The sequence below is a fragment of the Xanthomonas campestris pv. asclepiadis genome (genome assembly GCF_020784175.1).
Lineage (GTDB): Bacteria > Pseudomonadota > Gammaproteobacteria > Xanthomonadales > Xanthomonadaceae > Xanthomonas > Xanthomonas campestris_D.
Genome location: NZ_JAJGQM010000027.1, coordinates 1 through 57,278 on the forward strand (window position 1 = coordinate 1; position 57,278 = coordinate 57,278).

54 protein-coding genes (1 of these 54 running past the window's edge) are annotated in these 57,278 nt (G+C 64.0%); 15 read left to right on the forward strand and 39 right to left on the reverse strand.

What is annotated here, in order from left to right:
* Window positions 1–124: 124 nt before the first annotated feature.
* The 11 genes from LL972_RS13060 to LL972_RS13110 all read right to left on the reverse strand — a co-directional run bounded on the left by LL972_RS13060 (window position 125) and on the right by LL972_RS13110 (window position 9,047).
* Window positions 125–1,192, reverse strand: a complete 1,068-nt coding sequence (locus LL972_RS13060; protein ID WP_159252709.1) for an ankyrin repeat domain-containing protein — start codon at window positions 1,190–1,192, stop codon at window positions 125–127.
* Window positions 1,193–1,283: 91 nt separating this feature from the next.
* Window positions 1,284–1,517, reverse strand: a complete 234-nt coding sequence (locus LL972_RS13065; RefSeq protein ID WP_019304591.1) for a hypothetical protein — start codon at window positions 1,515–1,517, stop codon at window positions 1,284–1,286.
* Window positions 1,518–1,684: 167 nt separating this feature from the next.
* Entirely contained in the window at window positions 1,685–2,335 is a 651-nt protein-coding gene (locus LL972_RS13070; protein WP_228327961.1) for a hypothetical protein, read from the reverse strand.
* A gap of 102 nt (window positions 2,336–2,437) precedes the next feature.
* A complete protein-coding gene (locus tag LL972_RS13075) occupies window positions 2,438–3,076 on the reverse strand; it encodes a DUF6988 family protein (RefSeq protein WP_323134218.1) in 639 nt (212 codons plus the stop codon).
* 143 nt (window positions 3,077–3,219) lie between these two features.
* Entirely contained in the window at window positions 3,220–4,410 is a 1,191-nt protein-coding gene (locus tag LL972_RS13080; protein ID WP_228327963.1) for a phospholipase D family protein, read from the reverse strand.
* Between the two features lie 89 nt (window positions 4,411–4,499).
* The gene (locus LL972_RS13085) at window positions 4,500–4,994 is read right to left on the reverse strand and encodes a JAB domain-containing protein (protein WP_228327964.1); all 495 of its coding nucleotides are present in this window, start codon (window positions 4,992–4,994) and stop codon (window positions 4,500–4,502) included.
* Between the two features lie 269 nt (window positions 4,995–5,263).
* Window positions 5,264–5,491: a hypothetical protein gene (locus LL972_RS13090; RefSeq protein ID WP_159252511.1), complete on the reverse strand. Its 228-nt coding sequence runs from the start codon at window positions 5,489–5,491 to the stop codon at window positions 5,264–5,266.
* Between the two features lie 172 nt (window positions 5,492–5,663).
* Window positions 5,664–6,059 carry an H-NS histone family protein gene (locus tag LL972_RS13095; protein WP_228327965.1) on the reverse strand — a complete coding sequence of 132 codons (396 nt, stop codon included), beginning with the start codon at window positions 6,057–6,059 and terminating at the stop codon, window positions 5,664–5,666.
* A 123-nt stretch (window positions 6,060–6,182) separates the two neighbouring features.
* Window positions 6,183–7,709, reverse strand: a complete 1,527-nt coding sequence (locus LL972_RS13100; protein ID WP_228327966.1) for a DUF6538 domain-containing protein — start codon at window positions 7,707–7,709, stop codon at window positions 6,183–6,185.
* Between the two features lie 797 nt (window positions 7,710–8,506).
* Window positions 8,507–8,677, reverse strand: a complete 171-nt coding sequence (locus tag LL972_RS13105; protein WP_228327967.1) for a hypothetical protein — start codon at window positions 8,675–8,677, stop codon at window positions 8,507–8,509.
* 121 nt (window positions 8,678–8,798) lie between these two features.
* A complete protein-coding gene (locus tag LL972_RS13110) occupies window positions 8,799–9,047 on the reverse strand; it encodes a hypothetical protein (protein WP_228328008.1) in 249 nt (82 codons plus the stop codon).
* A 156-nt stretch (window positions 9,048–9,203) separates the two neighbouring features.
* On the opposite strand from LL972_RS13110, the gene LL972_RS13115 reads away from it, so the two are divergent.
* Entirely contained in the window at window positions 9,204–10,901 is a 1,698-nt protein-coding gene (locus tag LL972_RS13115; RefSeq protein ID WP_228327968.1) for a sensor domain-containing diguanylate cyclase, read from the forward strand.
* Window positions 10,902–10,996: 95 nt separating this feature from the next.
* Here LL972_RS13115 and LL972_RS13120 read toward each other — a convergent pair whose 3' ends face one another.
* Window positions 10,997–11,302: a hypothetical protein gene (locus LL972_RS13120; RefSeq protein WP_228327969.1), complete on the reverse strand. Its 306-nt coding sequence runs from the start codon at window positions 11,300–11,302 to the stop codon at window positions 10,997–10,999.
* Window positions 11,303–11,396: 94 nt separating this feature from the next.
* Between LL972_RS13120 and LL972_RS13125 the strand changes: the two genes are divergently transcribed.
* Entirely contained in the window at window positions 11,397–12,371 is a 975-nt protein-coding gene (locus LL972_RS13125) for a GGDEF domain-containing protein (protein WP_228327970.1), read from the forward strand.
* A gap of 301 nt (window positions 12,372–12,672) precedes the next feature.
* Here LL972_RS13125 and LL972_RS13130 read toward each other — a convergent pair whose 3' ends face one another.
* The 6 genes from LL972_RS13130 to LL972_RS13155 all read right to left on the reverse strand — a co-directional run bounded on the left by LL972_RS13130 (window position 12,673) and on the right by LL972_RS13155 (window position 20,326).
* Window positions 12,673–14,097, reverse strand: coding sequence for an efflux transporter outer membrane subunit (locus tag LL972_RS13130; RefSeq protein WP_228327971.1), 1,425 nt, complete (start codon window positions 14,095–14,097; stop codon window positions 12,673–12,675).
* Window positions 14,091–14,822 carry an SDR family oxidoreductase gene (locus tag LL972_RS13135; protein WP_228327972.1) on the reverse strand — a complete coding sequence of 244 codons (732 nt, stop codon included), beginning with the start codon at window positions 14,820–14,822 and terminating at the stop codon, window positions 14,091–14,093. Before LL972_RS13135 ends, LL972_RS13130 begins: the two co-directional genes overlap by 7 nt.
* A 43-nt stretch (window positions 14,823–14,865) precedes the next feature.
* Window positions 14,866–18,036 (reverse strand): efflux RND transporter permease subunit, encoded by a 3,171-nt coding sequence (locus tag LL972_RS13140; RefSeq protein ID WP_228327973.1) that lies wholly within the window; start codon window positions 18,034–18,036, stop codon window positions 14,866–14,868.
* A 105-nt stretch (window positions 18,037–18,141) separates the two neighbouring features.
* Window positions 18,142–19,332, reverse strand: a complete 1,191-nt coding sequence (locus LL972_RS13145) for an efflux RND transporter periplasmic adaptor subunit (RefSeq protein WP_119129047.1) — start codon at window positions 19,330–19,332, stop codon at window positions 18,142–18,144.
* Window positions 19,329–20,102: an SDR family oxidoreductase gene (locus tag LL972_RS13150; protein WP_228327974.1), complete on the reverse strand. Its 774-nt coding sequence runs from the start codon at window positions 20,100–20,102 to the stop codon at window positions 19,329–19,331. Before LL972_RS13150 ends, LL972_RS13145 begins: the two co-directional genes overlap by 4 nt.
* Window positions 20,099–20,326, reverse strand: a complete 228-nt coding sequence (locus LL972_RS13155) for a hypothetical protein (protein WP_228327975.1) — start codon at window positions 20,324–20,326, stop codon at window positions 20,099–20,101. The genes LL972_RS13150 and LL972_RS13155 overlap by 4 nt, the downstream gene beginning before the upstream one ends.
* Before the next feature lie 129 nt (window positions 20,327–20,455).
* On the opposite strand from LL972_RS13155, the gene LL972_RS13160 reads away from it, so the two are divergent.
* On the forward strand, window positions 20,456–21,490 hold the full coding sequence (locus tag LL972_RS13160; RefSeq protein ID WP_228327976.1) for a LysR family transcriptional regulator: 1,035 nt from the start codon (window positions 20,456–20,458) through the stop codon (window positions 21,488–21,490).
* Window positions 21,491–21,697: 207 nt separating this feature from the next.
* Here LL972_RS13160 and LL972_RS13165 read toward each other — a convergent pair whose 3' ends face one another.
* From LL972_RS13165 to LL972_RS13205, 9 genes are all read right to left on the reverse strand, one after another.
* Window positions 21,698–22,423 (reverse strand): OmpA family protein, encoded by a 726-nt coding sequence (locus tag LL972_RS13165; RefSeq protein ID WP_228327977.1) that lies wholly within the window; start codon window positions 22,421–22,423, stop codon window positions 21,698–21,700.
* A gap of 292 nt (window positions 22,424–22,715) precedes the next feature.
* Window positions 22,716–24,134, reverse strand: a complete 1,419-nt coding sequence (locus tag LL972_RS13170; RefSeq protein WP_228327978.1) for a cryptochrome/photolyase family protein — start codon at window positions 24,132–24,134, stop codon at window positions 22,716–22,718.
* A 102-nt stretch (window positions 24,135–24,236) separates the two neighbouring features.
* Window positions 24,237–25,667, reverse strand: coding sequence for a replicative DNA helicase (locus LL972_RS13175; protein WP_228327979.1), 1,431 nt, complete (start codon window positions 25,665–25,667; stop codon window positions 24,237–24,239).
* A 222-nt stretch (window positions 25,668–25,889) separates the two neighbouring features.
* Window positions 25,890–26,444 carry an NADPH-dependent FMN reductase gene (locus LL972_RS13180; protein WP_228327980.1) on the reverse strand — a complete coding sequence of 185 codons (555 nt, stop codon included), beginning with the start codon at window positions 26,442–26,444 and terminating at the stop codon, window positions 25,890–25,892.
* 73 nt (window positions 26,445–26,517) lie between these two features.
* A complete protein-coding gene (asnB, locus tag LL972_RS13185) occupies window positions 26,518–28,458 on the reverse strand; it encodes an asparagine synthase (glutamine-hydrolyzing) (RefSeq protein WP_228327981.1) in 1,941 nt (646 codons plus the stop codon).
* Window positions 28,459–28,489: 31 nt separating this feature from the next.
* A complete protein-coding gene (locus tag LL972_RS13190; RefSeq protein ID WP_228327982.1) occupies window positions 28,490–29,134 on the reverse strand; it encodes a glutathione S-transferase family protein in 645 nt (214 codons plus the stop codon).
* Between the two features lie 123 nt (window positions 29,135–29,257).
* Window positions 29,258–31,828, reverse strand: a complete 2,571-nt coding sequence (locus LL972_RS13195; RefSeq protein WP_228328009.1) for a DUF3857 domain-containing protein — start codon at window positions 31,826–31,828, stop codon at window positions 29,258–29,260.
* 58 nt (window positions 31,829–31,886) lie between these two features.
* Entirely contained in the window at window positions 31,887–33,062 is a 1,176-nt protein-coding gene (locus LL972_RS13200) for an acyl-CoA dehydrogenase family protein (RefSeq protein ID WP_228327983.1), read from the reverse strand.
* A gap of 159 nt (window positions 33,063–33,221) precedes the next feature.
* Window positions 33,222–34,013, reverse strand: a complete 792-nt coding sequence (locus LL972_RS13205) for a glycine zipper 2TM domain-containing protein (protein ID WP_006451921.1) — start codon at window positions 34,011–34,013, stop codon at window positions 33,222–33,224.
* Window positions 34,014–34,158: 145 nt separating this feature from the next.
* Between LL972_RS13205 and LL972_RS13210 the strand changes: the two genes are divergently transcribed.
* Both LL972_RS13210 and LL972_RS13215 read left to right on the forward strand, forming a co-directional pair.
* Window positions 34,159–34,374 (forward strand): DUF6116 family protein, encoded by a 216-nt coding sequence (locus LL972_RS13210; protein ID WP_016902710.1) that lies wholly within the window; start codon window positions 34,159–34,161, stop codon window positions 34,372–34,374.
* Window positions 34,374–35,141 (forward strand): TatD family hydrolase, encoded by a 768-nt coding sequence (locus LL972_RS13215; RefSeq protein ID WP_228327984.1) that lies wholly within the window; start codon window positions 34,374–34,376, stop codon window positions 35,139–35,141. The genes LL972_RS13210 and LL972_RS13215 overlap by 1 nt, the downstream gene beginning before the upstream one ends.
* Before the next feature lie 43 nt (window positions 35,142–35,184).
* Here LL972_RS13215 and LL972_RS13220 read toward each other — a convergent pair whose 3' ends face one another.
* The gene (locus LL972_RS13220) at window positions 35,185–36,024 is read right to left on the reverse strand and encodes a tRNA threonylcarbamoyladenosine dehydratase (RefSeq protein ID WP_228327985.1); all 840 of its coding nucleotides are present in this window, start codon (window positions 36,022–36,024) and stop codon (window positions 35,185–35,187) included.
* Window positions 36,025–36,098: 74 nt separating this feature from the next.
* On the opposite strand from LL972_RS13220, the gene LL972_RS13225 reads away from it, so the two are divergent.
* Both LL972_RS13225 and LL972_RS13230 read left to right on the forward strand, forming a co-directional pair.
* A complete protein-coding gene (locus LL972_RS13225; protein ID WP_228327986.1) occupies window positions 36,099–36,527 on the forward strand; it encodes a cytochrome c in 429 nt (142 codons plus the stop codon).
* 167 nt (window positions 36,528–36,694) lie between these two features.
* On the forward strand, window positions 36,695–37,177 hold the full coding sequence (locus tag LL972_RS13230; RefSeq protein ID WP_055820366.1) for a glycine zipper 2TM domain-containing protein: 483 nt from the start codon (window positions 36,695–36,697) through the stop codon (window positions 37,175–37,177).
* 224 nt (window positions 37,178–37,401) lie between these two features.
* Here the strand turns inward: LL972_RS13230 and LL972_RS13235 are convergent, their stop codons facing one another.
* Window positions 37,402–37,617, reverse strand: coding sequence for a cold-shock protein (locus LL972_RS13235; protein ID WP_003483561.1), 216 nt, complete (start codon window positions 37,615–37,617; stop codon window positions 37,402–37,404).
* Between the two features lie 227 nt (window positions 37,618–37,844).
* Here LL972_RS13235 and LL972_RS13240 point away from each other — a divergent pair, with 227 nt between their 5' ends.
* Window positions 37,845–38,330, forward strand: a complete 486-nt coding sequence (locus tag LL972_RS13240; protein ID WP_228327987.1) for a DUF456 domain-containing protein — start codon at window positions 37,845–37,847, stop codon at window positions 38,328–38,330.
* 203 nt (window positions 38,331–38,533) lie between these two features.
* Entirely contained in the window at window positions 38,534–39,667 is a 1,134-nt protein-coding gene (locus tag LL972_RS13245; RefSeq protein ID WP_228327988.1) for a phospholipase A, read from the forward strand.
* Window positions 39,668–39,754: 87 nt separating this feature from the next.
* Here LL972_RS13245 and LL972_RS13250 read toward each other — a convergent pair whose 3' ends face one another.
* The 4 genes from LL972_RS13250 to LL972_RS13265 all read right to left on the reverse strand — a co-directional run bounded on the left by LL972_RS13250 (window position 39,755) and on the right by LL972_RS13265 (window position 43,389).
* Entirely contained in the window at window positions 39,755–40,393 is a 639-nt protein-coding gene (locus LL972_RS13250; RefSeq protein WP_180969661.1) for a carbonic anhydrase, read from the reverse strand.
* A gap of 197 nt (window positions 40,394–40,590) precedes the next feature.
* On the reverse strand, window positions 40,591–41,226 hold the full coding sequence (locus LL972_RS13255; RefSeq protein ID WP_228327989.1) for a glutathione S-transferase family protein: 636 nt from the start codon (window positions 41,224–41,226) through the stop codon (window positions 40,591–40,593).
* 28 nt (window positions 41,227–41,254) lie between these two features.
* Complete coding sequence (locus tag LL972_RS13260; RefSeq protein WP_228327990.1) at window positions 41,255–41,680, reverse strand: hypothetical protein; 426 nt, start codon at window positions 41,678–41,680, stop codon at window positions 41,255–41,257.
* Window positions 41,681–41,871: 191 nt separating this feature from the next.
* Window positions 41,872–43,389 carry a fumarate hydratase gene (locus LL972_RS13265; protein WP_228327991.1) on the reverse strand — a complete coding sequence of 506 codons (1,518 nt, stop codon included), beginning with the start codon at window positions 43,387–43,389 and terminating at the stop codon, window positions 41,872–41,874.
* Window positions 43,390–43,645: 256 nt separating this feature from the next.
* Here LL972_RS13265 and LL972_RS13270 point away from each other — a divergent pair, with 256 nt between their 5' ends.
* Both LL972_RS13270 and LL972_RS13275 read left to right on the forward strand, forming a co-directional pair.
* Window positions 43,646–45,526 (forward strand): ABC transporter ATP-binding protein, encoded by a 1,881-nt coding sequence (locus LL972_RS13270; RefSeq protein ID WP_228327992.1) that lies wholly within the window; start codon window positions 43,646–43,648, stop codon window positions 45,524–45,526.
* A gap of 216 nt (window positions 45,527–45,742) precedes the next feature.
* Complete coding sequence (locus LL972_RS13275; RefSeq protein ID WP_228327993.1) at window positions 45,743–46,522, forward strand: ferredoxin--NADP reductase; 780 nt, start codon at window positions 45,743–45,745, stop codon at window positions 46,520–46,522.
* 162 nt (window positions 46,523–46,684) lie between these two features.
* Here LL972_RS13275 and LL972_RS13280 read toward each other — a convergent pair whose 3' ends face one another.
* A complete protein-coding gene (locus LL972_RS13280) occupies window positions 46,685–47,170 on the reverse strand; it encodes a glutathione peroxidase (RefSeq protein ID WP_228327994.1) in 486 nt (161 codons plus the stop codon).
* A gap of 440 nt (window positions 47,171–47,610) precedes the next feature.
* Between LL972_RS13280 and LL972_RS13285 the strand changes: the two genes are divergently transcribed.
* Entirely contained in the window at window positions 47,611–49,809 is a 2,199-nt protein-coding gene (locus tag LL972_RS13285) for a M3 family metallopeptidase (protein ID WP_228327995.1), read from the forward strand.
* Between the two features lie 96 nt (window positions 49,810–49,905).
* Here the strand turns inward: LL972_RS13285 and LL972_RS13290 are convergent, their stop codons facing one another.
* From LL972_RS13290 to LL972_RS13300, 3 genes are all read right to left on the reverse strand, one after another.
* Entirely contained in the window at window positions 49,906–50,406 is a 501-nt protein-coding gene (locus LL972_RS13290; RefSeq protein WP_228327996.1) for a MarR family winged helix-turn-helix transcriptional regulator, read from the reverse strand.
* Between the two features lie 66 nt (window positions 50,407–50,472).
* Entirely contained in the window at window positions 50,473–51,318 is an 846-nt protein-coding gene (locus tag LL972_RS13295; RefSeq protein WP_228327997.1) for a DUF3298 and DUF4163 domain-containing protein, read from the reverse strand.
* Between the two features lie 50 nt (window positions 51,319–51,368).
* The gene (locus tag LL972_RS13300; RefSeq protein WP_228327998.1) at window positions 51,369–51,653 is read right to left on the reverse strand and encodes a GNAT family N-acetyltransferase; all 285 of its coding nucleotides are present in this window, start codon (window positions 51,651–51,653) and stop codon (window positions 51,369–51,371) included.
* Between the two features lie 217 nt (window positions 51,654–51,870).
* Between LL972_RS13300 and LL972_RS13305 the strand changes: the two genes are divergently transcribed.
* On the forward strand, window positions 51,871–52,071 hold the full coding sequence (locus LL972_RS13305) for a hypothetical protein (RefSeq protein WP_228327999.1): 201 nt from the start codon (window positions 51,871–51,873) through the stop codon (window positions 52,069–52,071).
* A gap of 143 nt (window positions 52,072–52,214) precedes the next feature.
* Here the strand turns inward: LL972_RS13305 and LL972_RS13310 are convergent, their stop codons facing one another.
* Together LL972_RS13310 and LL972_RS13315 are read right to left on the reverse strand one after the other, a co-directional pair.
* Window positions 52,215–52,823 carry a rhomboid family intramembrane serine protease gene (locus tag LL972_RS13310; protein ID WP_104532558.1) on the reverse strand — a complete coding sequence of 203 codons (609 nt, stop codon included), beginning with the start codon at window positions 52,821–52,823 and terminating at the stop codon, window positions 52,215–52,217.
* A 7-nt stretch (window positions 52,824–52,830) separates the two neighbouring features.
* Entirely contained in the window at window positions 52,831–54,396 is a 1,566-nt protein-coding gene (locus LL972_RS13315) for an oligopeptide:H+ symporter (RefSeq protein WP_228328010.1), read from the reverse strand.
* Between the two features lie 319 nt (window positions 54,397–54,715).
* Between LL972_RS13315 and LL972_RS13320 the strand changes: the two genes are divergently transcribed.
* Together LL972_RS13320 and LL972_RS13325 are read left to right on the forward strand one after the other, a co-directional pair.
* Complete coding sequence (locus LL972_RS13320; protein WP_228328000.1) at window positions 54,716–56,485, forward strand: M14 family metallopeptidase; 1,770 nt, start codon at window positions 54,716–54,718, stop codon at window positions 56,483–56,485.
* Window positions 56,486–56,608: 123 nt separating this feature from the next.
* Window positions 56,609–57,278: the start of a beta-glucosidase family protein gene (locus LL972_RS13325; protein WP_228328001.1), read on the forward strand. Its footprint extends 1,568 nt past the window's final position; only the first 670 of its 2,238 coding nucleotides appear in the window; its start codon is at window positions 56,609–56,611; the stop codon falls past the right edge of the window.

Below are 57,278 nucleotides of genomic sequence, written 5' to 3' on the forward strand. Positions count from 1 at the left end.
ACGCCCGCCGAGTTCCGTGATCAACATCAACCGCAGACCTCTAGTTTTGGCTGGCATTGAATTAGGGGGAGTCGACAATCCCACCTCACAAAGCGCCCGCGTCGCAGGTGACTCTCTGATCTAACTAAAAGCGCACGCTACGAGATGAGCTCATCATCACCGGCCCTGCCGCATCGCTCTGCGCCGCCCTTTTGCGCTCGTTGGATTGAAGCTCTCTGCGCTGCTTGGCGGTATCAACTCTTGCAATTGCCTCATCAAGCTTCGCTTCAATCGCTTCGTCTGTGATCAGGTCCCGCACATGATCCAAGTTCACTCGGCGAACCAAGATGTCGGCCACCTCATCATGGCCATTTTCGAGTGCGACGTGCAAAGCGAATTCGGGATAAGCGGTCTTGTGCGCAAACTCCAAGATGGACTTGACGATACCTACATGCCCGGTTCGTGCTGCAGATTGGAGCGCCTCTTCGCCAAAGTCACGGGGCACACGGTGGGTTGTCACAATCGCTCCGAGCAAGGTGCGCACCAGCTGTTCATGGCCTTTCGCAGCAGCGACGTTAAGCCCTAACGCGTAGGTGTCTTCCGGATCGGGAAGGCCAGCTTCTACCAAGAAATCCACGACCTCGACATGGTTGTTCTCGGCTGCCGCTGCCAAGCCATGCTGCGCACATTGGATCTTGGATGAATAAGGCAACAGATGCTTGACCACTTCCAAGTGGCCTTCCCGACAAGCGGCGATCAGCGCCCGGCTGTCCTGCGCTTTGGCATCTGAGAACAGGACCAATTGAAAGACGACATCTGCATGACCACGGCGCGCGGCCTCATACAACGCAAGTGAGTCATGTTGCAGAGGGCTACACTCTTTGAGCAGGCGTTTGACGCACTCCGTGTGCCCGTGCCTGGCAGCAAGCACCAATGCCTCGTCATCCTCAGCATTGCAAAACGCCATGAGCTGCTCGACCGCTCGCACTGAACCTGCTTTGGCAGCCACATCAAGCGGGTAGGCCTCGAACGACTTTGACAGCAGTGGAATCAATTGATCGACCAAGCTCTCCTTGCCGCTCCTGATTGCCACATCAATGGCGTAGCGTGCAGCAGCATCGATGTCACCTTGAGCCTGACAAAGCGACTGCACATACGCCTCGCTTCCCTGCTTCACTGCCTGCCTAATTTTTCTTTTAAGTGCCTGGTCCATTTTCTCTCCTCCCCTTCAACTTAACGCCATCACGCTTTTCGTCAAGATCACAGCGTGATGGCGACAATCGATTGTGCAAGCCAAGCGGGACTTACAGATCGTCGATGTCTGGAACATCGTTATCGTAGTCGCACGCGATGAGCGTTCCGGAGTCGTCTTCAATGCGTTCGATCGTAAGGTCACTGACCCATTGTTCGAACTCGAAGTCACTCTCGCCCAGTGCATCGATATCGCACTTGGCAAGTGCTTCTGCTGGCGAGTTCGCCTCAATTGTCGCCCAATGAACAACTTGGACGGTGCCGTTGATCTCAATGATGTATTTCATGGTGCGCTCAGTGCTTGGCGTTGGCCAAGCTTCGAAGCGCAATCTATGCATCGGATGCATCTTGCTGAAGGATGAAAACGCCCCGGATCGATGAACAACCATTCATCCGTAAACTACAATCCTGGCGAATTGATGCGCCAGACCGTCAATGTCGTAAGGCGGCCTGGCTAGACGGGCTTCGTGTCTTCATCCAGCTCTTGGCGATCCAGTAGGGCCATGTGGGCTGCATGGACCGTCATCAGATGGGATCGGTAGGCGTTTCGCCAGCGCCTCTTCTCAGAGCTTGATTGCCAAGGCAACTCCAAGACCTGATCGATGGTCAGAGCCAAGATCGTCGCTCCCTGCTGGAAGGCTTCTTCAATCGCACTCATGTCGAGGCCTGTGATCCCTGCATGCGAGATCACGCTCTTGATCTTGTCGGGCGACTCGCGGATCACAATGAAGGGAATGCCCTTCCCAGTTCTGCCAAACTTGCCCGAAATCGGCTCTTGGATCTTTTCGCGCGCTTTGGTGACTTGGGCATACCACGTCAAGAGTTCTACCTTAGCAATCGAGCGTGGCGTGCTCTTGCTGATCAGAAACGGATTGCCGTGCTCACGCTTGAACTGGTCGAATTGGCGTCTCGGGATGCCGAGGTAGAACTCCGCCATGGCTTGGGTAAAGCGCGTTGTGCCCAGGGATTGATCAAGCATCTTGCGAAGACTGGGGAAGTCTCGTGCATTGATGATCGCATTGCGCTCATCGCGCTTCGCGATGACTTCAAGCGCAGCGCGTAAAAATCCGTCCTCGAAGCTTTCCGCCTTGCTGATATTGGTCATCCAAACCGTCCTTCGTTCAATTCTTACTGCAAGCAACTTGCGCCGCAAGCTTGCCACTCATCAGCCTGACAACCTGTGGGCGATGGCGCTTGCCTGAAAATCCTAACGTATTCGTGGAGGAAGCACAGCGGGAAATCCGTCCGACGTCTTGGCAGCCCATCGCACCGCATCTTGGCTACCAGTTGTGATTGCGAGTTGCATGTGAGCCATCACCACGAGCGCGTTGCTTTGTTTGACGACCAGTTCCACGAGTTCAAGCGGGAAGCCCGTTCGCAACCGATGAAGTGCATGTGCGCCCGCGTGGACAAACGAGTTGAGTGCCGCCCAAGAGTATTTCTTGAACTCCAAAAACGCCCGCAATGGCTCGGCCGCCTGCGTCACCGCCTCAAGAGCGATCAGCATCTTGGATAGCATGGGCAAGCGAGCAGCTAATGATTCACTTGTCGGCGTCAATTCGTCTTGCAAGCAGGCCACCTCATCATCGCTTGCACAGTAAAGGACCCAGACGGCTCTCACCAGCGCTTCGAACTGCGCGCGGTGGATGATAACCGTCGATGGTCCCGCACCGGCCGCAAGAAGGCAGCGACTCGCAACGGCATGCTCAATCGAAAGCAAACAAAGTGCGCGACAGACTTGCAGCTTGGCCGTTTGATCAAACGGCGGAGCCGCTATGATCGGCCCCAAGGCCTCTAACAGCGCGTCGGACCCATCAAAGAGCTTCTCAACCCGCTCAGACATCATGCTTTCCCCAAGAGATGTCGCACTTCTTATTGCTCCCCATACACCATTCAGATTGATACAGCACGGATCGGCGGAATCCAATCATCAAAATCGAATCACACAAAGCACATGATATAAAATGATTTGGGCGACTATTAAAAAACCTAAGACCCGTAGTGAATAGCGTCAAGCATTGCTGCCCTACCCATCCAGATCTCTTTCTCCAACTCGTCTTCAGGAATTTCGCTCTGCCACCAGGGTGAAAGCATTAAGGGCGCAATCACACGATCCCAATAATTGTCTAAATTAGTCGTCGTCGGTGCGCATCCAAAGTAGCCGCATACACCTGCGCGGTTAGCACTATCGATGCATACGAACTGATCTGGACGCTTCATTGCAAGCAGTCGCGTCCCCATCCCGATCCAATTTTTCGACGCCTCTGGAATTCTATAAAACGCCTGGCGATACGCGTCATAATGACGACGAAGGACTGGACCTTGAAGTGGAATTTGACCTAATGCCCTGGAGAAGAGCCTTACTCGTTCTCTTAGGATAGGAGAGAAGCGACCATACGCCGTCATGTTACCGAAGAAACCCCAATCTGTATCACCCCAAACAGCCTTGGGTATTACACCAGCGATCCGCTTCCGATCATCCTCATCAAGATCGCTAAAATTTACCTCTTTAGCGAAAATCTGCCGTGCCTGAGATAGCACACGCAGCCGGCCGGCATAGCCGTTTACTACATCTTCTTTCACCATCGCAACGAACTCTGCCCACGCCATGTGCTGAGGCGCGCTGGGGCCTGAGGAACGCCCCAACGCTACGCCTACCTCAACAAATTTATCCAAATCCCGCTTGGAATCCTCCACTTGGCGATAGTTGAGTCGGTACGTGCTCGCGAAATTCGAATCGAGAACTTCCGCACCTTCCCATAGTTTAATGACATGATCTCTGAGCAACTTCAAGGAGGGCTCTTCAACTGCCCCCGTCAGGAAGACTCCACATTCGATATTTCTTTTCAGCCCACCCATCGTCAAGTTCGCGCTCCCGACAAAGACTTCTATTTGGCCAGAAATCTCGAATACATAAAGCTTGGGATGAAAGAGCGGACCTGTTGGACGCATCACGCGCACGGTTTTCATCCCCACACATGAATCCAATACCTGAGGCGAAGTGAAATAGTGATGCGTCCCGATGACAAAGAATGCCATCTTCTTGGACGCTATCGCTAGATCTAGTAATTTTGATGGCGCCGCCCATGCAGTAGCCCAATAGAAGCGGTCACACTTTTCAGCTAGGGTGGTAAGACGCTGCTGAATTTCTTTGGCGCTGGTTACGGCTCTAACCTTCATGTTGGTCGTCCTTGCTTGTTGATTGCATCTTACGTAAATGAGTTGAACAAGCTATAGGCAAAATCAGATACAGCTTAGACATTGCCAAGTTACAGAATGTAAGGCTGTGCCCACCCTCTTGCTGCAAGGCTGGTGTGCTGACACCCGCCGATCACCAAGTGGTCCAGCGCCCGGATGTCGAGAAGGCCCAGAGCCTGCTGCAGGCGCTCGGTGACCTTGCGGTCAGCTTCGCTGGGCTCGGGGTTTCCGCTTGGGTGGTTGTGGAAAAGGATGACGGCGGCGGCGTTCAAGTCCAGGGCGCGCTTGGCGACCACCCGAGGGTGCACCTCGCAGCCGTCGATGGTGCCGAAGAAGAGGTGCTCGGTTGCCAAGATCTGGTGCTTGATATCCAAGAAGACGACCCCGAAGACTTCGTGACTGAGGTGTGCGCAGCGGGCAATCAGGTAGTCGCCGGCTTGGTCCGGGCTGTCGATGCGACCTTGCCGATGAAGGCGTTGTTCCAAGATGGTGGCTGCTGCGAGCAAGATGCCTTCCTCGTCCACCTGGATTTGGTATTGAGTCTTGGTGTCTCGGGTGCTCTTCATCGGTTCTTCTCCACCAGCGCGTTGTCCGCCTCGTGGGAACCGACAGGCGAAGCGTCCGGCCCTACCGCACCCGAGAGCGAGCACTGCGAAAGCGGCGCGCAGCGAAGGGCCGCAACAAAGCGCCAGCGTCGAGAAGGAGGCCTGTCCTTGCAGTCGGGACAGCGAAGCTAAGGTCCCTTTCAGAGGCCCAGCGCTGGTGGACAGCACCATGCATGCCCAACAAGGCTTGCGGATCAAAGCGATGGCAAGTGGACGGGCAGCGATTGATGTCAGCGGGCGCTTTCGTCGCTGCTCTCGAGCCCGTGCCACGACAAGATTTCCTCGGCTCGACGGCCGACGAACTGCGCGTCTTCGCTCGTTAACGCCTTGCTCTCGATGGCAAAGACCATGCTGGCAAAGGCTTGCCAAAAGTGGCGCCGGTCAGGACTGGAGGCCCGCAAAGCGGGCACAGCCTTATCTAGGCGTTCGAGGTGAAGGCGCAGCTCGGCTCTGTCCATGGAGTTAAGTATCGGCAGCAGTGTCGCATCGTCTGAGACACATGGCCGCGCCCCCCTAGGTGAGAAGCCAGCGCAGGAGGGCCTAGCGCCCTTCTACGCCCGTTTGCGCAAAGCAGCCCCGCCAAGCCCCACATTTTCTAAAAAAGCAACACACCACGGGGCTTTTTAAAGCTCACCCCGGATATTTAGGAAACTTCTCATCCGGGTGCTTGGCTTTCCATTCCTTGTAAGACGCACTGCCCTGCCAAATGGTGAAAGCCTTAGGCGGACGCCCACGCCCTGACCACGTTTCTTGGTTGTGTGGCAGCCAATACTTCGGCGCCACTTCTTTCTTTGCGGAAGCAGCTTTTTTTGGCTTGGCCACACCAGCACCGATCAGAGCCGCAATCTCCGACTTCTGCTTTGCACTGAAATGATCGGTATATTGGTCGAGCAACTTGACGATCTCTGTATAGGCTTCAGATGATTGCTGCTGGCGTAGCTGAGCTTCCTGCTCTTCCAATTTCCGAATTTCTTCTGCCAATTTTTCTTTAGCAGCGGCAAGGGCACTCAAAGACGCGGTTTTCATTCAGGACTGTTCCAATCAGTTGATTAGCAAATTATTCGGGAGAAATTTATCGCAGTAAAACTATGTCTGGTCAAGTCAGCAAGCTCAAACTGTTTGGCCTTCGTAGCATGTTTTCGCAACAACCTAAGGAACTAGCCGAACACGCCTGAACGATATAGCTTTCATGCCCCCGTCTGCACTCAGGCATTTGCGAAGAAGCTCGACGTTCAAGCCGTATTGCAAGGAGCTTAAACCAAGAGAGTGCTCGCTAAAACCATTGAGCTTTTCTGCGACGGTGAGATCACGGCTATATGCCGCATGGTGCTCGTCATCTAATTCATGACCCACGATCTGCGCACGCAGCTCTGACGACACACCCAGTCCTTGCAACTCTTGGATGAAGGTCTTCCGCAAAGAGTGGAAACCACGCTTGGCCTTAGGCCAATCCTTGCCGATCTCACCCAGGTAACGGCTAAACGCCTTCGTGATCCAGTTCCCCTGCCCGTTCATGGCATCTGCTTTGGCGTGCGGGAACAAGCGCTTGTGATCAGCAGCCTTTCGACCCTCAATCCAGTCCCAAAACCCCAGCGGCAGCAGCTCGGGATGGATGGGCACCGTGCGCAGGCTTACCTCGGTTTTGACCTTCTGGTGCTCTCCCTCATCTGAAATCCGGATGCAAGGGATGTTGTCCTCGTTGAACACATCCGCCACCAACAACTGTCCAACCTCAGAGGCTCTGGCTCCCGTGTAAAGGCCAATGAGCGCTGCCCAGCGGGCATTTGGAGAAAGCCTGGGGAAGTTGACCGGCGAGAAGATTGCCTGGATTTGCTCACGATCAAAAGCCTTAAACCCAAGCTTGCGGCGCGCACGCCGTTCCCTTGCCGAATAGCTCACATGGCCCTTCGCCGGATTATCGCCTTGGGGGTAGTGACCGGAGACCATAGCCCAATCGAAAAATCCTCCCTTCCCGCCCATGTAGCTCTGCTTGTTCGTCAGCGTTGGTGTGGACGCACCCTCCTTGCGCATCTGCTGATACCAGCGAGCCAGGTCTGACCGCGTGATTGTATGGATCTTCGTCTTCTCACCCAGGTAGTCCACCAATGCTTGGATGGCCGACTTCTTGATGACATAGGTCTTGGGCAAGGTGCGGCCCTTCAAGGTCGCCAACCACGCATGCCGCGCCTTCCCAAGTGTCATTGGCTCAAGGAGCGAGCCGAGCTTGGCGGCATACGCTGCGATGGCCAGTGGCGATGCCGGCAGTGGGACTGGTCGTTCGCCTTCCGAGCCGTGGCCTTCGTGGAGTTCTCGAAACAGCCTCACGCCTTTGGTGCTGTCGATTTGCCAGCGCTCATGCACGGTCCCGTCTGGCGTCTTGGTTCGATGCAAGGTCAGGTTGCGGAAGGGTATTGCAGCAGAGGCGGATGCCACCAAGGCGGAAGCGTCTGCCTGACTGCGATCATCCAACACGTCGTCCCGCAATCGAGCGAACAGCCGCTCGTAGTGCGATGCCAAGGTGGCCGCGCGCAGTTGCGCCTCTTCCAAAACGGTCGTGTGCAAGGTGCGCTTGATCGCCTGCAAGCCGAGCAGCGGTTGGAGGTCAGCGGGAACCCGCTGCCGAAAGGACCATCGACCGGAGGGCAACGAACGCGACAAATACTGAGGGATACGCATCAACAACGAACCGGCTGCGCGATGCCTTGCCTCTCTTGGAGCTCCGGTTGAGCTCCGAAAACGACAACAGCGCGGACCGATCGACCTCTCAAACCAAGTGCGGGGGCAGCAATATCGCCGGAGGCAACTGGTGGTCAAGGTTGCGGCTTCGCTTTGCGAGAGCAGCTGTCAGCAGTCGAGGACTTGGCCTATCGCCAAACCCTGAGGCGTCGGTCTTGGAGTGTGGCAAGCCAAGACGCGGCAGCAAGCTGGACTGCTGAGCACCCATCTCAGATAGGGGCTACCGATCAAGCGGTGCAGCCGGCTGGCTTGCTGCATTTGATCGATAGCGCCATTCCCCACTTCCTCAGCTCAGGACTTTAGGTATCATTCGAGGTATCAAAGCAGGCTCAGCTGGAAGACCCGAAATGCTTTAGGGTCAATGGCTTGCGTAGGGGCGTCTTCAGGCTCCGCCCACCTCCACCAAACAACGGTCCTAAGACGACCGACTAAGGCCGGGACTCCTCGATGCAGAGGGCTCCCGGCCTTTTTCATGGGCGAAACCGATACCGCCTGCTCCGGAGAACGCGTGATCGGTGGTCAAACAGCGCTAAAAGCTGCCACGCCGTTGTTGCCAGATCACGGAACACAAGACAGACCGAACATCGCGTCGGTGCTGGCGCATGCGTCGACTGCCCGTAGCGTGTGCTTATCCCTCCTGCGCGCGGGTCTCTAACGCCTCACCACCCTGGCTCTTTGAGACCTCGCTACACATCGGCAGCTTGTGTATCGCGCACAACAGCACGCTACAGGATGCGTCAATTACTGACGTAGGCGGTCTGCTCGGTGCGCCCGGCAGGGAGGCCTGCGACGACGTTGACTTGGTCGTGCGCTAGCGCCACATCGCCACGCAGTTGGTCGAACAGCGCGAGCAGTTCGGTGGCTTCCTGCTGCAGCAGGACCAGGGCGCTCTTGTTAGGTTCTTGCATGTCGCTTCCGTCGAAGACGCTCCCCAGCGTTCTCTAGGGCTGGAGCAAACCGCATGCCAGCTTGTCTGGCGCTGGCGGGCATTGGTCTGGTCACTGCAACCAGGCGCGCCGGCACCTGCGCTCAGGCGGGTTCGAGCTGCCGCTGCGCTTCGGCGTGCATGGCTTCCAACGTCACCATGCCGGCGACGCGGGCGGCGGCCATGGCGCTGCGGTGGTCGGGGAACGTGGCAGACAGGGCGCTGCCTGCCAGGTCGCCGGTGCTTGCGGCACCGATCTGGGCGATCTGCCAGTCGGCAACCCAGCCGCGGCTGGGGCCGTCGCCCTGGGCAGCGCGACAGGTCAATTGATAGCTACCTAGAAAAATGACCAATCTGTTGCCCGGCTCGATGACGAGCACGAAGGATACCGCCGTGCCGACGCCGGAGCGACCGTAACCCCGTCCCGCAGCTGACTGGGCAAGCGAAGTGAAGTATAGGCACGCGACTTGCATCGACCTCTACCAGACGATCGGTGTTGGGGGAACACGGTGTTGACCAGAAAAGCAAAACGCCACGCCGCCGGCGCCTTGTTGCTCGGCGGGATGATCTTCGTCCTGATCGGCGTGGGCGGTTATTTCACCACGCAGCGTTCGTTGTCCGACGCCGGCTGGGTGACGCATACGCAGGAGGTGATCGCCAGCATCGATGAGATCCAGGCAGGGCTGCTGTCGGCGGAGTCGTCGGTGCGCGGCTATGTATTGACCGACAACGAAGCCTTTCTCGGGGTGTATGCCGATGCGATCGGGCGACTACCCGAACGCATCGTGCGGCTGGATGCCCTGGTGCAGGACAACCCGGTGCAGCGGCGCAACGTCGCAGAGCTTGGACGTCTGCTGGACACGCGCCTGGTGCAGATCAACGACCTGTTGCACAGTTATCGCCGGCAGGGCCTGGATGGTGCGCGCGCCTCGATCGCACGCGGCGTGTTCCAGACCTCGTCTTCACTGCGCCGCCAGGTGCAGATCATGACGGAACTGGAGCGCCAGCAACTGGTGAAGCGCAACGACACCAACACGCGCAGCGCGCAGTGGGTGCTGTGGGTCACTGTGATCGGGATTTTCAGCGGCTTGCTGGTGATGTTGCTGGCCTACCGATTGCTGTCGCGCGAACTGGAACGGCGCGTACATGCCGAAGACGCAGCTAGCACGACCAGCGAGCGCCTGATCGAATCGTTCGCAACGCTCGAACGCACGTCGGCGGGACTGGAGGCGCTGGCGCGTTACTCGGGGCTGCTGCAGAACTGCCGCAATGCCGAGGAAGCACTGGAAATCACCGCACGCACGATCGCGCCGCTGGTCCCAGGCGCGGCCGGCGCGGTCTATCTGCTGCGCGCCTCGCGCGATCGCGCCGAACAGGTGGTGGCCTGGGGCACGATGGCCGACGACGACAACGCCAGCATCGCGCCGGACACCTGCTGGGCCTTGCGCCGCGATCGCACGCATGTGGTGGAAGACACCAGCCAGGGCATGCTATGCCAGCACATCGGCGCCAATCTTCCGGCGCACGCGAGCACCGTCTGCATCCCGTTATCGGCACAGGGCACGCAATTGGGGATGCTGGCGCTGCGCAGCGAGGATCCGCGCGACCTGGCCTCGTTGACCGTGGCCGAGGCAGCGGCCGAGCAGCTGTCGCTGGCGCTGCACAACCTGCGTCTGCGCGAGACGCTGCGCCAACAGTCCATCCGCGATCCGTTGACCGGCCTGTACAACCGCCGTTATCTCGAAGAGGCGCTCAATCACGAACTGGCGCGCTGCACGCGACGGGTACAACCCTTGTCGGTGCTGATGCTGGACGTGGACCACTTCAAACAGTTCAACGATCTGCACGGCCATAGCGGCGGCGACCGCGTCCTGGCGGCGATCGGCGACTTCCTGCTGGCGCAGACGCGCGGCGAAGACATCTGCTGCCGCTACGGCGGCGAGGAGTTGACGATCATCCTGCCGGAAGTGGATCTGGCGACCGCCTGCAGGATGGCCGAGAAACTGCGTGCCGGCATCGAGTCCCTGCAGGTCATGGCCGATGGCGTGTCGTTGCCGAAGGTCAGCGCCTCGTTCGGTGCGGCCAGCTTTCCCGAACATGCAGGCAATATGGCGCAGCTGCTGCGGCGCGCGGACGAGGCGCTATACCGCGCCAAGCAGGCCGGGCGCAATCAGGTGGTGAGTGCGGGCACCCCGGCTACAGGCTAAGGCATGCCGTTATCGGGATTGGATCTGCGTCTGCGGGCATACTTTGACGTAGCGCCCTGCAATACAGGCGTTTTAGTGCCCGCGCAGAGCAGGATTCAAGCGCAACTGCGCCCATCCTCATCAGTTGGAATCAGGCCGGCGCCCGCCAGCATGCCGTCCACACGGGTCCGCACATAGGCCGCGTCCTCGTCCGCGGCACTGCTCAGCAGGGCCTGGGCACGCGCCTGGAAATCGAGGTAGTCGAAACCCGCGCCCTCATCGGCGGACAGCTGCGGCAGTTCGTCCTGCAGCGCATCCAGGCACGTGTCGAGTTCTTCGCGTGTGGGCATGGCAGACTCCGACGGCAAAGACGCTACGGTTGCGGCTCGGCCGTCAAGGATGTGCGAAGCCCGGCCCGGCAACGCTTCATTTTCCTACCCGTTGCCGCGGCGCGTGCACGCTCAACTTTCGCAAGGCTCCGCCGATAATGATGCCGACTCCTATAGAACCTTCCCTGTGATCCTCCACCTGCGGCGGGATTTCCGCCTCGGCATCGTCAAGACGCTGGGGCCGATCACCGCGCTGTTGCTTTGCCTTTATGCGGTGTACCTGGCCATCACCGGTCAGGCGCTGGCCTGCCTCATCACCGCCTCGCTCGGTATGTTTGCGATATGGCGGGGCTGGAGGATGCGCGATGCCGAACGCACTGGCGCTGGTGGCGTGTGGCTGGCCTCCATCAACGTCGGTGGCTGTCTCGTGGCCTGCTGGACCGGCGGCGATGGTGCCCTGCCCTGGCTGTTTCCGGTGCTGGCCACCAATTACTTCCTGTGCGGCCCGCAACGCGCGGTGCTGCTGAGCCTGCCGCTGCTGGCGGCACTACTGCTGTTGCCTGGCCTGATCGTCAGCCCCGGCCAGGGCGTGTCGACGGTCGTGGTGACGGTGGTGACGCTGGCGGTGGGCTATGCGTTTTCGCTGCGCATGCAGGACGACAGCGTGCACCTGGAAGAGCTGGCCTCGCTGGATGCGCTGACCGGCCTGCCCAACCGGCGCATGCTCGAACGCGCGCTCACCCATCAGATCGATCGGCGCCAGCCGCATGAACGGCTCAACAGCCTGATCATTCTGGACCTGGACCATTTCAAGGAAGTCAACGATCTCTACGGGCATGCCGCAGGCGATGCCGCGCTGTCGGATCTGGCCACCATCCTGCGTTTCGAAGTGCGCGAGCCGCATCAGGTGTTCCGCTTCGGCGGCGAAGAATTCGTGGTGCTGTTGCGTGCTGGCTCCCTGCAGGAACTGGAAGCGGCCACCGAACGCCTGCGCAAGGTGATCCGCAACGGGCTGCGCGGACCGGGTGGACGGATCACGGTGTCGCTTGGGGCGGCGCGCCACGATGGCGAAACGCATTGGCAGGACTGGTTTTCGCGTGCCGATGCCGCGCTGTATCTGGCCAAGAACGGTGGCCGCGACAGCGTGCGGGTTGCCGACTGAGCGCGGGGCATTGTGATCGGCCGGTCAGCGGGCATACCGGCTCGGTGACTGAGATCCAGGTGCCGCATTGGTCGCCGATGCGTCGGCGCTGCATATTTCCCGCCGGCGCAGCCAAGAATGGCTAACACGGCATAGCAGTCGTCAGGTGGCGCAGGAATCGGCGTGTACCAGTGGTACTTGCCGATTCCGAGCCCTCACTGCACCTGCCTGACGGATGTCCATCAGTTGTCAGCCGCGCCAAAACGCCGGCCTATCCAAGTGCAGCTGCAGGGCGACCTGGCGGCCGCCCCGCATGCCTGTCCTACCGGTTGAGCACTGCCACCGGTGCCGCAGGCGCTTCGCCCTGCTTCCAGCCGCCCAACGCCTTGTACACACCGACCACGCCGACATTGACCGCTGCTTCGGCCTGCGCCAATGCATCGTCGGCAGCCAGTTGGGTGCGTTGCGCATCCAGCAGGGTCAGGAAGTCTTCCGAGCCCTCGCGGTAGCGGATTTGCGCCAGTTGTTCGGCACGCCGCGCCGCATTGGCCTGCTCCACCACGATCGCCAGGCGCGCCTGCTGGCGGCCATAGCCGGTCAAGGCGTTCTCGGTATCTTCCAGCGCCAGCAACACCGTCTGCTGGTATTGCGCCAACGCGCCGTCGGCCTGCGCCTTGCTGGCACGCAGGCGAGCACGCACGGTGCCGAAGTCGAATGCCGCCCAGCTGATCGACGGGGTGATCGACCAGGCCTTGCCGCTGCCCTCCGTCAGCCTGGCCGCATCACCGGACAGGAAGCCGACAAAGCCGCTGACGCTGATGCGCGGAAACAGATCGGCCGTGGCCACGCCGACCTGCGCTGTGGCCGCTGCCAGCCGACGTTCGGCGCTACGCACGTCCGGGCGCTGACGCAGCAAGCCAGCGGTATCGCCCAGTGGCAAGGCACGTGCGAACGCCGGCGTGGTGCGCGCCACCAAGGTGGCATCCAAGGCATTGGGCGCCTGGCCGAGCAGTACCGCCAGGCGATGGCGATATTGCGCTTCGGCGGTTTCCAGCAACGGAATATCCGCTTCAATCGCCTTCAACCGCGCCAGACTGCTCTGCACATCCAGCTCGCTGCCGGCGCCCAGGTCCCAACGCGTCTGCGTCAGCCGCTGGGTGTCGTGCAGGTTGGTCAGCGTGCGCTTGGAGACCTCCAGCTGCTTTTGCGTGCCGCGCAACTCGAAGTAGTTGCGCGCCACTTCGGCAGCGACGGTGACCTGCACGTCGAGCAGACCGGCCTGCTCGGCTTCCAGATCCGCGCGTGCCGCTTCGGAGGCGCGCCGCTGACGGCCGAACAGATCCAGTTCCCAGGCCGCATCCAGACCCAGGGTGGTCTGTTCGGTGAGGAAACGCTGGTTGCCGGCGATCACCTGCTGCTGTTCGCGCCGATCGAAGCTGCCCTGCGCGGTGATGTGCGGGGCCTGGTCGAGACGACGCTCGACGAACACCGCACGTGCCTGCTTGACGCGTGACACGGCGATGCGCAGATCGTGGTTGGCGAACAAGGCATCGCGCACCAGCTGTTCCAGCACCGGGTCGTCGAACTGCGACCACCAGTTGCCGACCGGCGATTCGGTGCTGAAGGCCGCATCCTGCGCGCCCTGCAAGGTCACCGCGGCGGGCGGGTCGGGCCGGTAGTCGGGCCCCATCGCGCAACCGCTGAGCACCAGCGCGGCCAGTGCCACGCTCAGAAAGTTCCTTACCATGGCAATACTTCTCCCAGATGCGTGAAGCTGCCGGTGGCGCCGTGCGCGTCGAGCAGTGCCATCTGCACGCTGCTGTGCGCGCCCTGCTCCACCTCGAGCTCGCCGCCGCCGCCGTTCATGTCGGTTTTGACGTAGCCCGGATGCACGGTGTTGACCTTGATGGCGGTGTCGCGCAACTCATGGGCCAGATGCACCGTCCAGCTGTTGACCGCGCTCTTGCAGGCGTCGTACGCGGGAATCTTGAAGTCGTAGATCGGCGAGCCGGGCTGGGTATGCAGGGTCAGCGAGCCGAGCATGCTGGACACATTGACGATGCGCCCGGCCAGCGAACGACGCAGCAGCGGCAGGAATGCCTTGGTGACGCTGACGACTGCGAACAGGTTGGTGTCGAAGGTGCGCTTCCACACCTCCAGGCTCTGCTGCGACGGGGTGCGCTGCATGTCCTCGATCATGATGCCGGCGTTGTTGATCAGGATGTCCAGGTGGCCATGACGCTGCTCCACCGTGCCGACCGCCGCGGCGATGCTGATGTCGTGGTTGACGTCGAGCTGGATGGCCTCCACCGGCAGGCCTTCGGCCTGCAGCTTGAGTGCGGCGGCGACGGCATCGTCGCGCTTGCGCCCGGCCAGCAGCGTATGCACGCCGGCCTGGGCCAGTTGCCGAACGGTTTCCAGGCCGATGCCGCGGGTGGCGCCGGTGACCAATGCGATCTTGTGGTTGCTCATTTCAATGTCCTTCTACTGCGAATGGGGGTTAGGAACGACGCACTCACGCCTTGACGTGATCGTGCGCAACAGCGGCCGGTGCGTCGGGTTCGCGACGCGTCACCCACTTGCGCAGGGCCACGTAGAACACCGGGGTGAGGAACAGGCCGAACAAGGTCACACCGAGCATGCCGGCGAACACGGTGATACCGGTGACCGAGCGCACTTCGGCGCCGGCGCCATGCCCGAATACCAGCGGCACGGTGCCGGCGATGAAGGCGATGGAGGTCATCACGATCGGACGCAGACGCAGGCGGCAGGCTTCCAGCGCGGCCTCGACGATGCCCTTGCCATGCATTTCGAGTTCGCGGGCGAACTCCACGATCAGGATCGCGTTCTTGCATGCCAGGCCCATCAGCACCACCAGGCCCACCTGCACGAACACGTTGTTGTCGCCACCGGTGAGCCACACGCCGAACAAGGCAGACAGCAAGGTCATCGGCACGATCAGGATCACTGCCAGCGGCAGCGTCCAGCTTTCATACAACGCGGCCAGTACCAGGAACGCCAGCAATACCGCCATCGGGAACACGATCAACGCCGAGTTGCCCTGGGTGGATTGCTGATAGCTCAGATCGGTCCACTCGATGTTCATGCCGTTGGGCAGCACCTTCGGTGCCATGCCGGCCAGCGTCTGCATCGCCTCGGTGGAGGAGAGCACGCGCGGGTCCGCCTCACCGATCAGATCGGCGGCCGGGTAGCCGTTGTAGCGGATCACCGGATCCGGGCCATAGGTCTGGCCCAGCGTGACCATGCTGCCGATCGGCACCATCTCGCCGTTGGCATTGCGGGTACGCAGGTTGGCGATGTCCTCGACGCTGTCGCGGAACTGTCCATCGGCCTGGGCGATCACCTGATAGGTGCGACCAAAGCGATTGAAGTCGTTGATGTAGGCCGAACCCAGATAGGTCTGCAGCGTGTCGAACAGATTGGTCAGCGGCACGCCCTGCGCCTTGGCCTTGTCGCGATCCACCTTGGCATCGAGCTGCGGCACATTGGCCTGATAGGTACCGATCGGGAACTGCATGCCCGGCGTCTGCGAGATCGCACCGGACATCGCATTGACCGCACTCTGCAACTGGCCATAGCCCAGACCGGCACGGTCCTGGATGTACAGCGAGTAGCCCGAGCCTTGCCCAAGTCCCAGAATCGGCGGCGGCATGAAGGCGAACGCGAAGCCCTGCTGGATCTGGCTGATGCGTGCATTGAGCTCGGCATTGATCTGCACGGCGCTGCGGCTGCGCTGACTGAACGGCTTGAGCGTAATGAAGACCGTGCCGGTGTTGGGCGTGTTGGTGAACTGCAGCGGATTCAGACCCGGGAACGCAATCGTGTGATCCACACCTTCGGTCTGCATCGCGATCTGGCTGATCTGACGGATCACCTCGTTGGTGCGTTCCAGCGAAGCGCCTTCAGGCAACTTGGTACCGGCAATCAGATAGAGCTTGTCCTGGGTCGGAATGAAGCCGCCCGGCACCACCTTGAACATGAAACCGGTGGCCACCAGCAGCAGCACATACACCATGAACACCGCACCGCGCTTGCCCAATGCACGCGACACCGCGCCCTGGTACTTGTTCGAGCTGGTGTTGAAGAAACGATTGAACGGACGGAACAACCAGCCGAACAACCGATCGATCAACCGCGACGGACCATCCATCGGTGCGTCGTGCGCCTTGAGCAACATCGCCGCCAGCGCCGGCGACAAGGTCAGCGAATTGATCGCCGAAATCACCGTGGAAATGGCGATGGTCACCGCGAACTGCTTGTAGAACTGGCCGGTCACGCCCGACAGGAACGCCATCGGCACGAACACCGCGCACAGCACCAGCGCGATGGCGATGATCGGCCCGGACACTTCGCGCATTGCCTGATGCGCAGCAGCCAACGGGCTCAGGCCTTCTTCGATGTTGCGTTCGACGTTTTCCACCACCACGATCGCGTCGTCGACCACGATGCCGATCGCCAGCACCAGGCCGAACAGGCTCAGCGTATTGATCGAAAAGCCCAGCAGGTACAGCGCGGCAAACGTACCGACCACCGACACCGGCACCGCCAGCAACGGAATGATCGAGGCGCGCCAGGTCTGCAGGAACAGGATCACCACCAGCACCACCAGCAGCACCGCTTCCAGCAAGGTATGCACCACCGCGCTGATCGAGTCGCGCACGAACACGGTCGGGTCGTACGCAGCCGACCACGCCATGTCCTGCGGGAACTGCTTTTCCAGCTCGGCCATCTTGGCGCGCACCGCATCGGACAATTCGATCGCGTTGGCACCGGGCGACTGGAACACACCCATGCCGACCGCGTTCTGGTTGTCCAGCTGCGAGCGCAAGGTGTAGTTGCCGGCGCCCAGTTCCAGACGCGCCACGTCCGACAGGCGCACGATCTCGCCGCTGTTACCGCTGCGGATCACGATGTTGCCGAACTCTTCTTCAGTGGTCAGGCGGCCCTGCGCATTGATCGAGAGCAGGAAATCGCTCTTGTTGGGCATCGGCTCGGCACCGAGCTGGCCGGCGGAAACCTGCACGTTCTGCTCGCGGATGGCCGCGACCACATCGCTGGCGGTGAGCCCGCGCGCGGCGACCTTGTCCGGATCCAGCCAGATGCGCATGGCGTAGTCGCCGGCACCGAAGATCTGGATCTGGCCCACGCCCGGCAGGCGCGACAGCTCGTCCTTGACCTTCAAGGTGGCGTAGTTGCTCAGGTACAGCGAGTCGTACTTGCCTTTGGGCGAGGTCAGATGCACGACCATGGTCAGCGTCGGCGACTGCTTCTGCGTGGTCACGCCCTGACGCCGCACGTCCTCGGGCAGACGCGCCTGCGCCTGGCTGACGCGGTTCTGCACCTGCACCTGCGCCTGGTCCGGATCGGTGCCCGGCTTGAAGGTCACGGTGACCACCAGCACGCCATCGGAGCCGGCGACCGACTTCATGTACATCATGTCTTCCACGCCGTTGATGGCTTCCTCAAGCGGCGTGGCAACGGTCTCGGCGATGACCTTGGGATTGGCGCCCGGATACACCGCACGCACCTGCACGCTCGGCGGCACCACTTCCGGGTACTCGCTGATGGGCAGCAGCGGCATGGCGATCAGGCCGGCAGCGAAGATGATGATCGACAGCACCGCGGCAAAGATCGGTCGGTCGATGAAAAAACGGGAAAAGTCCATGGGGGTGGTCCTGAAAGAGGTTGCCGCCGGGTGGCGGCGCGGCACAGCGGCCCCGAGCCGGCCTCGTTGCGAGGCCGGTGGTCACGGGTGCGATGCAGCGATGAATCAGTTCGACGCGGTGCGCTTGTCCGGTGCCGTGGCCATGGCAACGGGCTTGGCATCGACCGGCATGCCAGGCATGAAGATCTTCTGCACGCCATCGACCACCACGCGGTCGCCGGCAGCCAGTCCCTTGCGCACGATGCGCAGGCCATCGGCATTGCGGCCAAGCTCGATATCGCGCCGTTGCGCCTTGCCGTCCTTGTCGACCACGTACACGTACTTGCGGTCCTGATCGGTCAGCACGGCCTTTTCGTCGACCAGCATGGCCTTGAACTGGCCGCTGCCCAGCAGCTGCACGTGTGCATACAGGCCCGGCGTGAACTGGCGCTGCGCGTTGTCCAGCACTGCGCGCACGCGGATGGTGCCGGTGCTGCGGGTCACCTGGTTATCCAGGAAATCCACGCGCCCGGTGTGCGGGAAGCCCTGCTCGCCGACCAGGCCGATGCGCACCGGCAACTCGCCACCGCGCGCATCCGGACGCTCGCCGTTGCGCGCCATCTGCGAATAACGCAGGAAGGTGCCCTCGTCAGCATCGAAGTACACAAACACCTTGTCCAGCGACACCAGCGTAGTCAGCACGCTGGCACTGTCGCTGGCGGTGACCAGATTGCCGGCAGTGACCATCGCACGTCCGGCGCGGCCATCGATCGGCGCACGCACGCGGGTCCAGTCCAGGTTGAGCTTGGCGGTATCCAGCGCGGCCTGCGCGGCCAACAGATCGGCGTCGGCCTGATCCGCGGCAGCGCGACGCTGCTCCCAGGTCTCGGTCGAGATGGCCTGCTGGTCGGACAACTTACGTGCGCGTGCCGCTTCGCTGCGGGCCAGCGTGGACTGCGTGCGTGCACGCACCAGCGCGGCGTTGGCGCGCGCGAATTCGGCACGGTAGCTGCGGTCGTCGATGCTGAAGAGCACATCGCCCTTCTTCACTTCGGCACCTTCGACGTAGTTGACCTTGTCGATGTAGCCGGACACGCGCGGGCGCAGCTCGACGCTTTCCACCGGCTCGATGCGGCCACTGAATTCGTCCCACTGGCTGATCTCCTTCAGCAACACCGGGGCGACGCTGACGCTGGGCGGCGGCGGCGCGCCGGTCTCGGCAGCCTTGCTGCCGCAACCGGCCAGCACAACCGCGAGTACGGCGCCCGTCAATACAGTACGCAAGGGAAAACGGAACGGGGTGGCGTTCGGGGTCATGGGGAAATCTCTTGGGTGGGGATGGGAAAATGCAGACCGGCGAGCCGGTCGGCCGATGGAGCGGCGTGCAGGCGACGGCTGACGGTCACGATGGCTTGTCCGGGCTGGCCAGGCCCGGCGATCAGCGAGACAGCGGCGCGGCCAACATCCACGGCGCGGATCCATTCCGGACATGCGTCCTTGGCACGGCCCGGCGTGCACACCGGCTGCTCGACCGACAGCAGATGCACGCGGACACCAAACGGCTTGGCCTCCTCGTGCAGGACCTGGGCGAGCATGCGCGTGGCCGCGGCGGCAATGGAGGTATCGCCGTGCGCGGCCCAGGCACGCAGCGCGCAGGGGCTGCCCAGCAACAGGTAGCGACCACCGCCTTCGGCCTCGGCCAGCAGCGGCAGCAGATGTCGCGCGGCCGCCAGATGCGGCAGCACATCGCGCTCCAGGCGGCGGCGCAGCGCAGCGACCGGGCGGTCCAGCAGGCGACCGGCCTTGAGCGGGCTGCCCAGGCTGGCGATCACCGCGCCTAGCGGACGCGGGCGCTGGGCCAGTTCGCTAGCCAGCGCCTGCGCCGACGCGTCGTCGGCCACCGAGCCCCGCAAGGTCTCCAGCAGTGGTGTGTTGCCATGCTGCGCGCGCAGTGCGTCGAGCTTGGCGGCATCGCGTCCAATCACCAATACCGGCATCCCGGCATCGAGCAAGGCGGCGACGATACCGGCACCGACATTGCCCGCGCCGCCGATGACGGCCGTCTCGGATTGGACCATCCCGGTCATGGGACTTTCACTCCCGACATCGGGACAATTCCACGCTGCGCCAGACGCGCCGACAGTCCGGTCCGCTGCGACGGCGCACCGCCGGCCTGACGCCTGGGAGAGGCCGAAAATGCACGCGAAACACCGGCGCGCGGGCTTCTTACCGTGGAAACCACAGGATCGAAGGCGCCTTCAATGGCGCTGCGGGAGGTGGACGACACGCCGAAAACATTGCACAACCACATGGCCGTGCTCCTGCATGGAGGGGATGCCACATAAGTTAGGCCTCAAACCAGCACTTGATTAGTCCGGATTTAGGGGAATAATCGTCCCGTAAGCGGTCTAATCCCTCCTGACCCCCGGAAGGCAGTCCCATGACTCACGATCTCAACGACACCCTGATCTTCGTCAAGGTGGTCGAACAAGGCAGCTTCATCGCGGCCGCCAACGCGCTTGGCCTACCCAAGACCACCGTCAGCCGCAAAGTGCAGGAACTGGAAACCCGCCTGGGCGCCCGCCTTCTGCACCGGACCACGCGCCGCATCGGCCTGACCGAAGCCGGCTCGGTGTATCACGAACATTGCCAGCGCATCGCGCGCGAACTGGAAGAAGCCGAGAGCGCCGTCGGGCAATTGCAGTCCGGCCCACGCGGCTGGCTGCGCTTCACCGTGCCCTACTCGCTGGGCATCACCTGGATCGCACCGTTGCTGGGCGAGTTCCATGCGCAGTACCCGGAGATCCAGCTGGACATGCATCTGGGCAACGAGAAGCTGGACCTGATCGGCGGCGAAGCCGATCTGGCACTGCGTGTCGGCGCCCTGCCCGATTCCAATCTGGTCGCGCGCAAGCTCGGCAGCCTGCGCACGCAGGTCTTCGCCAGCCCGTCCTACATCGAGCGCTATGGCGAGCCGTTGCATCCGGACGAGCTGCAGTTCCATCGCACGCTGGCGCTGCGCAAGAACCGCAACGTGCACAACAACCGCTTTTTCTGGTCGCTCAGCGACGGCAGCGATGTGCGCGATTTCCCGGTCAATCCGTTGATGGTAGCCAACGATCCGGCTGCGCTCAATGGCGCGGTGTTATGCGGCGAGGGCCTGCTGTTGACTGGCGATGTGATGGCCAAGCCATTTGTGCAATCGGGCCTGGTCCGCCGGGTGCTCGCAGGTTGGACCGGGCCGGAGGTGGACTTCAACGCGGTGTTCGCCGGGGGCCGTCTGGTCTCGCCGAAAGTGCGCGCCTTCGTGGACTTCCTGGTGACGCGGATGAACTTCGATGCGGACTACATGATGGCGCAGTGCCCTGCGCGTCTGGCCGCGCAAAAGGCCGACAACTATGCAAAGATCGAAATCGGCGCAGACGCGCAATTGCGTGCAGAAGGCAAGCGCATCCTGGAAAACGTCACGGCATAGTCCGTGTTCCATTATTCGCCCATAGGCGTGAGTCAGAAGCCTAGTTGATCGAGTGCGCGGTGCCCTTGCCGAGCGGCCATCAAGAGATTGCGTGCCGCTGTTGATCGACAAGATTCGCAGCGCAAAAAAAACAGGCCGCTTTCGCGGCCTGTCTTGTTTACTCATCGCGGCTCGTCAATCGACTCGTCACGACTCAGTGCGGCAGACTCAACGCATGCCCGTGTTGTTTCCGGCACCCTCCGAGCGCAGCGGAATCAGGCGGATTTCGACGCGGCGGTTCTGTGCGCGACCTGCATCGGTGCTGTTGTCGGCGATCGGGTAACGCTTGCCGGCGCCCATGGTTTCCATGCGCTCGCGCTGCACGCCTTGGGCGGTCAGATACTGCGCGACCGCGCCGGCGCGTTCTTCGGACAGACGCTGGTTGACCGCGTCGCTGCCGACGCTGTCGGTATGACCGACCACTTCCACCAAGGTCTGGTTGTATTCGCGCAACGTGGACGCCACGCCATTGAGCGCGCTGTAGAACTGCGGCTTCAACGCAGACTTGCCGAAGTCGAAGGTGATGCCGTCGGGCAGGTTCAGGGTGATGTTGTCGCCCTGGCGCTGCACCTCGATCCCGGTGTTGGCGGTGCGCTCACGGAGCGCGCGCTCCTGGCGATCCTGGTACTGGCCAACCGCCGCGCCGCTGAGCGCGCCGATGCCGGCACCCACCATCGCATGCTGACGACGCTCGGTGGCGCTGTCGCCGGTGAGCAGACCAGCGGCCACGCCGATCGCAGTACCGATCAGCGCATTGCGGCCGGTGCGATTCTGCTGTTGCGTCTGCTCGCCATATTGGTCGCGCTGCACATACGAGCCGCCGGTGGCGCAGGCGGACAACGCGATGGCGCTGGCCAGTGCAACGGCAAGGCTCTTGGTGGCTGCTGGGGACATGGTGTTCTCCTGTGGCCGGACCATCCGGCACTCAATCGTGTCGGCGAGGATAAACAGGCCAACGCGACTGGCGCATGATGAAACCGACCGCCGGCTGCATCTGGCTAGTGCTGCATTCAGGAAAACGTTTTCTGTTCGAACTGCGCCTTACATATCTGCATCGTCTTCGTGCGCGTGCCACGCAACCGACGCAGCGCAAGCATGCGACGGCTCAGCCCTGCAAAAGAAACGCGCGGAACTTAGGTCTCAGGTGAGTACGCAGCACCGTTGGCCTTCTTGCTGACGCGCGCGCTTATCCGCGCGTTTTCGCATAGGCCGCCAATGCCGCATCGCGGCCTTCGGCCAGGCCGATGATTGGCGTGCGCGGATACTCCGGTGCCAGACGCGCCAGCGACAACGGATGCAGCCACGGCGCGAAGCGCTCCTTCACCGCAAGCTTGCCGAGTTCCGGTATCCAGCGCGTGATGTAGGCCGCCTGCGGATCGAACTTCTCCGCCTGCGTCACCGGATTGAATACGCGGAAATACGGCGCTGCATCGGCGCCGGTACCGGCGACCCATTGCCAACCCAATGTGTTGTTGGCCAGGTCCGCATCCACCAAGGTGTCCCAGAACCAGCGCGCGCCCTCGATCCAATGCACGCGCAGATGCTTGCACAATAGACTTGCCACGATCATGCGCACGCGGTTGTGCATCCAGCCGGTGTGCCAGAGCTGGCGCATGCCGGCATCGACGATCGGAATGCCGGTGCGGCCACGCTGCCAGGCCTGCAATGCGACCGGGTCTACCTTGGCCCAATCGAAGCCTTCAAAGCGCGGGTTGAGATTCTGGTTGGTGGTGTCGGGAAAATGATGCAGCAGGTGATACGCAAAATCGCGCCAGCCCAATTGCCGGATATAACCGTCGATCTCCGCCCCGTTGCGTGCGTTGCGGTTGGCTTCCAGCGTGCTGGCGATCCGCCACGGCGCGATCTCGCCGAAGTGCAGATGCGGCGACAGTTGCGAGGTGCCGACCCGGTCCGGCCGATCACGGTTTTCGCGATAACCGGACAGCGCGCCATCGATGAAGATCTCCAGCATCTCGTGCGCGCCGGCCTCGCCGGGCTGCCAGTGTTCCCAGAAGCCTTGGTCCCAGTCCAGCGGCGGCAGCAACCCGAGCGTGTCCAGCGCAGCGCTCTTCAATTGCGCAGGCAGCGGCGGCAGGTTGCGCGGTGCCGGCATGACAGCCGGCAGTTGCAGCTGCGTGAGCGCGTTGCGCCAGAATGGGGTGAACACCTTGTACGGACTGCCCTGCTGCGTCGACAACTGCCAGGGTTCGAACATCAGTGCGGAGTTGCAGCTCTGCACCTCGATCCCGCGCTCGCGCAAGGTGCGCTTGATCTGCGCATCGCGCGGCTGCGTGGCCGGCTCGTATTTGCGGTTCCAGTACACCGCAACCGCCTTGGTCTGCGCGATTACCTCATCCAGTACCTGCGCGCTGTCACCGGCGCGAACCACCAGGCCGCTGCCCAGCGCGCGCAAGGTGGCATCCAGCGCCGCCAGCGAACGATGCCGCCAGCTCCGCGAGGCCGCGCCGGGTGTCCACTCGCCTTCTTCGTGCGGCGCATCGATATACAGCGGAATCGGGTGATGTCCCGCATCCAGCGCAGCCTGCAAGGCCGGGTTGTCTTCCAGGCGCAGATCGCGACGGAACCAGACGATGGCGTATGACATACAAGCTCGGCAGCGACGATGAGGCGCGCAGGATAAGCCAGCAACTGCAACGATGGCGCGATGCCGCAGCGACGCATTGCCACCCGGCAGCGCGCATCAGGCTTACTCGAAACTCCCCACCGAATCGTGGGCAAGATTGTCGAAACGGGTGTATTCGCCGAAGAACTTGAGCTTGCACGACCCGGTCGGCCCACCGCGGTGCTTGCCGATGATGATCTCGGCCAGGCCCTTGTCCGGCGAATTTTCCTTGTTGTAATAGTCGTCGCGATAGATGAACACGATCATGTCCGCGTCCTGCTCGATCGCGCCGGATTCGCGCAAGTCGGCCATCACCGGGCGCTTGTCGGTCCGTGTTTCCAGCGAGCGGTTGAGCTGCGACAACGCGATCACCGGCACGTTGAGCTCCTTGGCCAGGCCCTTGAGCGAACGCGAGATTTCCGAGATTTCGGTCGCGCGGTTTTCGCTGTTGCCCGGCACCGACATCAGCTGCAGGTAGTCGATGACGATCAGGCCCAGGTCGTGCTCGCGCTTGAGTCGGCGGCACTTGGAGCGCAGCACTTCCGGCGACACGCCCGGCGTATCGTCGATGAAGATCTTGGTTTCCTTCAGCATCTTGATCGCGCCGGTCACACGCGCCCAGTCCTCGTCTTCCAGTGCACCGGTACGCAACCGCTGCGCGTTGATGCGGCCATTGGACGAGATCAGGCGCATGGCCAGCTGCGATGCCGACATTTCCATCGAGAACACCGCCACGCCCTTCTTGGATTTGATCGCGGCGTATTCGGCGATGTTCAGCGCAAAGGTGGTCTTGCCCATCGCCGGACGCGCGGCCAGGATGATCAGGTCGGTCGGCTGCAGACCGGAGGTCATCGCGTCGAAATCGTTGTAGCCGGTCGGCAGGCCGGTGATGTTGCCGCCGTTTTCGAAACGGCTGCGCAATTCCTCGAAGGCGTCCTTCAATGCGCCCGGCATCGCCACGAAGTCGGTGCGCCCACGCGCGCCGGCCTCGGCGATCTTGAACACCGCCTTTTCCGCCGACGACAGCAACTCCACGCTTTCGCGGCCCTCGGGCTGAAAGCCGTCGTTGACGATGGTGGTGCCCACTTCGATCAGCTGCCGCAGCACCGCCTTGTCGCGCACGATCTCCGCGTAGGCCGCGATATTGGCCGCCGAGGGCGTGGTGCTGGCCAGCTCGATCAGGTAGGCGCCATCGCCCACCTGTTCCAGCTTGCCCTGCGACTCGAACCACTCGCCCAGGGTCACCGCATCGAAGGGACGGTCCTTCTCGTTCAGTTCGCGAATCGCGCGGTAGATCAGCCGGTGATCGCGGCGGTAGAAATCGTTGTCGGTCAACTGATCGTTGACCCGATCGAACGCATCCGGCGCCAGCATCAACCCGCCGAGCACGGCCTGCTCGGCCTCGACCGAATGCGGCGGTACCCGCAACTGGTCAAGCCGCGGCTCGGGACGATCGTAATCGTCGTCGTCGCGATCGCGATTGCGCTTGGAACGGAAACCAGGACGAGCGGACATGGACAAACAGACCTGACACGAGGGGGACGGGGGCAGGAAGCATAGTCATCGGCGGCGCCGACGACCATGCACAACTCTGTGGATAACTGGTGGACAGCCGGTGCATCACCGTTCTACGCGCTGGCTGTCGCAACCGCCGAGACGCTTGCCGCGCCTGGGTTTGCGCTGCACCACCGGCCGCCAATGGCGACTGCCTACAGGCGCAGCGCCGCTGTGATCAACTCAGCGCTTGAACTGTTCGGTCAGGCCCAGGAAGGCGTCGACAAAGCCCTGCAGGAACTTGCGGCTGTCGGCGTTGGCAATCTGGCTGTCGGCCCCGAACAGCCCGTCCTTGTACTGCAGGAAGACTTCCGGCTGGCCGAGCACATGCATGTCCAGATACGACAACACATTGCGCAGATGCTGCTGCGCGGTGGCGGTGCCGATCGCCCCGACCGAGATGCCGACCACGGCGGCCGGCTTGCCCGCGAAGGCGCTGTCGCCGTAGGGGCGCGAGCCGGTATCGAGGGCGTTCTTGAGTACGCCGGGAATCGAGCGGTTGTATTCGGGGGTCACGAACAGCACCGCGTCCGCCGCCCGGATCTGCTGCTTCAGACGTGTGCCTTCGGCAGGAAAGTCGCCGTCGCGGTCCTGGTTGTACAGCGGGATGTCGCCGATCTCCAGATACTCGAACACCGCCTTGTCGCCGGCCAGATGCTCCAGCGCGTGCGCCAGCTGGCGGTTGTAGGACTCTGCACGCAGGCTGCCGACCAGTACGGCGATGGTGATCTTGCTCATGGGAACGCTCCATTGGGGAATCAGCGCCCGACTCTAGTCAGCCTGGCGCTCATACCCGGTGAAGCGCGCCGCCTCAGCGGTCGATCGCGGCGCGTTGGGCGCGCCAATGTGCCTGCCAGGCCTGGAACATGAGCACCGTCCACAGGTGCGTATGCCATTTGCGCTCGCCGCCGTTGAAGTCGCGCCACAGCCCGGCCACGGTGTCGGCGGCGAACACGCCGTCGCGCTCGAGCGTGGCGTGCGCCAGCAGATCGTCGGCCCAGCCGTGCAGGTCGCCACGCAGCCAGGCACTGACCGGCGCGCCGAAGCCACGCTTGCCGCGGTAGACCATCGGGTCGGTCAGATAGCGGCACAGCACGCGCTTGAGCAGGTACTTACTGACCCCGTCGCGGTACTTCAGCGACAGCGGCAGCGACCAGGCGAACTCGGCCACGCGCCAGTCCAGCAGCGGCGCGCGCGCTTCCAGCCCCACCGCCATGGTGGTGCGGTCCACCTTGCACAGCAGGTCGTCAGGCAGATACGCGGCAAAGTCGGCCAGCATCATCGCGTCGGCCGGCGTGCCGGAGCCGTGCAGCGGGTCGGCCAGGCTGTAGAAACTGTCGGGCTCGGTCGCGCCCAGCACCACCGCGGCCGGATCGCGCCAGCGCGAAATGCGGTTGCGGTAGATGTCGCCAATGCCGCGTGCGCCCGCCTCGGCCACCAGCGCGGCCAGGCCGCCGGTGCGCGAGGACTCGCCGTTGCGGCGTGCCGCCAGCGCCATCAGCCGCCGCAGCGGCCCCGGCACCAATCCATGCATGCGCCAGTTGCGCAGCGCACGCTGGTACCGGCCGTAGCCGAAGAACAACTCGTCGCCACCATCGCCGGACAGCGCCACCGTCACCCCGCCACGCGCCAGCCGTGCGACCAGCGCGGTCGGCACCTGCGAGGCATCGGCGAAGGGCTCGTCGAACATGTCCGGCAGGGTCGGCACCACCGCCAGCGCGTCGGCGCCGCTGACATACAGCTCGGTGTGGTCGGTGTGCAGATGCGTGGCCACTTCGCGCGCCAGCGGCGCCTCGTCGTGATGCGAACCTTCGAAGCCGATGCTGAAGGTATTCACCGGCTGGGCGCTCTGCGCCTGCATCATCGCGGTGACGATCGACGAATCGGTGCCCCCGGACAGGAACACGCCCACCGGCACGTCGGCCACCATGCGCAGCGCCACCGCATCGCGCAGCACCGCATCGAGTTGTTCCTCGGCCTGCGCATCGCTGCCGGTGAACGGCGCCGCCAGCGCACGCTGCATCGCTTCGCGCGCGTTCCAGAACGGCTGCTGCGCCTGGTCCGGCCGATGCGCCGCCGAACCGGCCGCCACCATCTGCGCATCCAGCCGCAGCACCCGCCCGGGCATCAACTTGAAGGTCCGCTCGTGGATGCAGGCCGGCGCCGGGATGTAGCCCAGCCGCAGCAGCAAGGTCAGCGCATTGCGATCGACGCCGTTGTCGAAATCTGGATGCTGCCACAGCGCCTTGAGTTCGGAACCGAACACCAGGGTGTCGCCGGCCCAGCCGTAGTACAGAGGCTTCTTGCCGACGCGGTCGCGGGCCAGAGACAGGCAGTTGTCGCGCTCGTCCCACAACGCCAGCGCGAACATGCCGTTGCAGCGGGTCAGGGTGTCGTCCAGCCCCCACTCCACCACCGCCGCCAACAGCACTTCGGTATCGGAATGACCACGGAAGCGGTGCCCGAGCGCGGACAGCGCCGCGCGCAGCTGCGCGAAGTTGTAGATCTCGCCGTTGTAGGCCAGCACATAACGGCCATCGGCCGAGCGCATCGGCTGATGGCCGAGTGGCGACAGATCCAGAATGCTCAAACGTTGATGCGCCAGCGCCACGCCGGCCTGCGCATCGCACCAGGTGCCGGCATCGTCGGGGCCGCGATGACGCAAAGCGGCGCCCATCGGCCGCACCAGCGCATCGAGTTGTTCGCCATGCATGCGTGGCGATGCCAGCAGCAGTCCAGCCAATCCGCACATCGTCAGTGCTCCTGCGGGGGGCGCATGCTGCTCATGCCGTCACCGCGCTGGGGGCAGATGCCGGCATTGCGATAAAACCGGGCACTGCCTGCACGCGCTGCAGCCAGGCACCGATCGCCGGCCAGCGCTCCAGATCGAAGCCGCCGTCCTCGGCGCAATGGGTATAGGCAAACAGCGCGATATCGGCGATGCCGTAGTCGTTGCCGGTGAACCAGCGGTGCTGCTGCAGATGCTGTTCCATCACTGCCAGCGCCTGCTCGCCGCGTGCGCGCAGCTGCGGCAGTTCGGCGCGGCGCGCGGCATCGCGCGGCGTCCACAGGCTGATGAAACGCGCCACTGCGATGTATGGCTCATGGCTGTACTGCTCGAAGAACATCCAGCTCAAGGCTTGCGCGCGCTGCCACGCGTCGGTGGGCAGATACGGGGTGCCTTCGGCCAGCCAGAACAGGATGGCGTTGGATTCGGTCAGCACGCGGCCATCGTCGCGCTCCACCATCGGCACCTTGCCGTTGGGATTGATGGCCAGGTACGCGGGCGTGCGGGTTTCGCCGGCGACGCTGTCGACCTCGACCCAGTGATAGCGACTGCCCAATTGTTCCAGCAGCAGGCGCACCTTGTAGCAGTTGCCGGAACTGGACATGCCATGGACGGTCAACGGGGGACGCACGCTCGACATCAGGCTGGCTCCGCGGCAGCAACGAGGGGGCTGGCAGTGTCACAGCCCCGCGTGTCTTTGCAAAGCCCTGCCCCGTTTCTGCTGCAAGGCGTGGCCGCGGTTGCGGGTTGCGGGCTGCGTGCCTCAGCGCATCACCACCAGCGCCACCGGCACACCCAGCACGGCGATCAGCATGCCCAGCACCGACAACGTCAATGCCAGCGCACCGAAGGCACGTGACCGAGCGCAGCCGGTCGCACCGGCGACCGCCTGGACCGCCGCGATCGACCACCACAGCCCGCCCAGCAGCATCAGCAGGACCGCCATGGCCAGCTGCGCCAGCCTGGCTGGATCATGCACGCCGGTGCCGAACAGGACACTATCGCCACCGAGCGCGGCCAGCGCCGCCAGCAGGCAGACCAGCCATGGCAACGCGCTGCCCAGCAGCGCCGGCAGCAACGCACCGACCTGTGCGACACCGCCCATCCAGCGCAGCATCCGCTGCAGCAGCACGCAGCCCACCAGCGCGATGGCCAGCATGATCATCACGGCGATGGCGTGCACCCACAGCGGCCGCGGAGACACCCACATCCAGCTCGAAAGCACGAGGATCAGGCCGAATACACACCACGCGCTCCAGCGCACGCCGGGCTGCGCGTGCAAGCGCTGCGCAACGGTGTGCGGATCGAACAGCATCCCGCCCAGGCCACCGCCGCGCCACCAGGCCAGGCATGCCAGCACCAGCACGACCAGCGCCAGCAGCCCGGCCAGCGGATAGACGAGCATCTGAAAGTCCAGCGGCTGTATGGGCGGTTGTGTCTTGAGATCGTGATTGAAGTACAGCAGGTCGCGGGCACGCTCCATGTCGGCGGCCGCACGCTTCACGCCGCTGGCGGGGATGCGGTCGGACAGGCGCTGCCACTCGCCGACGATGACGAGGCGTCCCTCGTGCATGGAGACCGTGCGCGAGAACCGGAACCACGGGTTGGCGACCACCTGCGTATCGGCCTCCACCCGCACCGCCGGGTCGACCCGCACCCGCACGGTCTGCCGCGCCAGCCGCGGGCCGCCCAATGCCAGCGGGCTCTTGCGCGCCGCGGTGGGCAAGGCGTCCATCCATTCGCCGAGCTGGAACAGCGGAAAGCCCAGCTCGTCGCCCTCGGCGGTCGGCCACTCCAGGCGATAGGCCTCGTGCGTGCGTACGTTCAGTCGATCGGTCGCGTCGATGGTCGGCACGCCGACCTGGGTCAGCGCGGTGTAGTACTGCTGCATGAATTCCAGATAGTGCTCGCCGACCGCCTGCGCGCCGTTGTCCTCGAAGCCGGTCGCCACGCGCTCGCCGCGTCCCTGGCGGTACGTCGTGTCCACGCTGAAGGTCGCCACGCGCTGCGGTTTGCGCAGCGAGATCACGATCTCCTCGTCCACCTCGACCTGCGGCAGCGTCGGCATCGGCGATGGCACCGCCACCAGATCGCGCTGGCCGGCCACAACCGGCAGACCGCGCACGAACGGCAGCGGCCGACGTTGCGCCAGCGGGCCCTCTTCGCGATCGCGCGTGGCATCCACCCACACCTCGCCCTGCGGCAGATGCGCGCGCACCACCACATGGTCGAACGCATACGGACTGGGCAAGCGCAGATCCAGTCCATGGCCCTTGTCGCTGTTGACCAGCACCGGCTCGGCGCGGATGCCGGCAAGCTGCAGCAACGCGATCAACAGCGTCGCCTTGTCCTTGCAGTCGCCATAGCGGTTGCGCAGGGTCACCTCCGGCGTATGCGGCGCGTGCGAGTTCTCGCCCATGTCCAGGCCCACGTAGCGGATCTCGCCCTGCACGAAGGCCACTGCACGCAGCAGTGCGCCCTGCGGGTCGTCGCTGCGCAGCTGCAGGCTCTGCACCATGCCCTCGGCAATGCGCGCGTCCTTGAACGCGCGTGGATACAGCTGCGCTGCCCACGCCGCCACCGCCGCCCAGTTGCCGGCGGTGGAGACTTCGATCAAGCCATACGGATCGACATCCTCAGGGGCATCCTTTTCTTCCTGCACCGCGGCTATGTCGCGCGCCGCAATGTCCAGCGTCGCCACATCGCCGGCGCGGCTGACGTTGCGGCTGAAGTCCGGCGCGCTCACCCGCCACTGCAATCCCATCCCGGCGGGATACCGCACGCGCACCCGGCGCTCGCCCAACGGCACGCCGTAGCGCGCATCGAACACGTCGTAATAGCCCTTGCCGAACACCGGATTACTGCCGGTGATGGTCACGCCGTAATCGACCCGGTCGCCAACGCGCAGATCCGGCAAGGTGATCGACAGCGTCAATGCGCCATCGATCAAACCGTCTTCCAGTCCGCTTTCGCGGCGCAACCTGGCGTAGTGCGCCTGTTTGCGCATGTCGATGCGCCTGCCGTCGCGCCAGACCTCCAGGCTGTTGAGCGCCAGCTGCTGGTACTGCGGTTGGTAATCGATGGAGATCTGCCCGGCCTCGTCCAGGCTCTTCGCACGCTGCACGGTGTAACTGAGGCGGCGATAGGCCTGCGGCGTGGCGCCGGTCAGATCGACCTGATCGGACACCAGTGCATAGCGCAGCCCGCTGGCACCGGGCACCTTGTCGGGCACCGCATCGGCGATGACCCAGGCCGGTGGCGGCGCCATGCGCGGCGCCTCGCTGGCCTGTGCCGGTAAGATCACGCTCGCCACCACCGCCAGCAGGCAGAACATCCAGAACACGCCACGCAGGCGTCGCCTCCCATCCCTGTCGATCAACACCCACTCCTCGTCAAAACGCATTGAGTCCCGTCAGTGCACGCCCGACCACCAACTGATGCACGGTCTCGGTGCCCTCGTAGGTGATCACCGATTCCAGGTTCAGCGCATGCCGGATCGCCACATGCTCGGTGGTGATGCCGGCCGCGCCCAGCAGATCGCGGCACTCGCGCGCCACGTCCAGGGCCATGCGGCAATTATTCCATTTTGCCAGCGAGATCTGTTCCGGCCGCAGCGTACCGGCTTCTTTCAGGCGCCCCAGCTGCAGCGCCAGCAATTGCGCGGTGGAAATGCGCCGGGCCATGTCGGCCAGCTTGATCTGCGCGCTTTGCGTAGCCGCCAGCGGCCGGCCGAACAGGATGCGCTGCCCGCTATAAGCCAATGCTTCGCGCAGACAGGCCACCGCCGCACCGATCGCGCCCCAGGCAATGCCGTAGCGCGCCTGGTTGAGGCAGCCCAACGGCGCCTTCAGACCGGCCGCATTCGGCAGCCGCATCTGCTCCGGCACGTAGACGTTGTCCAGAAACAGACCCGAGGTCACCGATGCGCGCAGGCTCATCTTGTGCCCGATGTCCTGCGCACTGAAGCCGGCGCTGCCGGTCTCCACCAGAAAGCCGCACACGCCGTCGTCGGTATGCGCCCAGATGATCGCCAGGCCGGCAATACTGCCGTTGGTGATCCACATCTTGGCCCCGTTCAAGCGCCAGCCGTCGCCCTGCCGTACCGCGCGCGTGGTCATCGCGGCCGGATCCGAGCCGCCCTGCGCTTCGCTCAGCCCGAAACAGCCGATCAGACGGCCGGCTGCCATCTCCGGCAGCCAGCGCTGGCGCTGCTCGTCGCTGCCGTAGGCATGGATCGGGTACATGCACAGCGAGGACTGCACGCTGACGAAGCTGCGCAGGCCGCTGTCGCCGCGCTCCAGTTCCTGGCAGATCAATCCGTACGCCACCGCGCCCAGGCCCGCGCCGCCATCGCGCACCGGCAGGCTGGCACCCAGCAGGCCAAGCTCGGCCAGTTCCGGTACCCATTCGCGCGGAAAACGCCCTGCGTCCAAGGCATCGCCAATCGCCGGCAGCACCCGCGTATCGGTGAAGCGCGCCACCGCATCCTGCACTGCCCGCTCTTCGTCGGTCAGCAGCGCACGTACATCGAATAGATCATCGGGGCGCACCGGCATGTCGGCTTCCACGGCAGGAGAAGTGGCGATTATCAGCCAGTTGCCGGCCAAACATGGCGGCGCCCCGTTCAGCGCACGGACGTCGTCACCAGCGCCTGGAAACGAAAAGAGCCGGCAATGCCGGCTCTTTTCTTGCCAACCAGCGATCCTGGGCGGATCGCTGCCAGCGGTTTACTGACGCGTGCTGCCCGCATCCACACGAACGCCCCTGTCACCGGCCGTCGAAGCGGTCTGGGTCACCAGCTGACCATCGACCACCGGCAGACGATCGCTGGCCGGCTTGTCGTTCATGCGCACGGTCTTCTCGAAACCGTCGTAGCGGTAGGTCACGTCGTAGGCCACCACGTTGTCCGCATCGCCCAGCGAGATGCGCTCGCCCGGCTTGCTGTCCATGCGCATGGTGCCGGTGGTGCCGTCGGCATTGCGGTAGGTCACGTCGTAGCCGACCACGCGCGAGGACTGCGAATTGGCATTTTCGGTATGGCACTGGCGCTCGGTACGATCCACCACGCGGCCGCCGACATGATTGCGGTCGACACGGTTACCGACCATGCCGCCACCGACCGCACCGGCCACCGTGGCCAGCTTGCGGCCGTTACCGCCGCCGACCTGGTTGCCGAGCAGACCGCCGATCACCGCACCGGCGACGGTACCGCCGACATTGCCATCGCGCTCGGGCAGACGTTCCTGCACCACCACGTCGCGGCAGACTTCGCGCGGCGAGGAGCTGGTGGTGGTTTCGCGGATGGCCGCGCTGTTAACGACCTGCGCGTACTGCGGCTCGCGCTCGGTGATCGGCGCGACCTTGACCACGTCGGCATATTCCAGACCACGCGGTGCCGGCTCGCCGTTGGCGACGAAATCGCCGGACGACGGGCGGTTGTTCATGAAGGCGGCCGTAGCCACGCCTCCAACCAGCAACGCACCAGCAGCGACCAGTATAGTTGTCGTATTGCTCTTCATGATCCAGCTCCGTGCGGACACGCCGCGTTGTTGACGGCGTGATTCCAGCACGCGAACCCTGAACAAAAACGCCCTCGCTCATGAACGCCGCAGTTAAGTTCAGCTAGCGGTTATTTCATGCACTTCTAACAGCCGGAGCATTCGCATGCGCAATCCCGTCACCTCGCGCGCCCTGGAGTGGGCCAGCAAGCTGCGCTACCCCACCTTGTTTAAGCTGGCGGCGGCGCTGTTTCTGGTCGACCTGGTGCTTCCGGATCCGATCCCGTTCCTGGACGAGCTGCTGTTCGGCCTGACCACGCTGCTGCTGGCCAACTGGAAGACGCGCAAGGCGCCGCTGCCCGCGCCGGTGCGCCGCGATTGATGCAGCTGGTCGATAGCCACTGCCATCTGGATGCCGGCGAGTTCGACCACGACCGCGCCGCGGTGATCGCGCGCGCGCAGGCGGCCGGTGTCGTGCAGCAGGTGATCCCGGCGATCACCGCCGCCAGCTGGCCGGCGCTGCGCTCCGTCTGCACCCAGGCACCCGGGTTGCACCCCGCCTACGGGCTGCACCCGATCTTTCTCGATCAGCACCGCCCCGAACACCTGCAGCTGCTGGCCGAGTGGATCGAGCGCGAGCGGCCCTGCGCCATCGGCGAGTGCGGGCTGGACTTCTATCTGGACGGGCTGGACGCGCAGATGCAGCGCGATTATTTCGACGGGCAACTGCAGCTGGCCAAGCGCTTCGAGCTGCCGCTGATCGTGCATGCGCGGCGCGCCACCGAAGAGGTCATCGCCCGCATCAAGGCCGTGGGCGGCCTGCGTGGTGTGGTGCACAGCTTTGCCGGCAGCCCCGAACAGGCGCAGCAATTGTGGAAGCTGGATTTCATGATCGGCCTGGGCGGCCCGGTGACCTACCCGCGTGCCAATCGCCTGCGCGGCCTGGCTGCAACGATGCCGCTGGACTGGCTGCTGCTGGAAACCGATGCGCCGGATCAGCCCGACGCCAGCATCCGTGGCCAACGCAACGAGCCGGCCTACCTGCGCACGGTGCTGGACTGCATCGCACAGCTACGCGGCGAGGCAGCCGAGCACATCGCCGCGCAGACCACCGCCAACGCAAGGCGATTGTTCGGATTGCCGGGCTGATACCGGTGCGCGCTGCAGGCGAGGTGACGCAGCGCGCGTGACGTCATGGGCTTGCAGCGACCTCGGCGGTGGGCGACGCAGTTGCCGCCACAGCCACCTTCGGCTTGAGCAACATCTCCAGGGCCTTGCCCACCGCGACAAACGCAAAGGTGCCGGTGATATGCGTGGCTGCGCCCAGCCCTGCCCCGCAATCCAGCTTGAGCGTGGCGTCGGCATCCAGCTGCGGGCGGATGCCGCAGACGCTGCCATCGGCCTGCGGATATTTGACGTTCTCCAGCGAGTACACCGCCGGCACGCCGAAATAGCGCTGCGGATTCTTGGGGAAGTTGAACTCGCTGCGCAGCTTCTTGCGGATCAGCGCCAGCATCGCGTCGTGCTCGGTGCGCGAGACATCGCGTACGCGCACCAGGGTGGGATCGGTGCGCCCGCCAGCGGCGCCCACCGTCAGCAAGGGAAGCTTGCGTCGGCGGCACCAGGCGATGGTTTCCACCTTCACTCGGAAGCTGTCGCAGGCATCGATCACCAGATCGAAGTCATCGCCGAGCAGCTGTTCGATATTGCCGGCGGTGAGAAATGACTCCACCGCATCGGCTTCGATCTCCGGATTGATCGCCACGCAGCGCTCGGCCATCGCGCGCGCCTTGTTGCGTCCGTACTGCCCTGCCAATGCCGGCAGTTGCCGGTTAGTGTTGGACACGCACAGGTCGTCGGCATCGATCAGGCGGATGTACCCGACGCCGGTGCGCGCCAGCGCCTCGACCACCCACGAGCCCACGCCACCCATCCCGACCACCGCCACCCGGCAGGCGGCCAGGCGCTCCACCGTGCCGACCCCGTACAGCCGGTCGATACCGGCAAAGCGTTCACGCCATTGTGCTTTCATCGGCCTATTTTACGCGCGCCGCTGCGCGCGCGCCCACCGACGTGGCGACACCTCACGTCCACCGGAGTCCTTGCATGCCCGCCTCGTCCACCGAACAATCGCGCGCGTCCCGCTACGCCTTCCTGCTGGTGCTGGGCATCCTGATCGGGCTGGTCTGCACGGTGATGGTGGCGCGCGTGCTGCAGGCCACACGCAACCCGGTGCCGGACAGCCTGATGCAGGTGATGGCTTACCAACTGCGCGCCTTGCAACCCGACCCCGATGCCAGCTGCGACCCCGCACGCCAGCGAGCGCGACTGCAATCGTTGCGCCTGCTTGCCGACGAACTGGAACCGGCCTTCCCGGACATCGGCGAAGACCGCCGCTTCGGCGAGCATGCCACCGCCTTGCGCACCGCACTGGATCAGGTACGGCGTGCGCCGCCAGCCGATTGCGCCGCGATTGCCGCAGTCGGGACACAGATCACCGACAACTGCGAGGCCTGTCATCGCGACTTCCGCTGACCCGCGATCGCGTGGTTGGGTCGATGCGCACCGCAGTGACGGTGAACAGGACGCTCGGGTTTCGTTAAGCCTGGAGTGATCCAGTTGGCAGACCGTTCACCCTGACCAACACAGGATGACGTCGCCGCGGCCCTGACCGCTTTTTCGAACCACCCCGGAGAGACCTCATGAAGACCCGACTGCTCGTCATTGGCCTGGCTGCAACCGCGACGCTGGTTGGCTGCGCCACCTCCCAGCCCCAGTACGGCAGCTATCGCGGCGACCGCGGCTACGACCAGGGCTATTCGCAGCAGCAGGCACGCTGTGTGGATTGCGGCATCGTGACCCGCATTGATGAAGTCGGCCCGACCCGCAGCGCTCCCACCGGCACCGGCGCGGTGCTCGGCGGCATCGTCGGCGCGGTGGCCGGCCGCCAGATCTCCAAGGAGACCGGTGGCAGCAAGGGCAACAAGAATGTCTCGGCCGTGGCCGGTGCCGCCGCCGGCGCGCTGGCTGGCAATGCGATCCAGAACAACGTCACCAGCGACAGCTTCGATGTGCAGGTGCGCATGGACGACGGCCGCGTCATCGTGGTGAACCAGCGCGATCTGGCCGGCGTGCGCGAAAACGCCTACGTGCGTGTGGTCAACGGCAAGGTCGTGCTGCGCTGATCGACGCACGCACCAAGAGCGGCCAGGAAAACGACTGCGCTCACCGTCAGGCCGGCGCGGTCGGCATCCGGAATCGGCATGCACCACGCGCGCATTCCAGTTCCTCCGTAACTGGCTGACGACTGCTCGCTACATTCGATTCGCCAGCGTTGGCGAGACGACAGAAAGGCCCGGCGACGGGCCTTTCTGCTGTCTGCACGATGGCCTGGCGTGTCGCGTCGCGCTCAGACCACCTGTACCGCATCGGCCTGCAGGCCTTTTTGTCCTTGTACGACGGTGAAGCTGACCTTCTGGCCTTCCTTGAGGCTTTTGAAGCCCTGGATCTGGATCGCACGGAAATGGACGAAGACGTCCTCGCCGTTTTCGCGACTGATGAAGCCAAAGCCCTTGGCATCGTTGAACCACTTCACGACACCATTCTCGCGTTCGATATTGGACATCTCGACTGACTCCCTACGACACTGTGATGGACTGACGGTGGTGGCTGTGATTGCAAGGAGGAAGCGAGGTACAAGGATGTAGCGGATCGAACGATCTGCCGCATCAGGCCACGATTCACGGTGACCGTTGCAAACAGCAGCGCTCGCAACTTAACCCGCACCAAACGAATTTTCAAGCAGGCCTTGCACAATTCCGTCAAGCCTGAAAAAGGACATTTTTGAACATCATGGACACGACCGTCGTCTACTACATCCTGGCTGGCGTGCTGGTACTGATCGGCCTTGCCGGGGTCGTCCTGCCGGCGCTTCCGGGTCTGCCGCTGGTGTTTGCGGGATTGCTGGTGGCCGCCTGGGCCGACGGCTTTGCCCACGTCGGCTGGCTGGCGCTGGTGATTCTGGGCCTGATGACGGCGTTGTCGTTTGCGATCGACTTCCTCGCCACGGTATACGGCGCCCAGCGGGTCGGTGCCAGCAAGGCGGCATTATGGGGTTCGGTGATCGGCTCGGTCGTCGGCATCTTCTTCATGCCGATCGGCTTGTTCGTCGGCCCGTTCGCCGGCGCGTGGATCGGCGAATACTGGCAGACCCGCAAGTCCGACCAGGCCACCAAGGTCGGTATCGGCACCTGGCTGGGCATCGTGTTCGGCACCGCGACCAAGCTGGCGCTGGGCCTGTGCATGCTGGGCGTGTTCGCCATCGCCTGGTTCTTCTAGCGGATTCCCGGCGAACACCGATGCTGATTGCGTGAGCGGGTCGCCTGGACGATGACAGCGCAGGCGTCCAGTCGGCTGCCAAGCCTGTCGCTTGCAGCGCCGCCCGGATGTTATGCCACCGTGTACACACCGCGTATGCAGGCGCGACCGTTAAGCTTCGCAGCTGACGCGCCTGCCTGGCGCCTTTTTCGGCCAGACTGCCCATGTCCAAGCACCGCACCCGTCCCTTGATGCTGATCGCCCTGGCGGCTGCGCCGTTGGCGCACGCCCAGGAAATCGCCCCTACGCCCGCTTCGCCGCAAGCCTGCACCTCCGTCACCTCGGACGCGGCGCGGCTGGCGTGCTACGACCAGGCGCTGGGCTACACGCCGCAGTTGACCGCCGAAGCCGACGCCGCCGCGCAGATCGCCAAGCAGAAGGAATCCAAGCCGCAGGACGAGCGTGCCATCAGCCGCGTCGGCGATTTCTTCCGCGCCGACGGCCAGGACCAACCCAAGGCCGAGGCGGTCGCCAATGCCGGCCGCGGCTCGTTGCTGGATCGCCGCTGGGAGCTGGCCAAGGATTCCAAGCTGGGCACCTTCCAGCTACGCGGTTACAAGCCGGTCTACCTGTTGCCGGCGTTCTGGACCAGCGACTCCAACCGCACCCCGCAGTCGCCGAATCCGGCCAACTCGGTGTCCTCTCCGCAGCAACTGGACAGCACCGAGCTGAAGTTCCAGCTGAGCTTCAAGACCAAGGTGGTCGAGGATCTGTTCGGCGACAACGGCGACATCTGGATGGGCTATACCCAGAGTTCGCGCTGGCAGGCCTACAACACCGATGCCTCGCGCCCGTTCCGCGAAACCAATTACGAGCCGGAAGCGATGCTGGTGTTTCGCAACAACTACAGCCTGTTCGGCTGGAAGGGCCGCATGAGCGGCATCAGCATCAACCACATGTCCAACGGACGCGAAGATCCGCTGTCGCGCTCCTGGAACCGGGTCATCCTCAACATCGGGCTGGATCGCGAGAACTGGGCATTGACGCTGCGCCCGTGGTTCCGCATCAAGGAAGATCGCGCCGACGACAATAATCCCGATATCGAGGATTACATGGGCCGTGGCGACGCCACCCTGGTTTACAACAAGGACGGGCACGAAGTGGCGTTGATCGCACGGCATTCGCTGCGCGGCGGCGACCGCTCGCACGGCTCGGTGCAGCTGGATTACGGCTTCCCGATCACCAACCTGCTGCGCGGTCACGTGCAGGTGTTCGACGGCTACGGCGAAAGCCTGATCGACTACAACCACAAGGCCACCTACATCGGCCTGGGCGTGTCGTTGCTGGAGTGGTTCTAAGCACATCGCGCCAATAGCATTGAGCAACTGAAAACAGCGCAGGAGATCATCCTGCGCTGTCTTTTTGTGAAGCGGCGTTACCAGCGATCAGACGTCGAAGAAATCGACCTTGCCATCTTTCAAGGTGTAGTACGCGCCGACGACGCGGACATTGCCTGCGCGCAGCGGTTCGAGCAGCGCCGGTTCGGACGCGCCACGCAGGCGGTCGACGGTGCGCTTGACGTTGGCCTTGACCGAGGCCGCCAGCAGGTCGTCGCCGCCCTTGCTCTTGGCGGTCAGCACGGCTGGGACGATGGGCTCGATCATCGCGCCGATCGCGCCCGGGAAGAAGGCGTTCTTCTCCACCACCGACACCGCCGCGGCGACCGCGCCACAGCTCTCGTGGCCCATCACCACCACCAGCGGCACGCCGAGCTGGCTGACCGCGTATTCGATCGAGCCCAGTGCCGTGGTGTCGACGGTATTGCCGGCATTGCGGACGATGAACATCTCGCCCAGGCCGCGGCCGAACAGCAGCTCCGGCGGCACGCGCGAATCCGAGCACGACACTAGAATCACGAACGGGGTCTGCCCCAGCGCCAGTTCCAGACGGCGCTTGCTGTCGGAAATGACCTTTTTGGGGCGGTTTTCCACGAACGCGGCATTGCCGTCACGCAGCACCTGCAGGGCCTGCTCGGCATTGAGATCGGTCTTCTTCGACGGCGCCGCGCCTGCGGCGAACGGCAGTGACGCGGCGGCGGCGGCAATCGGCGCACAACAGGCGCACAACAGGCGCATTGCAGCAGTTTTCGACGGGATGCGGAATGCGACATGGACGAGCCCCTGCTCTCTGGTTGTCTCGCGATCGTACACCGGGGCAGGCGCGGCACCATGGCCCGGCGGGAGTTTATGTCGACACGATTTCGCAAGCCGCGCCTCTGGGTTCAGGTCCAGTCCGTCAGGCCCTCGCGGCGATAGGTTTCCTGAAATGCCGGCCGGGCTTTCATTCGCTGCGCATGGGCCTGCAAGGCCGGCCAGGTATCGCTGGGCCGGGGCATGTTGCGCGACCAGCGCATCATCATGGTCAGCATGAAATCGGCCGCCGACAGCGTCTGGCCCAGCAGATACGGACCATTGGCCTGCAGATGCGTGTCCACCTGGGTCCAGGCCGCTTCGAGTTTTTGCCGTGCCTGCGCCTGCGCCGCATCGCTGTGTTCGGCGCCCGCCGGCTCGTGCGGGTAGAACCAGGCCCGGTAGGCCGGCTGCAAGGTGTTGGCGCAGAAGAACATCCACTTGTAGTAGGCCGCGCGCTCGGGCGTGCCAGGCGGTGGTGCCAGTCCGGCCTGCGGATGCAGGTCAGCCAGATGCAGCGCGATTGCTGCGGCCTCGGTCAGCACGTGTCCGTCGAGCACCAGCGTCGGCACCACGCCGGCCGGATTGAGCGCCAGATACTGCGGCGATTTCTGCTCGGCGCGTTCGAAATCGAGCGGATGCAGCACGTGCGGCACATCGAGTTCGATCAGCAGCCAATGCACGACGAACGCGGCGGTGCTGGGGGTGTGGTACAGCGTCGTGGTCATGCAGACTCCTTCGTTAGTTGGTACAGGACTAGTTGGTACAGGAACGCAAGCAGGCGAGCTTGCGGGGTTCACAGCGATTGACATCGCTCTGCTGGGTGCAATCGAACACCTGGGCCATGCAATTGGCCCGCTGCGCCGGATTCTGGGTTGCGTCGCAGCTCTTTCCGCGTGGTGCCACCGCCATGCGGCAGCTGCTTTCGCTGGGCCGGTCGGCGGCGCACTGCGCGGCGCGGCTGTTGCACTGCGCGATGCAGCGCTCCATCGCCGAGGGGCCGTTGAAGCGCGTGGCGGTGTCATTGGGCTTGAGCGGCTTTTTCTCGGCAAACGGTACTGGCGCGGTGGGTTGCGGCGCATAGTTGCCGGACGGAAACAGCACGGTGGGCGGGGTCCTTTGTTGCGCTGCCAGAGGCAGGCTGGCGCACACCAGGACGGCGAGGCAGATGAGACGGAGCATTCCTGTTCTCCTGAGGGTGCCGGCATGTATGCCCCGAGCATAGCCCGTTCCTGCTGGGCCGTTCGCCACCCGACGTGAGACACGCAGGCGTTTTTTCCAGGACATAGGCCCCGCGTACGAACAGCAGGCACGCGTAGGGCCCAAACTGAAAACGACGACGCAGGGTAAGTGCGTCGCCGTTCCAGGTTTACTTATTCCACCACCACCGGAATCTTGCCGATGCGCGATTGCCATTGACGCGGACCGGTCTTGTGCACCGATTCGCCGGTGGAATCCACCGCCACCGTCACCGGCATGTCCTTGACCTCGAATTCGTAGATCGCTTCCATCCCTAAGTCTTCGAAGGCCAGCACGCGTGCGGCCTTGATCGCCTTGGACACCAGATAGGCCGAGCCGCCGACCGCCATCAGGTAGACGGCCTTGTTGTCGCGGATCGCATCGATGGCGGCGTCGCCGCGCTCGGACTTGCCGACCATGCCCAGCAGGCCGGTCTGCTCGAGCATCTGGCGGGTGAACTTGTCCATGCGCGTGGCGGTGGTCGGGCCGGCCGGGCCGACCACTTCATCGCGCACCGGATCGACCGGGCCGACGTAATAGATGAAGCGGTTGGTGAAGTCGACCGGCAAGGTTTCGCCCTTGTTGAGCATGTCGATCATGCGCTTGTGCGCGGCGTCGCGGCCGGTCAGCAGCTTGCCGTTGAGCAGCACCACCTCGCCCGGCTTGAAGCTGGCGACTTCCTCGCGGGTGATGGTGTCCAGGTTGACCCGGCGCGCGTTGGTCGGGTTGTAGGTGAGCTTGGGCCAGTCCTCCAGCGACGGCGGGTCCAGCATCACCGGGCCGCTGCCGTCCAGGGTGAAGTGCGCATGGCGGGTGGCCGCGCAGTTGGGGATCAACGCCACCGGCAGGTTGGCGGCGTGGGTCGGGTAATCCTTGACCTTGATGTCCAGCACCGTGGTCAGGCCGCCCAGGCCTTGCGCGCCGATGCCGAGCGCGTTGACCTTTTCGTACAGCTCCAGCCGCAGTTCTTCGGCACGATTGGAGGCGCCGCGCGCCTGCAGGTCGACGATGTCGATCGGCTCCATCAGCGCTTCCTTGGCCAGCAGCATGGCCTTCTCTGCGGTGCCGCCGATGCCGATGCCGAGCATGCCCGGCGGGCACCAGCCGGCGCCCATGGTCGGCACGGTCTTGAGCACCCAGTCGACGATGGAGTCGGACGGGTTGAGCATGGCGAACTTGCTCTTGGCCTCCGAGCCGCCGCCCTTGGCCGCGACGATCACCTCGACATGGTGGCCGGGCACGATCTTGGTGTTGACCACCGCCGGGGTGTTGTCGCGAGTGTTGGTGCGCTTCCCGGCCGGGTCGGCCAGCACGCTGGCGCGCAGCTTGTTGTCGGGGTGGTTGTAGGCGCGGCGCACGCCTTCGTTGACCATGTCTTCCACGCCCATGGTGGCGTCGTCCCAGCGCACGTTCATGCCGATTTCCAGGAACACGGTGACGATGCCGGTGTCCTGGCAGATCGGGCGGTGGCCTTCGGCGCACATGCGCGAGTTGATCAGGATCTGCGCGATGGCGTCCTTGGCCGCCGGCGACTCTTCGCGCTCGTAGGCAGCGGACAGATTCCTGATGTAGTCGACCGGGTGGTAGTAGCTGATGTACTGCAACGCGTCGGCGACGGACTGGATGAGGTCTTCCTGCTTGATCGAGGTCACGGCTGGCTCTACGGCTGGCGGGGGCAATCCGGCCATTTTAGTCGAAACTTCCGGCGCGTCCGGGCGTTGCGTCAATCGAGGCGATTGATCGGGCCATCGATCACGCGAGGCCGGCCCGCGGCACGGGCGCGCTGGCAGACACCGATCGCGCTGCCTTGCAAGCGTGCAGTCAGCGCCGCAGCGGCGCTCGCGCGCCAAGGCCGCAATGCGCGCCTCCAACACCCCGCGCCCACGCAAGGCGCTGCACACTAAGCTGATGTCAGCCTCCCGTTCCGGCGCCTCTGCGCCTGCCGCTCCCCGTACCGGCCCCACCCTGCGCGAGCGCCTGGATGCGCTGCGCAACCTCCCGCCTTTCCTGCGCCAGATCTGGCAGACCAGCCGCTGGCTGAGCGCCAGCAGCATCGGCCTGCGCGTGCTGCGCGCGTTGATGCCGGTGGCCTCGTTGTATATCGGCAAACTGATCATCGACGAGGCGATCCACCTGGTCGGCCAACAGCCGGCCTTCGACTCGCTGGCCCAGGCGCTGGGCAGCGGGCGCCTGAACCGGCTGCTGGAATTGCTGGCACTGGAATTGGCCCTGGCGATCGGCTCGGACCTGCTCGGCCGGCTGGTCGGCTATGCCGATGCCCTGTTGTCGGAACTGTTCAACAACACCGCCAGCGTGCGCCTGATGGAGCACGCTGCGCAGCTGGATCTGGAGGATTTCGAAGACCCCGACCGGCAGGACAAGCTGGATCGTGCGCGGCGCCAGACCATGAACCGCATGAACCTGATGAGCCAGCTGTTCGGCCAGGTGCAGGACGCCATCACCGTGGCCAGCCTGGCGGTGGGCCTGGTGGTGTATGCGCCGTGGTTGATCCTGCTGCTGGCGATCGCGCTGATCCCGGCTTTCATCGGCGAGGCGCATTTCAACGCATTGGGCTATTCGCTCAACTTCCAGTGGACGCCGGAGCGGCGCCAGCTCGACTACCTGCGCCAGGTCGGTGCCAGCGTGGAGACCGCAAAGGAAGTCAAGATCCTCAACCTGCACCGTTTCCTGATCGCGCGCTATCGCCGGCTGGCCGACAAGTTCTTCCAGGCCAACCGCGCACTGGCGCGCAAGCGTGCGTTGTGGGGCGCGCTGCTGGCTGCGCTGGGCACCTGGGGCTACTACATGGCCTATGGCTACATCGCCTGGCGCACCGTGCGCGGCGATTTCAGCATCGGTGACCTGACCTTCCTGGCCGGCAGTTTCCTGCGCCTGCGCCAGTTGCTGGAAGGCCTGCTGATCGGGTTTTCGCAGGTCGCCGGCCAGGCCTTGTATCTGGACGATCTGTATTCGTTCTTCAACATCGTGCCGGAGATCCGCTCGCGCCCGAATGCGCTGCCGGTGCCGCGCCCGATCCGCCACGGCTTCGTGTTCGAGGACGTGGGCTTCCGCTACCCGGATGCCGAGCAGTGGACGGTGCGGCATCTGGATTTCGAACTGCGCGCCGGCGAAGTGCTGGCGCTGGTCGGCGAAAACGGCGCCGGCAAGACCACGCTGGTCAAGCTGCTGGCGCGGCTGTACGACCCGGACGAAGGCCGCATCCTGCTCGACGGCCACGACCTGCGCGATTACGACCTGGACGATCTGCGCGCCAACCTGGGCGTGATCTTCCAGGACTTCGTGCGCTATCACCTGAGCGTGGGCGAGAACATCGGCGTCGGCCGGGTCGATGCGATGGACGATGCGCCGCGCATCCGCGCCGCTGCGCAGCGTGCGATGGCCGGCGAGCTGATCGACAGCCTGCCCGACGGCTACGACCAGCTGGTCGGGCGCCGTTTCAAGAACAGCGTGGACCTGTCCGGCGGGCAATGGCAGAAGATCGCCATCGCCCGCGCCTACATGCGCGATGCGCAGCTGATGATCCTGGACGAACCCACCGCCGCGCTGGATGCGCGCAGCGAGTTCGAGGTGTTCCAGCGCTTCAAGGAGCTGTCGGACAACCGCACCGCGGTGCTGATCTCGCACCGCTTCTCCAGCGTGCGCATGGCCGACCGCATCCTGGTGCTGGCCGCAGGGCGCATCGAGGCCAACGGCACCCATGCCGAGCTGATGGCGCAAGGCGGGCGCTATGCGGAACTGTTCGAGTTGCAGGCGGCGGGGTATCGGTGAGGCTGGGAATGGGAATGGGGAGTCGGGAACGGGGAATCGTTAGAGGCGGCTTCGCGGCTGCTGACAGGTACTCAACCTCCCGATCCTGAAGGGGCCCAGATCTTTCGGCGCTGCACTCCATTCCCGATTCTCCATTCCCTACCAAATGAGAGTTCATCTCATTTGGCCGGTTTGAGGTAGAATTGGCCGGTACTCTCCCCCACGACACTTACCGGTATGTCTTCCGCTTTCGGCGCCGAAACGGTGCTTGAGGTCCGTCACTGGACCGATGCCTACTTCAGCTTCACCACCACCCGCGATGCCGGTTTCCGCTTCGAGAACGGGCAGTTCGTGATGATCGGTCTGGAGACCGAGACGCGGCCGCTGCTGCGTGCGTACTCGATCGCCAGCGCCAATTGGGAAGAACATCTAGAGTTCTTCAGCATCAAGGTGCCGGACGGCCCGCTGACCTCGCGGCTGCAGCACATCCAACCGGGCGACAAGGTGCTGGTCGGCAAGAAGCCCACCGGCACGCTGCTGATCAGCGACCTGCACCCGGGCCGCAACCTGTATCTGCTGGGTACCGGTACCGGCCTGGCGCCGTGGCTGTCGGTGATCAAGGACCCGGAAACCTACGAGCGTTTCGACAAGGTGATCCTGACCCAGGGCGTGCGCTTCGTGCAGGATCTGGCCTATCGCGACTACTTCGAGCGCGAGCTGCCGCAGCACGAATTCCTCGGCGACCTGCTGCGCGAGAAGTTGCTGTATTACCCGGCAGTGACGCGCGAAGCGTTCGCCAATCAGGGCCGGCTGACCGAGCTGATGGAAGACGGCCGCATGCAGCAGACGCTGGGCTTGCCGCCGCTGGATCCGGCCAACGACCGCTTCATGATCTGCGGCAGCCCGCAGATGCTGGCCGACTTGCGCACCCTGCTGGATGCGCATGGCTTCCAGACCTCGCCACGCATCGGCACGCCGGGGCATTACGTGTTCGAGCGCGCCTTCGTAGAGAAGTGATGCGGCGCGCGTGAAACGCCAGCGATGGTGCGGCGTTTTACGTAGACCGCATCGCCAGCGCGCGTGCGTCGTAGGAGCGCCCCTGGGCGCGATGAAGCATTCCCGGTAACGCCTCATCGCGCCCAAGGGCGCTCCTACGTTTGAGCAACACGCCCTGCGCGATCACGCGCCCAGCGCGCGTTCGATATCCGCTGCCAGGGCGTCCGGCTTGGTGGTCGGGGCGTAACGCTCCAGCACCCTGCCATCGCGGCCGATCAGGAACTTGGTGAAGTTCCACTTGATCGCTTCCGATCCCAATACGCCGCGCTGTTCGTGCTTGAGCCATTGCCACAGCGGATGCGCGCCGCTGCCGTTGACCTCGACCTTCTCTGCCAGCGGAAAATCCACCGCGTAATCGAGCGAGCAGAACTGGCGGATCTGCGCGGCATCGCCCGGCTCCTGGTGACCGAACTGGTCGCAGGGAAACCCGATCACCACCAGGCCACGCTCGCGATAGCGCTGCCACAGCGCCTGCAATCCGGCGTATTGCGGCGTAAAGCCGCATTTCGAGGCGACATTGACCACCAGCACCACCTTGCCGGCGTAATCGCGCATCGACTGGGGACGCCCTTCCAGGTCGGTAAATTCGAACGTGGCGATGTCGCTCATGGCTGCCCTGATGTATGCAAGGAGGGCAGCGTAACGCAGCAGCGCGCATTGCGGCATCGCGATCGCAGAGCGCGTCAGCCGGGAAGAGGCGGTTTTCAACGGATCGGTCGCCGCAGCCATCTGCCCTTCCCGCTGGTCCCGACTGGTGCCGGCCGCTGACACGGCGCGCTACCGGCCAGCATCCGTCAGGCGGACGGATCGAGACCTCGCTGCTCGCCGAGCAGCCGGAATGCAGCCGAGAGGAACACGCCGCAGCGCGTACCGGCAGCGACGGTCCGGCGGCTGCGCGCCCATGGCGTCATCGTTCCCGAGCTTGCAAGGCGAGCACCGCTCGCGCCCGCCTGATGGCGTTGCAATGACTCTGCAGCCATGCCTTTTGTCACACGCCTGTCCGGCCCGGCTGGGGTAGCCTCGGCGGTTCGCACTTTGGAGCCACCCTCTTGACCACCCGTCTCGCCTTTGCCCTGGCCGCTTCCCTGGGACTTGCCATGCCGTCCTACAGCATCGCTGCACCCGCCACCACGCAGGCCGCCACCCAAGCCAATCCGTTTTTCACAGACAGCACGCTGCCGCTGCACTACCCGCAGTTCGACAAGATCACCGACAGCGACTTCGCACCCGCCTTCGACGCCGGCATGGCCGAGCAGTTGAAGGAAGTGGACAAGATCGCCAACCAGAAAGCCAAGCCGAGCTTCGACAACACCCTCATCGCGCTGGAAAAAAGCGGCGCCACGCTGGATCGCGCCACCACGGTGTTCTTCAACCTGGTCGGTGCCGACACCAACGACGCGCGCAAGAAACTGCAGGCCGACTATTCGGCGAAGTTCGCCGCGCACCGCGATGCGATCTCGCTCAATGGCAAGCTGTTTGCGCGTATCCAGACCCTGTACGACCAGCGCAGCAAGCTGGGCCTGGACGCCCAGGGCGTACGCCTGGTCGAGAAGTACTACAGCGATTTCGTACGCGACGGCGCCAAGCTTTCCGATGCCGACAAGACCACGCTCAAGGCGATGAATGCCGAGCTGGCCAACCTGGGCACCACCTTCAGCCAGAACGTGCTGGCCGAAGTCAATGCCGCCGCCGTTGTCGTCGATGACGTCAAGCAGCTCGACGGCCTGTCCGAGGAACAGATCGCCGCCGCCGCCGAAGCCGCCAAGGCGCGCAAGCTCGACGGCAAGTACGTGATCGCGCTGCTCAACACCACCGGCCAGCCGCCGCTGACACAGTTGAAGAATCGCGAACTGCGCAAGAAGATCTACGACGCCTCGGTCTCGCGTGGCAGCCACGGCGGCCAGTACGACAACACCGCGCTGGTGTCGCGCATCATGAAGCTGCGCGCCGACAAGGCCAAACTGCTCGGCTTCCCGACCTACGCAGCCTATTCGCTGGAAAACCAGACCGCCAAGACGCCCGAAGCGGTCAATGCGATGCTGGGCAAACTGGCGCCGGCAGCGGTGGCCAATGCCAAGCGCGAAGCGGCCGATCTGCAGGCGATGATCGACAAGGAACAAAAGGCCGCGCGCAAGCCGAGCTTCAAGCTCGAGGCCTGGGACTGGGCCTACTACAGCGAGAAGGTGCGCCAGGCCAAGTACAACTTCGACGAATCCCAGCTCAAGCCGTACTTCGAGCTGAAGAACGTGCTGGAAAACGGCGTGTTCTATGCAGCCAACCAGGAATACGGCCTGACCTTCAAGCAGCGCACCGACCTGCCGACCTACCGCGACGACATCACCGTCTATGACGTGTTCGACGCCGACGGCAAGCAGCTGGCGATCTTCATCGCCGACATGTATGCACGCGAATCCAAGCGCGGCGGCGCCTGGATGAACTCCTACGTGTCGCAGTCGGCGCTGACCGGTTTCAAGCCGGTGGTCGCCAACCATCTCAACATCCCCAAGCCGCCGGCCGGCCAGCCGACGCTGCTGACCTGGGATGAAGTGACCACCATGTTCCATGAGTTCGGCCATGCGCTGCACGGCATGTTCTCGGACGTCAAATACCCGTATTTCTCCGGCACCAGCGTGCCGCGCGACTTCGTCGAGTTCCCCTCGCAGGTCAACGAGATGTGGGCCGACGAACCGTCGATCCTGAAGAACTACGCCAAGCACTATCAGAACGGCACGCCGATGCCGCAGGCCTTGCTGGACAAGGTGATTGCCGCGTCCAAGTTCAACCAGGGCTTTGCCACCACCGAGTATCTGGGTGCGGCCATGCTTGATCAGAACTGGCACCAGATCAGCGCCAGCCAGGTGCCCGACGCCGCCGGCGTGATGGCATTCGAAGCCAAGGCCCTGCAGCAGGACGGCATCGCCTACGCGCCGGTGCCGCCGCGCTACAAGACCCCGTATTTCAGCCACATCATGGGCGGTTACGCGGCCGGCTATTACGCCTACATCTGGTCGGAAGTGCTCGACGCCAACACCCAGCAGTGGTTCAAGCAGCATGGCGGGTTGAGCCGCGCCAACGGCGACCGGTTCCGTCAGACCCTGCTCTCCCGCGGTGGCAGCGTCGATGCGATGGAGCTGTTCCAGAACTTTGCCGGCCATGCGCCGCAGATCGAGCCGCTGCTCGAGAAGCGCGGCCTGAGCGTGCAAGGTGGCGATGGCGCCACACCGGAAGCGCCGCAGTCCAAGCCGTAATCGCACTGCGTTGAAACCAAACGCCGCCCGGATCGCTCCGGGCGGCGTTTTTGCTGGTCGCGATCAGACCCGCTGCAGGCCGCGCAAACGTCGCGCTCAGAGCTCGACCGAATCCACGCCGTCGAGCAATTTCCTCAACAGCTTTTCCAGCCGCACCTGCTCGGCATCGCTGATGCTGGACGTCTGTTCATTGAGCAGCGTGCAGGCGTCGGGAAGCAGACTGTTGATCAACGCCAGGCCTGCCGGCTGCAGGGTCAACATGATCTTGCGTCGATCGTCCGGGCTGCTGCCCCGCGCGATCAGCCCCTTCTCGCACAATTGGTCGGTGAGCCGGGTAATGTTGGCCGGCTTCTCGCTGGCGGCCTCGGCCACCTCGGTCGGCGTGATCGCCTGTTCCGGGGTGCCGTAGAGCATCATCAAAATTTCATACTCCGGCGGGCTGATGCCGTATGGCTTCAACCGCACACAACCTTGCGTATGCAGTCGCTTGTAGAGATGCTTGATCAGCCGCACCAGGACGGCCGGTTCACGCGGAAACGCCGGATAGCGAACACAGGTGTGGTCCACGCGACGTGCGGTTGGATCGAAACTGCTCATATCACCCGTTTGATTACATTACTGAATGGCCAAGCCATTCAATCACATCATCTGCGGGGTGACACCTCAGCGTGCGAAGAGATGTACATATTCCGGCGCGACCCATGCCAACAATGTCGCACCAGCGACCTCGGCCGTCTGCGTGCCATCCGAATACGGCCCCACCTGATACGGCGGAAACACGAAGCGAAGCGCGGTGATCTGCCCGGCCGGATTGAGCACCGGCACGAACTGGGCGAAATTGTCGACCTGCGCGGCAGTGCCTTCGGCAATCATGCGATCGGCCGAGGCCACCTGCTCGGCCTGCTCTTCGATCGGCACACGCTCGGCTTCCACGCGCTGGGTGGCGGCGTTATGCAATTGCACGGCCACCTCGCGCCCGATCTTTTCCCAGCCCGCCGGGTCCGGAATCAAGGCCTGCGCGGTCAATGGCTTGCGCTCCTTGACCAACCAGACGAAGCGCGCCACCAATGGCTCGCCGTGCGCACCACCGGTATAGCGGCTGCCGTCAGCGGACACCACGATCAGGTCCGGGGTCTGCAACACCGTCTCGAACGCCAGCGACAATTCGTAAGGGGCGGCCGGCTTGTCGTTGCCGAGCCCGGACACCGCTTCCATGAGTTCGGCACGCGCTGCCTGCGCATAACTGCGGATCAGCGCGCTCAGCTCGGGGAATGCGTCCAGCCCGCGTGGATAACTGATGCCCACCATATAGGCGGGCGCGTGTTCGATCACGTCTTCGAGCGGGCCGCTTTGCACAAGCACAGGCTCGGTCGGCGGTACCGCTGCGGCAGTCGCCTCCGCTGGCGGCTCTGCCGATTCAGCCGTTGTCGGCTCGCGCTGGGTACAGCCTGCCAACACGGCCAGCATCAGCAAGCCCCGGACTGCGTTCACTCCTGACAACCGCCCCATTCCCGCCTGCTCCCTTCGATACATCATCTGCAAAGACACGCTGCCGCCGATCAGGCCAGCAGATCCTGAAACTGTTGGTGCCGCCGGATATACGCCTGCGCGTAACTGCAGGCAGGCACCACCTTGTAGCCCTGCTGGCGTGCATAGGCCAAGGCCGCCTCGACCAGCACTGCGGCAATGCCGCGCCCACCGATCGCATCCGGCACCTGCGTGTGGGTAATGGTCATGCGCTCGCCTTCCAGACGGTACGCCAGCTCGGCGCGTTGTCCATCGGTGTCTACGCTGAAAAGCTGCTGCGCGGAATCGTGATCTGCCTGCACTGTCGCTGCCTCCATGGTGGTCTGCACAAGGCAGTGACGATGGCGATCAGTGTGACCAGCGCAGCGCCGCGCCTGCGTGAAAATGAATCGATGCTGTGACCACGCGCGCAGCCTGCCGAACCGGCACTTAAGTTCGCTCGTGCTGCGCCGATAGCTCAGCCGAAGGCGCCCGTTGCAACTCGGGTCCGTGCGATCCGCCGACGCCCTCGCCTTACCTACCAGGAGTCACCGCATGAACAACGATTCGGCAGGACACAGCGCAGACAGCGATAGCTCGTTGCTGGAAGGCTTGTTCCAGTTCGCCATCAAGGGCGACACCCATAACCCCGACTTCGCGCAGCTCAACGATACGGTGTACCAGCGCCTGCAGCAGGCCTACGGTTCGGTGTCCGGCAGCAGCGTCAGTAACGAGCAGAAACGCGACGCGGCCTGAGTCGACACCGCGTCATTCGCCAGGACCTCTCGCGCCTTCGCGATGGTCCTGGCCCGGTCGCCGAAGGCGGCCTGCTATTCTCCCACCACTTCGACCTACCGCGCAGGCCCACCTGGGGCCAGCTGTCGGTGTGCCCACCGGGATCAGCCGAAGCGCGGGTTGGACAGCTGCTCCAGGAATACCTGCAGCACGCGCGGCTCCATGATCAGCATGAACATCACGCCGAACGCGGCACCGGCCAGGTGCGCGCTGTGGTTGATGCGGTCGCCGCCGCGGCGGTCCATCCACAGGCTGTAGCCGACGTAGAACACCGCGTAGATGATCGCCGGCGCCGGAATGAACAGCACCAGGATGATGGTCCACGGCTGCAGCAGGATGAAGGCGAACAACACCGCCGACACCGCGCCGGAAGCCCCCAGGCTGAGATAGTTCGGGTTGTTCTGGTTCTTCAGATAGCTGGGCAGGATCGAGACCACCAGCGCCGCCAGGTAGAACAGCGGATAGGTCAGCACACTGCCGGTCAGCTGGGTCATCACGTTTTCGATCACCCGGCCAAAGAAGAACAGCGTGATCATGTTGAAGACCAGGTGGCCCAGGTCGGCATGGATGAAGCCGTAGGTGACCAGACGGTCGTACTGCTTGTGCTTGTCCAGCGCCGGCGGCCACAGCACCAGCCGGTCGGCCAGCTTGCGGTTGTTGAACGCCATCCACGAGACGATGCCGGTGATGGCGATCAGGATCAGGGTAATCATGCGGACCTCAGGCAGAACGGTAATTGTCGACCATGCGATACCCACGCGCGTACAGGCCGAAGGCCAGTGCCGCCAGGAACGCGAAGGCCGCGAAGAAGAACATCAGAAATGCCGCCTCACTGAGCCCAGTATCGGCGATGTGGGAGGTCACCGTCGCATTGCGTACCGCCACGTTCGACAGCAGCACCCATAGATTGCCCACCGTGGTGGTCAGGTACCAGAAGCTCATCACCACGCCCTTCATCGACGGCTGTGCCTGGCTGTAGGCGAACTCGATCCCGGTGGCCGACACCAGCACCTCGCCGAAGGTCAGCAGCGCATAGGGCAGGATCTGCCAGGCGATATGCATCGGCTCGCCGCCGTCCATGCTGATCTGGATGGCGCCGACCGCGATCCAGGCCAGGCCGCCGAAGGCGATGCCGCAGGTCATGCGACGCAGCGCGGTCGGCTCCCAGCCGCCACGCCGCAGCAGCGGATACAGCACCAGATTGTTGAACGGGATCAGCAGCATCACCAGCAGCGGATTGAGCGCCTGCATCTGCGAGGCGGTGAACCAGGCCGGCATCGTCATCTCGCGCCCCTGCAGCACCCAGGTGGAGGCCTTCTGGTCGAACAGCGAGAAGAACGGCGTCACCAGCGCGAAGATCACCAGCACCCGCAGCAGCGCGCGCACGCCTTCGACCGCGGTATCGGGATGAATGCCACGTGCACGCTCCAGCTGCCACCAGGTACCGCCACCGATACCGGCCAGCAACAGCACCAGCGCCATGCACAGGCAGATGACGATGCCGAGCTGGTCGACCAGCGCGACGCAGGCCAGCGCCAGCAGCACCGAGACGATTGCCAGCATCAGGCCCGGACGGCCCTGCCCCGGCGCCTGGGCCAGCAATGCAGTGCGCACCACCGTACCGAAGCCGTGCGGATCCTTCGGCGGCAACGGCACCCGCACATAGCGCCTGCGGCCCAGCCAGAACACCAGCGTGGCCACGAACATCAGGATGCCGGGAATGCCGAACGCCCACGCCGGGCCGAGATGCTTCAGCGCCAGCGGGATCAACAAGGAGGCAAACAACGAGCCGAAGTTGATGATCCAGTAGAAGCCGTCGAACACCACCTTGGCCAGGTGCTTGTTGGATTGGTCGAACTGGTCGCCCATGAACGAGGCCACCAGCGGCTTGATGCCGCCCGCACCCAGCGCGATCAAGCCCAGCCCGACAAAAAATCCGTTGCGGTTGCCTTCGAACAGCGCCAGGCAGGCATGGCCGGCGCAATACACCAGGCTGAACCACAAGATGGTGTTGTACTTGCCGAAGAAGCGATCGGCCAGCCAACCGCCGAGCAGCGGGAAGAAAAACACCCCGATCATGAAACTGTGCAGGATGTGCTTGGCCTCGGCCTCACGGCCGGGCCCGCTGACTTCCTGCAGCAGCAGCGAGGTGATCAGGAACTGCACCAGGACGTTGCGCATCCCGTAGAAGCTGAAACGCTCGCAGGCTTCGTTGCCGATGATGAAGGGAATCTGGCGCGGCAGCCGCGCACCGGCAGTGGGGCCCGGCAAGGTGGAAGTGGTCAGGGCAGTCCGGTCGAGCGAAAAAACACGCGCTATCGTACCGGCGGGCGGTAGCGTGCCGCCATCGCGACCATGGGATAAGGCCACGGGCGCGCCGCTGCATGCGTCGAGCACCGCGCCTGGTAGGCGTTGATTGCAGACCTGGCGGGCGGGCTGCTGCCGTTGCGGCACACCTGGCCAGTGACTCGGCCCAGGCGTGCCGTCCCGCCATCGAAACACCGCAACCACGCCGATCACACGCAAGTCATGACGCAGTGCAGATTGGCCTGCTGCGCCGGCTCGGCTACATTGCAAACGTTTTCCTGGAACACTGGACCGCTGGATGCCCCGCTTCACCCGCCTGGCCCTGAGCCTGTTGCTGCTGACCACCGCCCCCGCCGCACTGGCCGCCGAACCGCTGACCACCCAGGCCGAGCGCAGCGGGTTTGCGCAAACCGGACGCTACGATGAAGTCATCGCGCTCTGCGATGCCTTTGCGCAGCGCTACCCGCAGGCGGTGCGCTGCATCGAGTTCGGTACCACCCCGGAAGGCCGGCCGATGAAGGCGCTGATCGTCTCCACCAGCGGCGCAATGGATGCCGACAGCGCTGCGCAGCGCAAATTGCCGGTGGTGCTGGTGCAAGGCGGCATCCACGCCGGCGAAATCGACGGCAAGGATGCGGGGTTTCTGGCCCTGCGCGAATTGCTGGACGGCAAAGCCGGCAAAGGTGTGCTCGACAAACTGGTCTGGGTGTTCGTGCCGGTGTTCAACGTCGACGGCCACGAGCGCTTCGGCGCCTGGAACCGACCCAATCAGCGCGGCCCCGAACAGATGGGCTGGCGCACCACCGCGCAGAACCTCAATCTCAATCGCGACTACCTCAAAGCCAACGCGCCGGAAATGCAGGCCATGCTGCGGCTGGTGCAGCAGTGGGATCCGCTGATGTACGTGGACCTGCATGTCACCGATGGCGCCAAGTTCGAACACGACGTGTCGGTGCAGGTGGAGCCCGTGCACGCCGGCGATGCCACGCTGCAACGCGACGGCACGCGCTGGCGCGATGCGGTGATTGCCGACCTGGCCAAACAGGGCTCGCTGCCGCTGCCGTATTACCCCTCGTTCGTGCACGAGGACGACCCGACCTCGGGTTTTGCCGACGACGTGTCGCCGCCGCGGTTTTCGCATGGCTATTTCCTGTTGCGCAACCGCTTCGGCATGCTGGTGGAAACGCATTCGTGGAAGACCTACCCGGTGCGTGTACGTGTCACCCGCAACGCGATCGTGTCGGTGCTGCAGCAGGCCGCGCGCAACGGCGCCAGCTGGCGCGCCGATGCGTTGGCGGCCGATCAGCGCGCCACCAGGCTGGCTGGCGAGATCGAGCCGTTGAGCTTCGCTGCCGGCCCGGCCGCACGCACCGTTGCCTTCCGTGGCTACGCCTACACGCGTACGCCCTCGCCGATTTCCGGCGCATTGATGACGCGCTACGACGAGACGAGGCCACAACTCTGGAAGGTGCCGTTACGCGATCAGATCAAGCCGGACGTGGTGGTCGATGCGCCACGCGGCGGCTACCTGGTGCCTGCCGCGCAAGCGGCGCTGGTGGCGGAGAAACTACGCCTGCACGGCATCGCCTTCGACACCATCGCCACCGCCGGCACCCATCCGGTGCAGAGCTTCCGTGCCGACACCGCCACGTTTGCCGCGCGCTCCAACGAAGGCCACCAGAACCTGGCAATCACCGGGCAGTGGCGCGATGACACCCGCACCGTGCCGGCCGGCTCCTTGTTCGTGCCGATTGCCCAGCCCAGGTCGCGCCTGGTAATGGCGATGCTGGAACCGCAGGCGCCGGATTCGCTGCTGCAATGGGGTCTGTTCAACACCGCATTCGAGCGCAAGGAATACATGGAGGATTACGTCGCCGAAGAGGTCGCGCGCGACATGCTCGAACGCGACCCGGCAGTGAAGGCACAATTCGAACAGCGCCTGGCCAGCGATGCGGCCTTCGCGGCCGACCCGAAGGCACGCCTGGAATTCTTCGCCCGCCTGCATGCCTCCTGGGACGAGCGCTACCGCCTGTACCCGGTGTTACGCACGGCACAGACGCAGTTCTGAGGCGGCGCCCGCTTCCGGCAAGCACCTGATTCGGCGCGCACGCGCGCCTTTCGAACCTGGGCACTGCGGTGCCCTCCCCTGATTGCAACCGCACCACAAGGACCACCCGTGCCATACCTCGATATGAAACCGTTTACACACTCCAGGCCACGCCGTCTCGCGCTGGCCATCGCCCTTGGCGTCAGCACCGCGTTTGCCGCCCCGCTCGGCGCACAGACCGCCGCCGCAGCGCAGCCGTGGATGGACACCGCGCTGACCGCGGACCAGCGCGCCGACCGTCTGCTCGCACAGATGAGCGAGGATGAAAAATTCCAGATGCTGCGCAGCTACTTCGGCCTGGGCACCGACAAGATTCCCAAGCCCGAGGGCGCGCTGGGCTCGGCCGGCTATGTCCCCGGCGTCCCACGGCTGGGCATCCCGGCGCAGCAACTGGCCGATGCGGGCGTGGGCGTGACCAATCCCGGCGGCATCCGCAAGGGCGACTTCGCCACCGCGATGCCGTCCGGCCCGTCGGCCGCGTCGAGCTGGAATCCGCAGCTGGCCTATGCCGGCGGCAAGACCATGGGCCGCGAATCCTGGCAGCAGGGCTTCAATGTGCTGCTGGCCGGCAGCGTCAACCTGCAGCGCGATCCGCGCAACGGGCGCAATTTCGAATATGCCGGCGAAGACCCGCTGCTGGCCGGCACCATGGTCGGCGAGTCGATCCGCGGCGTGCAGAGCGAGCATGTGCTGTCGACGATGAAGCACTACGCGCTCAACGACATGGAGACGCGCCGCAATTTCCACAGCGCCG

Coding starts and splice junctions, on each gene's coding strand:
- LL972_RS13060 (WP_159252709.1), bottom strand. CDS start 1,192: ATGGACCAGGCACTTAAAAGAAAAATTAGGCAGGCAGTGAAGCAGGGA.
- LL972_RS13065 (WP_019304591.1), bottom strand. CDS start 1,517: ATGAAATACATCATTGAGATCAACGGCACCGTCCAAGTTGTTCATTGG.
- LL972_RS13070 (WP_228327961.1), bottom strand. CDS start 2,335: ATGACCAATATCAGCAAGGCGGAAAGCTTCGAGGACGGATTTTTACGC.
- LL972_RS13075 (WP_323134218.1), bottom strand. CDS start 3,076: ATGATGTCTGAGCGGGTTGAGAAGCTCTTTGATGGGTCCGACGCGCTG.
- LL972_RS13080 (WP_228327963.1), bottom strand. CDS start 4,410: ATGAAGGTTAGAGCCGTAACCAGCGCCAAAGAAATTCAGCAGCGTCTT.
- LL972_RS13085 (WP_228327964.1), bottom strand. CDS start 4,994: ATGAAGAGCACCCGAGACACCAAGACTCAATACCAAATCCAGGTGGAC.
- LL972_RS13090 (WP_159252511.1), bottom strand. CDS start 5,491: ATGGACAGAGCCGAGCTGCGCCTTCACCTCGAACGCCTAGATAAGGCT.
- LL972_RS13095 (WP_228327965.1), bottom strand. CDS start 6,059: ATGAAAACCGCGTCTTTGAGTGCCCTTGCCGCTGCTAAAGAAAAATTG.
- LL972_RS13100 (WP_228327966.1), bottom strand. CDS start 7,709: ATGCGTATCCCTCAGTATTTGTCGCGTTCGTTGCCCTCCGGTCGATGG.
- LL972_RS13105 (WP_228327967.1), bottom strand. CDS start 8,677: ATGCAAGAACCTAACAAGAGCGCCCTGGTCCTGCTGCAGCAGGAAGCC.
- LL972_RS13130 (WP_228327971.1), bottom strand. CDS start 14,097: ATGGTAAGGAACTTTCTGAGCGTGGCACTGGCCGCGCTGGTGCTCAGC.
- LL972_RS13135 (WP_228327972.1), bottom strand. CDS start 14,822: ATGAGCAACCACAAGATCGCATTGGTCACCGGCGCCACCCGCGGCATC.
- LL972_RS13140 (WP_228327973.1), bottom strand. CDS start 18,036: ATGGACTTTTCCCGTTTTTTCATCGACCGACCGATCTTTGCCGCGGTG.
- LL972_RS13145 (WP_119129047.1), bottom strand. CDS start 19,332: ATGACCCCGAACGCCACCCCGTTCCGTTTTCCCTTGCGTACTGTATTG.
- LL972_RS13150 (WP_228327974.1), bottom strand. CDS start 20,102: ATGACCGGGATGGTCCAATCCGAGACGGCCGTCATCGGCGGCGCGGGC.
- LL972_RS13155 (WP_228327975.1), bottom strand. CDS start 20,326: ATGTGGTTGTGCAATGTTTTCGGCGTGTCGTCCACCTCCCGCAGCGCC.
- LL972_RS13160 (WP_228327976.1), top strand. CDS start 20,456: ATGACTCACGATCTCAACGACACCCTGATCTTCGTCAAGGTGGTCGAA.
- LL972_RS13165 (WP_228327977.1), bottom strand. CDS start 22,423: ATGTCCCCAGCAGCCACCAAGAGCCTTGCCGTTGCACTGGCCAGCGCC.
- LL972_RS13170 (WP_228327978.1), bottom strand. CDS start 24,134: ATGTCATACGCCATCGTCTGGTTCCGTCGCGATCTGCGCCTGGAAGAC.
- LL972_RS13175 (WP_228327979.1), bottom strand. CDS start 25,667: ATGTCCGCTCGTCCTGGTTTCCGTTCCAAGCGCAATCGCGATCGCGAC.
- LL972_RS13180 (WP_228327980.1), bottom strand. CDS start 26,444: ATGAGCAAGATCACCATCGCCGTACTGGTCGGCAGCCTGCGTGCAGAG.
- asnB (WP_228327981.1), bottom strand. CDS start 28,458: ATGTGCGGATTGGCTGGACTGCTGCTGGCATCGCCACGCATGCATGGC.
- LL972_RS13190 (WP_228327982.1), bottom strand. CDS start 29,134: ATGTCGAGCGTGCGTCCCCCGTTGACCGTCCATGGCATGTCCAGTTCC.
- LL972_RS13195 (WP_228328009.1), bottom strand. CDS start 31,828: ATGTTCTGCCTGCTGGCGGTGGTGGCGAGCGTGATCTTACCGGCACAG.
- LL972_RS13205 (WP_006451921.1), bottom strand. CDS start 34,013: ATGAAGAGCAATACGACAACTATACTGGTCGCTGCTGGTGCGTTGCTG.
- LL972_RS13210 (WP_016902710.1), top strand. CDS start 34,159: ATGCGCAATCCCGTCACCTCGCGCGCCCTGGAGTGGGCCAGCAAGCTG.
- LL972_RS13215 (WP_228327984.1), top strand. CDS start 34,374: ATGCAGCTGGTCGATAGCCACTGCCATCTGGATGCCGGCGAGTTCGAC.
- LL972_RS13220 (WP_228327985.1), bottom strand. CDS start 36,024: ATGAAAGCACAATGGCGTGAACGCTTTGCCGGTATCGACCGGCTGTAC.
- LL972_RS13225 (WP_228327986.1), top strand. CDS start 36,099: ATGCCCGCCTCGTCCACCGAACAATCGCGCGCGTCCCGCTACGCCTTC.
- LL972_RS13230 (WP_055820366.1), top strand. CDS start 36,695: ATGAAGACCCGACTGCTCGTCATTGGCCTGGCTGCAACCGCGACGCTG.
- LL972_RS13235 (WP_003483561.1), bottom strand. CDS start 37,617: ATGTCCAATATCGAACGCGAGAATGGTGTCGTGAAGTGGTTCAACGAT.
- LL972_RS13240 (WP_228327987.1), top strand. CDS start 37,845: ATGGACACGACCGTCGTCTACTACATCCTGGCTGGCGTGCTGGTACTG.
- LL972_RS13245 (WP_228327988.1), top strand. CDS start 38,534: ATGTCCAAGCACCGCACCCGTCCCTTGATGCTGATCGCCCTGGCGGCT.
- LL972_RS13255 (WP_228327989.1), bottom strand. CDS start 41,226: ATGACCACGACGCTGTACCACACCCCCAGCACCGCCGCGTTCGTCGTG.
- LL972_RS13260 (WP_228327990.1), bottom strand. CDS start 41,680: ATGCTCCGTCTCATCTGCCTCGCCGTCCTGGTGTGCGCCAGCCTGCCT.
- LL972_RS13270 (WP_228327992.1), top strand. CDS start 43,646: ATGTCAGCCTCCCGTTCCGGCGCCTCTGCGCCTGCCGCTCCCCGTACC.
- LL972_RS13275 (WP_228327993.1), top strand. CDS start 45,743: ATGTCTTCCGCTTTCGGCGCCGAAACGGTGCTTGAGGTCCGTCACTGG.
- LL972_RS13280 (WP_228327994.1), bottom strand. CDS start 47,170: ATGAGCGACATCGCCACGTTCGAATTTACCGACCTGGAAGGGCGTCCC.
- LL972_RS13290 (WP_228327996.1), bottom strand. CDS start 50,406: ATGAGCAGTTTCGATCCAACCGCACGTCGCGTGGACCACACCTGTGTT.
- LL972_RS13295 (WP_228327997.1), bottom strand. CDS start 51,318: ATGGGGCGGTTGTCAGGAGTGAACGCAGTCCGGGGCTTGCTGATGCTG.
- LL972_RS13300 (WP_228327998.1), bottom strand. CDS start 51,653: ATGGAGGCAGCGACAGTGCAGGCAGATCACGATTCCGCGCAGCAGCTT.
- LL972_RS13305 (WP_228327999.1), top strand. CDS start 51,871: ATGAACAACGATTCGGCAGGACACAGCGCAGACAGCGATAGCTCGTTG.
- LL972_RS13310 (WP_104532558.1), bottom strand. CDS start 52,823: ATGATTACCCTGATCCTGATCGCCATCACCGGCATCGTCTCGTGGATG.
- LL972_RS13320 (WP_228328000.1), top strand. CDS start 54,716: ATGCCCCGCTTCACCCGCCTGGCCCTGAGCCTGTTGCTGCTGACCACC.